Source organism: Pseudomonas sp. LB3P25 (assembly GCF_054897985.1).
The window spans coordinates 4,291,465-4,349,135 of the sequence record NZ_CM142711.1; the positions used below are offsets into that span (position 1 = coordinate 4,291,465).

Annotated in this window: 50 protein-coding genes, 1 tRNA gene and 4 pseudogenes (2 of these 55 only partly in view); 34 read left to right on the forward strand and 21 right to left on the reverse strand. The window is 57.6% G+C overall.

Features of this window, described 5'->3' with window-relative positions; genetic code table 11:
- Positions 1-173, reverse strand: partial view of a hypothetical protein gene (locus ACYZTW_RS19515; RefSeq protein WP_462005797.1) — the 5' portion only. Its footprint begins 16 nt before the window's first position; only the first 173 of its 189 coding nucleotides appear in the window; its start codon is at positions 171-173; the stop codon falls past the left edge of the window.
- Positions 174-288: 115 nt separating this feature from the next.
- On the opposite strand from ACYZTW_RS19515, the pseudogene ACYZTW_RS19520 reads away from it, so the two are divergent.
- Both ACYZTW_RS19520 and ACYZTW_RS19525 read left to right on the forward strand, forming a co-directional pair.
- Positions 289-403 (forward strand): annotated as a pseudogene (locus ACYZTW_RS19520) (ATP-binding protein); the annotation flags it as partial.
- A gap of 158 nt (positions 404-561) precedes the next feature.
- Positions 562-2,505 carry a response regulator gene (locus tag ACYZTW_RS19525; protein WP_462001385.1) on the forward strand — a complete coding sequence of 648 codons (1,944 nt, stop codon included), beginning with the start codon at positions 562-564 and terminating at the stop codon, positions 2,503-2,505.
- A 108-nt stretch (positions 2,506-2,613) separates the two neighbouring features.
- Here ACYZTW_RS19525 and uvrA read toward each other — a convergent pair whose 3' ends face one another.
- Both uvrA and ACYZTW_RS19535 read right to left on the reverse strand, forming a co-directional pair.
- On the reverse strand, positions 2,614-5,250 hold the full coding sequence (gene uvrA / locus ACYZTW_RS19530) for an excinuclease ABC subunit UvrA (RefSeq protein WP_462001386.1): 2,637 nt from the start codon (positions 5,248-5,250) through the stop codon (positions 2,614-2,616).
- Between the two features lie 141 nt (positions 5,251-5,391).
- Complete coding sequence (locus tag ACYZTW_RS19535) at positions 5,392-7,503, reverse strand: hybrid sensor histidine kinase/response regulator (protein WP_462001387.1); 2,112 nt, start codon at positions 7,501-7,503, stop codon at positions 5,392-5,394.
- A gap of 270 nt (positions 7,504-7,773) precedes the next feature.
- Here ACYZTW_RS19535 and ACYZTW_RS19540 point away from each other — a divergent pair, with 270 nt between their 5' ends.
- Positions 7,774-8,451, forward strand: a complete 678-nt coding sequence (locus ACYZTW_RS19540; protein WP_462001388.1) for a flavin reductase family protein — start codon at positions 7,774-7,776, stop codon at positions 8,449-8,451.
- Positions 8,452-8,662: 211 nt separating this feature from the next.
- On the opposite strand, the gene ACYZTW_RS19545 is transcribed toward ACYZTW_RS19540, so the two are convergent.
- The 14 genes from ACYZTW_RS19545 to ACYZTW_RS19610 form a co-directional block, all read right to left on the reverse strand.
- A complete protein-coding gene (locus tag ACYZTW_RS19545) occupies positions 8,663-11,761 on the reverse strand; it encodes an error-prone DNA polymerase (protein ID WP_462001389.1) in 3,099 nt (1,032 codons plus the stop codon).
- Positions 11,737-13,152: a Y-family DNA polymerase gene (locus ACYZTW_RS19550; RefSeq protein ID WP_462001390.1), complete on the reverse strand. Its 1,416-nt coding sequence runs from the start codon at positions 13,150-13,152 to the stop codon at positions 11,737-11,739. Before ACYZTW_RS19550 ends, ACYZTW_RS19545 begins: the two co-directional genes overlap by 25 nt.
- A gap of 7 nt (positions 13,153-13,159) precedes the next feature.
- Positions 13,160-13,777 (reverse strand): translesion DNA synthesis-associated protein ImuA, encoded by a 618-nt coding sequence (gene imuA / locus ACYZTW_RS19555; RefSeq protein ID WP_462001391.1) that lies wholly within the window; start codon positions 13,775-13,777, stop codon positions 13,160-13,162.
- Positions 13,777-14,394 (reverse strand): transcriptional repressor LexA, encoded by a 618-nt coding sequence (gene lexA, locus ACYZTW_RS19560; protein ID WP_282375996.1) that lies wholly within the window; start codon positions 14,392-14,394, stop codon positions 13,777-13,779. Before lexA ends, imuA begins: the two co-directional genes overlap by 1 nt.
- Positions 14,395-14,561: 167 nt before the next feature.
- Entirely contained in the window at positions 14,562-14,849 is a 288-nt protein-coding gene (locus ACYZTW_RS19565; RefSeq protein WP_462001392.1) for a DUF971 domain-containing protein, read from the reverse strand.
- Entirely contained in the window at positions 14,846-15,808 is a 963-nt protein-coding gene (locus tag ACYZTW_RS19570; protein ID WP_462001393.1) for a HEAT repeat domain-containing protein, read from the reverse strand. Before ACYZTW_RS19570 ends, ACYZTW_RS19565 begins: the two co-directional genes overlap by 4 nt.
- The gene (locus ACYZTW_RS19575; protein ID WP_462001394.1) at positions 15,805-16,653 is read right to left on the reverse strand and encodes an ABC transporter ATP-binding protein; all 849 of its coding nucleotides are present in this window, start codon (positions 16,651-16,653) and stop codon (positions 15,805-15,807) included. The genes ACYZTW_RS19570 and ACYZTW_RS19575 overlap by 4 nt, the downstream gene beginning before the upstream one ends.
- Positions 16,653-17,435: an ABC transporter permease gene (locus tag ACYZTW_RS19580; protein WP_462001395.1), complete on the reverse strand. Its 783-nt coding sequence runs from the start codon at positions 17,433-17,435 to the stop codon at positions 16,653-16,655. The genes ACYZTW_RS19575 and ACYZTW_RS19580 overlap by 1 nt, the downstream gene beginning before the upstream one ends.
- A 338-nt stretch (positions 17,436-17,773) precedes the next feature.
- On the reverse strand, positions 17,774-19,180 hold the full coding sequence (locus ACYZTW_RS19585) for an ABC transporter substrate-binding protein (protein WP_462001396.1): 1,407 nt from the start codon (positions 19,178-19,180) through the stop codon (positions 17,774-17,776).
- Positions 19,181-19,414: 234 nt separating this feature from the next.
- The gene (locus ACYZTW_RS19590; protein ID WP_007946457.1) at positions 19,415-19,660 is read right to left on the reverse strand and encodes a 4Fe-4S dicluster domain-containing protein; all 246 of its coding nucleotides are present in this window, start codon (positions 19,658-19,660) and stop codon (positions 19,415-19,417) included.
- A gap of 25 nt (positions 19,661-19,685) precedes the next feature.
- Positions 19,686-21,431: a fumarate reductase/succinate dehydrogenase flavoprotein subunit gene (locus tag ACYZTW_RS19595; protein ID WP_462001397.1), complete on the reverse strand. Its 1,746-nt coding sequence runs from the start codon at positions 21,429-21,431 to the stop codon at positions 19,686-19,688.
- Entirely contained in the window at positions 21,428-22,180 is a 753-nt protein-coding gene (locus ACYZTW_RS19600; protein WP_462001398.1) for a GntR family transcriptional regulator, read from the reverse strand. Before ACYZTW_RS19600 ends, ACYZTW_RS19595 begins: the two co-directional genes overlap by 4 nt.
- A 278-nt stretch (positions 22,181-22,458) precedes the next feature.
- A complete protein-coding gene (locus ACYZTW_RS19605) occupies positions 22,459-23,427 on the reverse strand; it encodes a Gfo/Idh/MocA family protein (RefSeq protein ID WP_462001399.1) in 969 nt (322 codons plus the stop codon).
- Between the two features lie 16 nt (positions 23,428-23,443).
- Positions 23,444-24,331 (reverse strand): Dyp-type peroxidase, encoded by an 888-nt coding sequence (locus tag ACYZTW_RS19610; protein ID WP_462001400.1) that lies wholly within the window; start codon positions 24,329-24,331, stop codon positions 23,444-23,446.
- Positions 24,332-24,706: 375 nt separating this feature from the next.
- Between ACYZTW_RS19610 and ACYZTW_RS19615 the strand changes: the two genes are divergently transcribed.
- Both ACYZTW_RS19615 and ACYZTW_RS19620 read left to right on the forward strand, forming a co-directional pair.
- Positions 24,707-26,332 carry an NADP-dependent glyceraldehyde-3-phosphate dehydrogenase gene (locus ACYZTW_RS19615; protein ID WP_462001401.1) on the forward strand — a complete coding sequence of 542 codons (1,626 nt, stop codon included), beginning with the start codon at positions 24,707-24,709 and terminating at the stop codon, positions 26,330-26,332.
- Positions 26,333-26,399: 67 nt separating this feature from the next.
- On the forward strand, positions 26,400-27,419 hold the full coding sequence (locus ACYZTW_RS19620; RefSeq protein ID WP_462005798.1) for an FUSC family protein: 1,020 nt from the start codon (positions 26,400-26,402) through the stop codon (positions 27,417-27,419).
- A gap of 179 nt (positions 27,420-27,598) precedes the next feature.
- On the opposite strand, the gene ACYZTW_RS19625 is transcribed toward ACYZTW_RS19620, so the two are convergent.
- Positions 27,599-28,489, reverse strand: a complete 891-nt coding sequence (locus ACYZTW_RS19625; RefSeq protein ID WP_462005799.1) for a DMT family transporter — start codon at positions 28,487-28,489, stop codon at positions 27,599-27,601.
- 135 nt (positions 28,490-28,624) lie between these two features.
- Here ACYZTW_RS19625 and ACYZTW_RS19630 point away from each other — a divergent pair, with 135 nt between their 5' ends.
- Positions 28,625-29,062, forward strand: coding sequence for an Lrp/AsnC family transcriptional regulator (locus ACYZTW_RS19630; protein ID WP_462001402.1), 438 nt, complete (start codon positions 28,625-28,627; stop codon positions 29,060-29,062).
- A 65-nt stretch (positions 29,063-29,127) separates the two neighbouring features.
- Here ACYZTW_RS19630 and ACYZTW_RS19635 read toward each other — a convergent pair whose 3' ends face one another.
- A complete protein-coding gene (locus ACYZTW_RS19635; protein WP_008155030.1) occupies positions 29,128-29,799 on the reverse strand; it encodes a Bax inhibitor-1/YccA family protein in 672 nt (223 codons plus the stop codon).
- A 123-nt stretch (positions 29,800-29,922) separates the two neighbouring features.
- Between ACYZTW_RS19635 and ACYZTW_RS19640 the strand changes: the two genes are divergently transcribed.
- The 6 genes and pseudogenes from ACYZTW_RS19640 to ACYZTW_RS19665 all read left to right on the forward strand — a co-directional run bounded on the left by ACYZTW_RS19640 (position 29,923) and on the right by ACYZTW_RS19665 (position 35,643).
- Positions 29,923-30,010, forward strand: a tRNA-Ser gene (locus ACYZTW_RS19640).
- A 624-nt stretch (positions 30,011-30,634) separates the two neighbouring features.
- Positions 30,635-31,149: pseudogene (locus ACYZTW_RS19645) on the forward strand (recombinase family protein); the annotation flags it as partial.
- Between the two features lie 258 nt (positions 31,150-31,407).
- The gene (locus ACYZTW_RS19650) at positions 31,408-32,109 is read left to right on the forward strand and encodes a glutathione S-transferase family protein (RefSeq protein WP_111448925.1); all 702 of its coding nucleotides are present in this window, start codon (positions 31,408-31,410) and stop codon (positions 32,107-32,109) included.
- A 248-nt stretch (positions 32,110-32,357) separates the two neighbouring features.
- Complete coding sequence (locus tag ACYZTW_RS19655) at positions 32,358-32,921, forward strand: TetR/AcrR family transcriptional regulator (protein WP_201181782.1); 564 nt, start codon at positions 32,358-32,360, stop codon at positions 32,919-32,921.
- 838 nt (positions 32,922-33,759) lie between these two features.
- Entirely contained in the window at positions 33,760-34,461 is a 702-nt protein-coding gene (locus tag ACYZTW_RS19660) for a glutathione S-transferase family protein (RefSeq protein WP_111448925.1), read from the forward strand.
- Positions 34,462-34,974: 513 nt separating this feature from the next.
- Entirely contained in the window at positions 34,975-35,643 is a 669-nt protein-coding gene (locus tag ACYZTW_RS19665) for a gamma-glutamylcyclotransferase (protein WP_462001403.1), read from the forward strand.
- A gap of 698 nt (positions 35,644-36,341) precedes the next feature.
- Here ACYZTW_RS19665 and ACYZTW_RS19670 read toward each other — a convergent pair.
- A complete protein-coding gene (locus ACYZTW_RS19670) occupies positions 36,342-37,373 on the reverse strand; it encodes an IS110 family RNA-guided transposase (RefSeq protein ID WP_140894597.1) in 1,032 nt (343 codons plus the stop codon).
- A gap of 300 nt (positions 37,374-37,673) precedes the next feature.
- On the opposite strand from ACYZTW_RS19670, the gene ACYZTW_RS19675 reads away from it, so the two are divergent.
- Positions 37,674-38,861, forward strand: coding sequence for a hypothetical protein (locus ACYZTW_RS19675; protein WP_462001404.1), 1,188 nt, complete (start codon positions 37,674-37,676; stop codon positions 38,859-38,861).
- A 365-nt stretch (positions 38,862-39,226) separates the two neighbouring features.
- Here the strand turns inward: ACYZTW_RS19675 and ACYZTW_RS19680 are convergent, their stop codons facing one another.
- On the reverse strand, positions 39,227-40,030 hold the full coding sequence (locus ACYZTW_RS19680; protein WP_140895075.1) for a helix-turn-helix domain-containing protein: 804 nt from the start codon (positions 40,028-40,030) through the stop codon (positions 39,227-39,229).
- 396 nt (positions 40,031-40,426) lie between these two features.
- On the opposite strand from ACYZTW_RS19680, the gene ACYZTW_RS19685 reads away from it, so the two are divergent.
- From ACYZTW_RS19685 to ACYZTW_RS19785, 21 genes and pseudogenes are all read left to right on the forward strand, one after another.
- Positions 40,427-40,690: a hypothetical protein gene (locus ACYZTW_RS19685; RefSeq protein WP_462001405.1), complete on the forward strand. Its 264-nt coding sequence runs from the start codon at positions 40,427-40,429 to the stop codon at positions 40,688-40,690.
- A 78-nt stretch (positions 40,691-40,768) separates the two neighbouring features.
- Positions 40,769-41,659 (forward strand): LysR family transcriptional regulator, encoded by an 891-nt coding sequence (locus ACYZTW_RS19690; RefSeq protein WP_462001406.1) that lies wholly within the window; start codon positions 40,769-40,771, stop codon positions 41,657-41,659.
- Positions 41,660-41,913: 254 nt separating this feature from the next.
- The gene (locus ACYZTW_RS19695; protein ID WP_462001407.1) at positions 41,914-42,618 is read left to right on the forward strand and encodes a hypothetical protein; all 705 of its coding nucleotides are present in this window, start codon (positions 41,914-41,916) and stop codon (positions 42,616-42,618) included.
- A gap of 109 nt (positions 42,619-42,727) precedes the next feature.
- Entirely contained in the window at positions 42,728-42,946 is a 219-nt protein-coding gene (locus ACYZTW_RS19700; protein ID WP_140895085.1) for an AlpA family transcriptional regulator, read from the forward strand.
- A gap of 10 nt (positions 42,947-42,956) precedes the next feature.
- The gene (locus ACYZTW_RS19705) at positions 42,957-43,823 is read left to right on the forward strand and encodes a ParA family protein (protein ID WP_462001408.1); all 867 of its coding nucleotides are present in this window, start codon (positions 42,957-42,959) and stop codon (positions 43,821-43,823) included.
- Positions 43,820-45,390 (forward strand): annotated as a pseudogene (locus ACYZTW_RS19710) (ParB family protein). Before ACYZTW_RS19705 ends, ACYZTW_RS19710 begins: the two are co-directional and overlap by 4 nt.
- Entirely contained in the window at positions 45,387-45,947 is a 561-nt protein-coding gene (locus ACYZTW_RS19715) for a DUF2857 domain-containing protein (RefSeq protein WP_462001409.1), read from the forward strand. The pseudogene ACYZTW_RS19710 and the gene ACYZTW_RS19715 overlap by 4 nt, the downstream one beginning before the upstream one ends.
- Positions 45,931-47,097 carry an STY4528 family pathogenicity island replication protein gene (locus tag ACYZTW_RS19720; RefSeq protein WP_462005800.1) on the forward strand — a complete coding sequence of 389 codons (1,167 nt, stop codon included), beginning with the start codon at positions 45,931-45,933 and terminating at the stop codon, positions 47,095-47,097. Before ACYZTW_RS19715 ends, ACYZTW_RS19720 begins: the two co-directional genes overlap by 17 nt.
- A 154-nt stretch (positions 47,098-47,251) precedes the next feature.
- A complete protein-coding gene (locus ACYZTW_RS19725) occupies positions 47,252-48,055 on the forward strand; it encodes a PFL_4669 family integrating conjugative element protein (protein ID WP_462001410.1) in 804 nt (267 codons plus the stop codon).
- Positions 48,052-48,567 carry a DUF3158 family protein gene (locus ACYZTW_RS19730; protein WP_462001411.1) on the forward strand — a complete coding sequence of 172 codons (516 nt, stop codon included), beginning with the start codon at positions 48,052-48,054 and terminating at the stop codon, positions 48,565-48,567. The genes ACYZTW_RS19725 and ACYZTW_RS19730 overlap by 4 nt, the downstream gene beginning before the upstream one ends.
- Entirely contained in the window at positions 48,564-48,959 is a 396-nt protein-coding gene (locus ACYZTW_RS19735) for a single-stranded DNA-binding protein (RefSeq protein ID WP_140895067.1), read from the forward strand. Before ACYZTW_RS19730 ends, ACYZTW_RS19735 begins: the two co-directional genes overlap by 4 nt.
- A gap of 281 nt (positions 48,960-49,240) precedes the next feature.
- The gene (locus tag ACYZTW_RS19740; RefSeq protein ID WP_462001412.1) at positions 49,241-51,256 is read left to right on the forward strand and encodes a DNA topoisomerase III; all 2,016 of its coding nucleotides are present in this window, start codon (positions 49,241-49,243) and stop codon (positions 51,254-51,256) included.
- A gap of 458 nt (positions 51,257-51,714) precedes the next feature.
- A pseudogene (locus ACYZTW_RS19745) lies at positions 51,715-52,389 on the forward strand (DNA cytosine methyltransferase); the annotation flags it as partial.
- Between the two features lie 796 nt (positions 52,390-53,185).
- Positions 53,186-53,596: a hypothetical protein gene (locus ACYZTW_RS19750; protein ID WP_462001413.1), complete on the forward strand. Its 411-nt coding sequence runs from the start codon at positions 53,186-53,188 to the stop codon at positions 53,594-53,596.
- Between the two features lie 133 nt (positions 53,597-53,729).
- Positions 53,730-54,182, forward strand: coding sequence for an STY4534 family ICE replication protein (locus ACYZTW_RS19755; protein WP_462001414.1), 453 nt, complete (start codon positions 53,730-53,732; stop codon positions 54,180-54,182).
- Positions 54,183-54,335: 153 nt separating this feature from the next.
- The gene (locus ACYZTW_RS19760) at positions 54,336-54,638 is read left to right on the forward strand and encodes a hypothetical protein (RefSeq protein WP_462001415.1); all 303 of its coding nucleotides are present in this window, start codon (positions 54,336-54,338) and stop codon (positions 54,636-54,638) included.
- Positions 54,639-54,881: 243 nt separating this feature from the next.
- Positions 54,882-55,355, forward strand: a complete 474-nt coding sequence (gene pilL2 / locus ACYZTW_RS19765; RefSeq protein WP_462005801.1) for a PFGI-1 class ICE element type IV pilus protein PilL2 — start codon at positions 54,882-54,884, stop codon at positions 55,353-55,355.
- The gene (locus ACYZTW_RS19770) at positions 55,352-55,996 is read left to right on the forward strand and encodes a hypothetical protein (RefSeq protein WP_462001416.1); all 645 of its coding nucleotides are present in this window, start codon (positions 55,352-55,354) and stop codon (positions 55,994-55,996) included. The genes pilL2 and ACYZTW_RS19770 overlap by 4 nt, the downstream gene beginning before the upstream one ends.
- 8 nt (positions 55,997-56,004) lie before the next feature.
- Positions 56,005-56,730 carry a TIGR03759 family integrating conjugative element protein gene (locus ACYZTW_RS19775; protein WP_462001417.1) on the forward strand — a complete coding sequence of 242 codons (726 nt, stop codon included), beginning with the start codon at positions 56,005-56,007 and terminating at the stop codon, positions 56,728-56,730.
- Positions 56,715-57,290 carry a lysozyme family protein gene (locus ACYZTW_RS19780; RefSeq protein ID WP_462001418.1) on the forward strand — a complete coding sequence of 192 codons (576 nt, stop codon included), beginning with the start codon at positions 56,715-56,717 and terminating at the stop codon, positions 57,288-57,290. The genes ACYZTW_RS19775 and ACYZTW_RS19780 overlap by 16 nt, the downstream gene beginning before the upstream one ends.
- 35 nt (positions 57,291-57,325) lie before the next feature.
- A protein-coding gene (locus ACYZTW_RS19785) for an integrating conjugative element protein (RefSeq protein ID WP_462005802.1) crosses the window boundary here: on the forward strand, positions 57,326-57,671 show its 5' portion. 41 nt of this gene lie beyond the right edge of the window; the window shows 346 of its 387 coding nt (coding positions 1-346); the start codon lies at positions 57,326-57,328; its stop codon lies off the right edge, out of view.

Below are 57,671 nucleotides of genomic sequence, written 5' to 3' on the forward strand. Positions count from 1 at the left end.
TCGATGTCGGCATCGGTGTCATCCCCGGGTTTGGGCCGGTCGGGATTGGGCTTGAAACCCGGGCTGAACTCGTTGTCGTTATCGGTGTGGAGATGCTTCTGGTCGACCGCTTTGTCTGCGCTTTCCGGTTCGGCGGTTGTCGCGTTTTCCTCAGGACCACTGTCATCGTTCATAAGTACCTCGTTCATCACTGCACCTGCGCGGCTGAAACAGTCAGGCCTTGAAGATTCGAAGCTTTCCAGCAAGCAACGTTCCATTGGATGGATCGCCGACCTGTCCATGTGCGCCGGTACCTGCCTGATCGCGCCCGACAAATCCCGCAGCCTGGCCTCCCACCCCCGGCATCGTCGGCGGCCAATATCGAAAAGCGCAACCCTTTGACTATGCTCAAGTGAACGGACACTGCTCCAGTCGGGCCGAGAGCTGATTTTCCTGCGGATGGTGAGCTTCCGTGAGCTGGAAAGGAGCAGCGACCACGTGAGCTTCGCCGTCAGCGAACGCCGGGCACAGGTTCGACCTTTTTCGTGATCATCCCGCTGGCCATCGCCTTGGAGCCCGTCGATGAAGCGTAACATCCGCTTGCTGATCGTCGACGACAACGTCGCCACGCGCTACGCCCTGCGCCGGCACCTGGAGTGCCACGGCTATGAAGTGCTCGAGGCCGGCACCGGCACCGAGGGCCTGGAGCTGATCGACAGCGTGGCGATCGACGCGCTGATCCTCGACGTCAATCTGCCGGACATGAGCGGCTTCGACATCGTGCGCAAACTGCGCGCCGAACCCGCCACCGCCCTGCTGCCGGTGATTCACGTATCGGCGGCCTCGATCCAGACCGGTGACATCATTACCGGCCTGGATGCAGGTGCCGATGCCTATCTGATCCACCCGGTAGACCCGGACGTGTTGCTCGCGACCTTGCGCACCTTGCTGCGGGTGCGTGATACCGAAAATGCCCTGCGTGAAAGCGAGGCGCGGTTTCGGGAAATTTTTGTCAATGTGTCGGCGCCCATCGCGGTGCTGGATGCCGAGTTGAAGGTGCACGAATGCAACCATGCCTTCGCGCAGTTGATTCAGGACAACCTCAACCCGGACACCCTGCACGAGTGCTTTGCCGAGGATCAGGATGTCGTCATCGAGGAACTGCGCCTGCGCCTGGCCTATGGCGAGCGCTGGAAAGGCACCCTGAGCATGCGAGTCCACGGCGAGACTCGCGAAACCGAGTGGCAGATTTCGCCGTACCGCACGCCGGAACTGAGCCTGGTGTTTGTCGAGGATGTCACTGAACACCGTCACCGCGAACGCTCGCACCTGGCCCGGCTTGACGACGCCACCACCCAGTTGGCCAAAGAAGTCGCCGAGCGAGCGCGAACCGAAGCTCAGCTGCTGCAAGTGCAGAAAATGGATGCACTGGGCAAGCTGACCGGGGGCATCGCCCACGACTTCAATAACTTGCTGACCGGCATCATCACCAGCCTGGAACTGATCCAGAAACGCATCGCCGCCTCACGCACCGACAAGGTTCAGTTTTACGCCGAAGCCGCGTTGAACTCCGCCATGAGTGCCGCTGCCCTGACCCATCGCCTGCTCGCCTTCGCGCGCCAACAGCCACTCGACACCCGGCCCGTGGACATCAACGAGCACGTGCGTTCCCTTGAGGAACTGCTGGTGCGCACCATCGGCGAACGCATCACGCTGAAACTCGAATTGACCTCCAAAGCCGCCATCGCCCTGGTCGACCCCATTCAGCTCGAAAGCGCGATGCTCAATCTGGTGATCAACGCTCGCGATGCCTTGCCCCAGGGCGGCAACATTTGGGTCAGCACCTATGCCGCCTATTCCCATGGCGACCCCAATCTGGCCGATGGTGCGTATGTCGCGTTGTCGGTGCGCGATGACGGTATCGGTATCGAACACAGTGTGATCAACAAGGTGTTCGACCCGTTTTTCACCACCAAGCCGCTGGGCCAGGGCACCGGGCTGGGGTTGTCGACTCTCTACGGTTTCGCCCGGCAATCGGGTGGCGATGCACACATCCGCAGCGTCGCCCGGCGCGGCACCGAAGTCACCATCATGCTGCCGGCCAGTTCCGCCCCCACCGCCGGCGAAGCCGAGTCAGCCACCGTCGATTATCAGGGTGCCGGCGAACATGTGCTAATCGTCGAGGACACGCCGTCGGTGCGCATGTTTGTGGCCGAAGTGTTGGTGGATGCCGGTTACCGTTGCACTCAGGTGGGTGACATCGAAGGAGCCCTCGAGCGCCTGCAAAACGATGAGTCCATCGACCTGCTGCTGACGGACGTCGGACTGCCGCGCATGAGCGGCCGCGAGCTGGCCGATGTGGCACGGGGCTGGCGCGAAAAGTTACCGATCCTGTTCATGACCGGTTATGCCGAAACCGCAATCAACCGTCAGGTGTTCCTCGGCGATGGCATGGAGATGCTGATCAAGCCGTTCCAGATCAATGAACTGCTGGACAAGGTGCGGCGCACGCTGGACAGCGCCTGATAGATTGCCTTCGCGAGCAGTCTCGCTCCCACACTGGATCTGTGGTGTTCACAAATCCCCTGTGGGAGCGAGCCTGCTCGCGAAGGCGCCAGAAAAAACACCACCGATTCAAGCCGTACCCAGGGTTCTGGCCAAAAACGGTGCGGTCCGGCTCTTTTTGCTGTTGGCGACTTTCTGCGGTGTACCACTGACGACAATCTTCCCGCCCTGGTCCCCCGCCCCCGGCCCGATGTCGATCACCCAGTCACTCTGCGCCACCACGCGCATTTCATGTTCGACGACGATCACCGTATGTCCCGCCGTCACCAGCGTATTCAACTGTTCGAGCAAGCGATCGACATCCCTTGGGTGCAAACCGGTGGTGGGCTCGTCGAGCACATACAGCGTGGCCCCGCGCTGGTTGCGTTGCAGCTCGGTGGCCAGTTTGATCCGCTGGGCTTCGCCGCCCGACAGCTCGGTCGCCGGCTGGCCGAGGCGCAGATAACCCAGGCCGATATCGCGCAGCACCTCCAGAGAACGACGAATACCCGGCTGCTCGGCAAACACTGTGACTGCCTCGTCCACCGTCAGCTGCAACACTTGGGCGATATTCAACCCTTGCCAAATGATCGCCAGCGTCTGCGGGTTGTAGCGCGCGCCGTGGCAGGTCGAGCACGGTGCATAGACGCTGGGCATGAACAGCAACTCGACGCTGACAAAGCCTTCACCTTCGCACGTTGAGCAACGTCCCTTGGCGACGTTGAAGGAAAACTGACCGGCGTCGTAACCCTCGGCCTGCGCCTGGGGTGTGGTGGCGTACAGTTTGCGTACGTTGTCGAACAGCCCGGTGTAAGTCGCCAGGTTCGAGCGCGGTGTGCGGCCGATGGGTTTCTGATCGACTTGCACCAGGCGCTTGATCGACTCCAGCCCCGCCATGACCTGACCGCCGCTGACTTGTGGTGCGTCATCCTCCAGGCTCAACGCTCGCGGTTCGCTGTCGCTTGCCGCGCGCCCGAGATGCGCGCCCACCAGTTCCAGTAGCGCCTGACTGACCAGGCTCGATTTACCGGAACCGGAGACGCCCGTCACCGCGGTAAAACAGCCCAGCGGAAACTCGACGCTGAGGTTGTTCAGGTTATTGCGGGTAATGCCTTCGAGCCGTAGCCAATCGTTCGCCTTTCGGCTGGCTTGGGGCTGAGTGACCTGCTCGGCGAACAGATAAGCGCGCGTCTGCGAGTTCGTCACCTGCGCCAACCCTGGCGGCGGCCCGCTGTACAGGACTTGGCCACCATGCTCGCCGGCCGCCGGGCCCACGTCGATCAACCAGTCGGCGCGACGCATGGTTTCCAGGTCATGCTCGACCACGAACAAGGTGTTGCCGGCGGCTTTCAAGCGTTGCAGGGCTTCGAACAGCGCTTCGCCATCCGCCGGGTGCAGACCGGCCGACGGCTCATCCAATACGTAAATCACCCCGAACAACTGCGAACCCAATTGCGTCGCCAGGCGCAGACGCTGCAACTCACCGGACGACAGCGTCGGCGTGCTGCGTTCCAGCGCCAGGTAACCGAGCCCCAGATCGGTCAACGTACTGACCCGCTCCAACAAGTCCTGGGCGATCCGCTGCGCGGCCAGGCGCTTCTCCACCGACAGGTTCGGTGTGTGGCGGACATCCGGCGCATTACCGTGGCCGCTGGCGCCGTGGGCCACTCGCTGCTCGCGGGCCTCGCGGGTCTGGTCGTGCGTCAATACCTCGCCCGCCGACTCGGTCTGTTCGAGGTAGCTGTGAGCGGCCACTGGTTTCAAGACTTCGGCCACTTGCAGCAACGGCATCTGCGACAACTCGCCGATGTCGTAACCGGCAAAGGTCACCGACAACGCCTCGCGCTTGAGCCGTTTGCCATCGCACAACGGGCACGGGCTGCCGAGCATGAATGACGAGACGCGCTTCTTCATCAGCGCGCGTTGGGAATGGCTGAAGGTGTGCAGGATGTAGCGGCGGGCACCGGTGAACGTGCCCTGGTAACTCGGTTCCATGTTGCGTTTGAGCGCGATTTTGGTTTCTTCGGGGGTGAGCCCGGCATACACCGGTACCGTGGGTGTTTCTTCGGTGAAGAGAATCCAGTCGCGCAGTTTTTTCGGCAGATCACGCCAGGGTTTATCGACGTCGTACCCCATCGTCACCAGGATGTCTCGCAGGTTCTGTCCCTGCCAGGCGGTGGGCCAGGAGGCGACCGCGCGCTGGCGAATGGTCAGGCTCGGGTCCGGGACCATCAACGCTTCGGTGACTTCATACACCCGCCCCAACCCATGACATTCGGGGCACGCGCCCTGGGGCGTGTTGGGCGAAAAGTCTTCGGCATACAGCATTGGCTGCCCCGGCGGATAGCTGCCGGCCCGGGAGTACAGCATGCGGATCAGGCTCGACAACGTCGTCACGCTGCCCACCGAAGAGCGCGTACTCGGCGTACCTCGTTGTTGCTGGAGCGCCACCGCCGGCGGCAAGCCTTCGATGGAGTCGACGTCCGGCACCCCGACCTGATCGATCAGGCGCCGCGCATAAGGCGCCACGGATTCGAAATAGCGGCGCTGCGCTTCGGCGTAGAGAGTCGAGAACGCCAACGACGATTTCCCCGAACCGGACACGCCAGTGAACACCACCAAGGCATCCCTGGGGATGTCGACATCGACGTTTTTCAGATTGTGTTCCCGGGCGCCGCGCACCCTGACCATGCCGGAGGGAGGGTTGGAGGTGCGTGTGGATGTCATCAGGTGGCCTTAATGAAATTGCAGGAAAAACACAAAACCAATGTGGGAGCGAGCCTGCTCGCGAATGCAATTTATCATTCAACGTTAATGTCGACTGACACGACGCTTTCGCGAGCAGGCTCGCTCCCACATTGGATCGGGTCAGCCATTGAGGACGGTGCGAACCATCTGTGCGAGCGCCTCGGGGCCATAGGGTTTGCTCAGCAAATACGTATCCGGGCTGAGTTGGTGATTGCGCGAAATAATGTCACGGGTGTGGCCCGAGGTGAACAGCACGGCCAGCGGCGGCGTCTGCATCTTGGCCCAGGCGGCCAGGTCCGAGCTTTTGATCAGGCCGGGCATGACCACGTCGGTGAAAATCAAGTCCACCGCCGCGCCCTCCAGCAACATCTGCATCGCGGCGTCACCGTTGGCCGCCGTCAGGACTTGATAACCTTCTTCGCTCAGTAACTCCACCGCTGAGCTGCGCACCGCCTCGTTGTCCTCGACCACCAGAATGGTTTCGTGTCCGCCTCGCTGTTGCGGGTCATGACGTGTGGTTTCGTTGAGCATCGGGCGCAGGCTGCGAGGGAAATACAGCTGCACCCGAGTGCCCTGCCCGACCACGCTGGAAATCTCGATATGCCCGCCACTCTGCTTGACGAAACCGAACACCATGCTCAGTCCCAGCCCCGTGCCCTGGCCATCGGCCTTGGTGGTAAAAAACGGTTCGAAAGCCTGTGCGAGTACCTGCGGCGACATGCCAACCCCTCTGTCAGTCACCGCCACGCAGACATAGTCGCCGGCGACGATGCCCTTGCCTGCACAAAACTTGCTATCAAGGGCGATGTTCTCAGCGTTCAAGTCAATGGTCCCCTCGCCGTTCATGGCGTCCCGGGCATTGATCGCCAGATTGAGAATGGCGTTTTCCAGTTGATTACAGTCCACGTAGACGTGCCAAAGGGCTTCAGCCGCGGTGACATTGATCTGAATGGTTTCCCCCAGCGCCCGCTGCAACAATTCCCCGAGTCCATCGAAGACCTGGCGCAGGTCGCAGACCGCTGGCGACAAGGGCTGACGTCGGGCGAACGCGAGCAATTGCGAAGACAGTTTGGCGCCACGTTCGACTGCGGCAATCGACGCACTGACCCGGCGCTGCACGTTGGCGTTGTCCGGTTCATGCCGCGCCAGCAAGTGCAGGTTGCCGGCTATCACCTGCAACAGGTTGTTGAAGTCATGGGCCACGCCTCCGGTGAGACCGCCGATGGCTTCGAGTTTCTGGGATTGACGCAATTGTTCTTCAGCGGCCAGCCGCGCTTCGACTTCGTCGGCAACGCGTTGCTCCAGATTGCGGGTGAACTTGAGCAAGGATTCTTCGGCGGTCTTGCGTTCGTGAATGTCGATCAACACCCCGGGGAAACGGAACGGTTCGCCCTGTTCATTGAACTCGCAGCCACCACTCGCCTGCACCCACAGATAACTGCCATCCGGGCGCAGGACCCGATACTCGGCGTTAAAGGGCTCGCCGGTTTCCACTGATTGATTGATCCGCTCCCGCACCCAGCTGCGGTCATCGGGATGGATCTGTGCTTTGACGACGGCCATTGGCAAGTCGGCCAGGTTTTGCTCGGGCGGGTAGGAAAAGGTGCGGGCGAAACGCTCGTCGCCGGAGAGCACATTGTCCTTGATGTCCCAGACGAACGAGCCGAGCAAAGCCCCGGCATTGAGCGCCAGCCGCACCCGTTCGTTGTCGGCGTGATAGGCGTCCTCGGTGGCCTGACGGCGGCGCTCGGAAATCACATGCTCGGTGGTCTCGACCACCATCGCCATGACCCCGGCCGGTTTCCCGTCATCATCCGCCACCGGGCTGTAATAGAGGTCCAGCCAGACGTCTTCGGGAATCCCGTCGCGCAGCAGCTCCAGTACTTTGTTGCGATAGGACAAGGTGCCGCCGGCCAGGCAGGTATCGACTACATGCCGATTGAATTCGGCGACTTCCGGCCAGCCAAGTTCCACCGGGGAGCCCAACAGGTAAGGATGGCGGCCACCGGCAAACGTCGAGTACGCATCGTTATAGATCATATAACCCGGTCGGCCCCACAGCATCACCATCGGCAGTGGGGACGCGAGCATTAACTGCACCGCACTGCACAGGCTTCTGGGCCAGGTGTCCATGTTCCCCAGATCGGTCAGGCTCCAGTCGAACGCGCGGATGCGCCCGGCCATTTCACCGTTCCAGCCTGCACACCCATGGCTATCGTCTAGAAACTGCATCGACTGACTCTGTATCCCTGTAGATGACTGGCTTAAGGGATCGCAACGGCATGAGGACGGTGCGTGCCCGTTTGTTTCGAGCATCGCGGTCGCCAATGGTTTCATAGAGGTTAGCTGATTCTTGACTTGCAGATTTTTGTGGCAATGGAGTGTGCCCTGGGGGCGAACCTTGTAGCAGCTGCCGAGCCTGCGAGGCTGCGTTCGGTGCGGGCCGCGTTCGGACGAAGCCGTCGTGAAATCAAACACCTCGGTGTGTCAGGACAAACTCGGATGCAGGGTTTACGACTGCTTCGCAGCCGAACGCAGCCTCGCAGGCTCAGCAGCTGCTACAAGGTTTCAGCGTGGCTAAACCTCGATCAGGTGCTTGAGCGGGTGGTAGCCGGTTTTCAGCGTGGCGGCGACGTCAAGAATGGCCTTCTCGATGCCATTCAAATGCATGCAGGTCAGTTCGATCGCAGCGCTCTGATTGCCCGCTTCGATGAACTCGATCAGCCGCAGGTGTTGCGCAATATCCAGCTCAACCAGGAATTCACCGTGAACATCGTCAGCGATGCCCTGGTGGAAGCCATGAACGTCTGCGCCGTGCCGTTCGCCCCCGGTTTCGACGAACTGACGGCCGCCGGTCTCACCGCCATTCCCGGCACCACGGTCAAATGCCCACGGATTGGCGAAGCTCCGGTCGCGTTGGAGTGCCGAAGGATGATGGCGCTGTCCATCGGGCAGTCACGGGAGATTATCTTTGGCGAAGTGTTGATGGCCCATGTGCGTGATGAATTGATCGACCCGAAAACCTTGTATATCGATCAGCTTGGGCTCGATGCGATTGGCCGGATGGGTGGGCATGGGTATGCGCGCACGCGCGATTATTTTGATCTGCCAACACGGTCGTTGCAGGCGTGGACGGAGGCGCCGGGGGGTGGGGAGCGGTTTTGGCCTTTGGGTAAATGAGGGTGTTGGGGGTGTTAGTTAGATCCACCCCTCACCCTAACCCTCTCCCAGAGGGAGAGGGGACTGACCGAGGTGCTCTTGGAGGTGCATCGACCTGAAAAATCGAGTCGAACTCAGGTTTGAAAAGCATGGAGATCGGCTCCCTTTCCCCTCTCCCCTGTGGGGCGGTCCGACGTTTCGGGAGGGCTGGGGTGAGGGGTGGTTTTGATGGTCAACGAAAATCCCGACTGCGCACACTGATACCGTCGAGCAACGAACTCAAATCGCTCAACCGTCCGGCAATCAAATGCCGCACCTCGCCTTCCCTCTCCCAGCGCCCGTCGACCTTGAGCAATTGCGAGCCAACCAACACCTGGCGCTGCCGGTCGGCCAGGTCGCGCCAGACGATGACATTGACGTTGCCGAACTCATCTTCAAGGGTGACAAAGGTCACACCACTGGCGGTGCCCGGGCGTTGTCGACCGGTCACCAGCCCGGCGACGCTGACCGGTCGCCCATGCTCGACCTCCAGCAGTTCCTTCGAACTGCGGCAGCGCCGGGCTTTCAATTCACCCCGCAACAACGCCAGAGGATGCGGGCCGAGCGTGGTGCCGACACTGTTGTAATCGGCTAGCAGGTCCTCGCCAACGGTGGGTTTGGGCAACGAGACCGCGCCCTCCTCCTGACTTGGCAGACCGGCAAACAAGCCGAGCTGTTTCTGCACACCTGCCACTTCCCAGCGAGCCCGATGACGATCCCCCGCCAGGCCGCGCAGCGCACCGGCATCGGCCAGTTGTTCCTGGGCACGGGCATCGAGTCGCGCCCGCTCGCCGAGGTCGGCAATGTCGGCAAACGCCCCCTTCGACCGCGCCGCCTCAATACGCCGGGCATCGTCCTCGCGAAAGCCCTTGATCATCCGCAATCCCATGCGAATCGCCGGCTGGGCACCGGTGATCGGTTCGAGGCTGCAATCCCAGTCACTGGCGCGCACGTCCACCGGGCGAATCTGCAAATGATGCCGGCGCGCGTCCTGCAGAATCTGATCCGGGCTGTAGAAACCCATGGGCCAGCTGTTGATCAGCGCACAGGCGAAGGCCGCCGGCTCGTGGCATTTCAACCAGCAACTGGCGTAGGTCAGCAAGGCGAAACTGGCGGCGTGGGACTCGGGAAAACCATAACTGCCGAAGCCTTTGATCTGCTCGAAGATCTGCGCGGCAAACTCGGCCGTGTAGCCGTTTTTCTTCATCCCGGCGGCCAGGCGATCCTTGTGCGGCTCCAGCCCGCCGTGGCGTTTCCAGGCAGCCATGGAACGGCGTAACTGATCGGCCTCGCCGGGACTGTAGTCGGCGGCGACGATCGCAATCTGCATCACCTGTTCCTGGAACAGCGGCACGCCCAGCGTGCGCTTAAGCACGGTTTCCAGTGCCGGGGACGGATAGATCTCCGGTTCTTCCTTGTTTCGGCGGCGCAGATACGGATGCACCATCCCGCCCTGAATCGGCCCCGGACGGACGATCGCCACTTCAATCACCAGATCGTAGAAATTCACCGGTTTGAGCCGGGGCAGCATCGACATTTGCGCCCGGGACTCGATCTGGAACACACCGATGGTGTCGGCACGACCAATCATTTCGTAGGTGGGCGCGTCTTCGGACGGGATCGTTGCCAGGCTCAGGTCCCGATGGCGATGACGGCGCAACAGATCGAAACAGCGGCGGATCGCACTGAGCATGCCCAACGCCAGAATATCCACCTTGAGCAGCCCGACGGCATCGAGGTCGTCCTTGTCCCACTGGATGATGGTGCGCTCGGCCATGGCGGCGTTTTCCACCGGGACCAGGCTGTCCAGAGGCTGCTCGGAAATCACGAAACCGCCGGGGTGCTGGGACAGGTGTCGGGGGAAACCGATCAGTTGCCCTGTCAGGCTGAGCACCCGGCGCAGCACCGGGCTCTCGGGATCGAACCCGCCTTCAAGCAGGCGTTCCACGGGCGGTGTTTCATCACTCCAGTGACCACAGCAATCGGCCAGGGCGTTGATCTGATCCGGCGGCAAACCCAAGGCCTTGGCCACATCACGCACCGCGCCGGCCGCGTGATACGTGCTGACCACCGCCGTCAGCGCCGCGCGGGTCCGGCCATAACGCTGGAACACGTACTGCAAGACTTCTTCGCGGCGTTCGTGTTCGAAATCGACGTCGATGTCCGGCGGCTCGTTGCGCTCTTTGGAGAGGAAGCGTTCGAACAATAACGTGGTGCGATCCGGATCGATTTCCGTGATGCCCAAGGCAAAGCACACCGCCGAGTTGGCCGCCGAACCACGGCCCTGACACAGGATTTTTTGCTCACGGGCGAAACGCACAATGTCGTGAACCGTCAGGAAATAGCTTTCGTAGCCCAGCTCGGCGATCAGCTCCAACTCCTTGTCGATCTGCGTCAGCACCTGGGCCTGCGGGCCTTTTGGCCAGCGCCACGCGATGCCCTCTTCGGTCAGATGCCGCAGCCAGGATGTAGCTGTCTGGCCTTCTGGTACCAACTCCCGGGGATACTGATAACGCAACTGACCGAGGTCGAAGGTGCAGCGTCGGGCGATGTTCAGCGTTTCGTCGAGCAGTGGTTGCGGATAGATCGATTGCAGAGCCTCGAGACTGCGCAGATGTCGCTCGCCATTGGGATGAAGACGCAACCCGGCCTCTGCCACCGGCACGTGATGACGGATCGCGGTCATGGTGTCCTGCAAGGCGCGTCGCCCACGAGCGTGCATGTGCACATCGCCGCTGGCCACTGCCGGGATTCGCAGCTTCCTCGCCAGGGCCAGCAGTGCGCCCAGTCGCCGGGTATCGTCCTGGCCGCGATGCAGCTGGACGGCCAGCCACAGGCGTTCGGCGAAGGTCTGTTTCAGCCAGTGGCCCTGTTCGAAGTCATCGACTGCGTCCGGCACCCACAACGCCAACAGCCCCGGCAAGGGTTCACTGAAGTCTTCCCGCAGCACTTGATACTGGCCTTTCTGCGTACGGCGCCGCGCTCGGGTAATCAGTCGGCACAGGGTCTGGTAACCCTCGAGGTTTTCCACCAGCAACACCAGTTTCGGACCGTTCTCGATCCGCACTTCGCTGCCGATAATCAGCGGCAGCTCCACGGATTTGGCCGCTTGCCAGGCGCGGACGATACCGGCCAGGGTGCATTCATCGGTGATCGCCAAGGCCTGATAGCCCTGCTTTTTCGCCCGTTGAAAGAGTTCGAGGGCACTGGAAGCACCGCGTTGAAAACTGAAGTTCGACAGGCAGTGCAGCTCGGCATAGTCGACGCTCATGCGAACCAGCCCTGCAGCCACAACGGGCCGTCCTCACCGACCGCACGATAGGCCCAACCCTGCTGACCGGAACGGGTTTCGATCAGGAAGTAATCGCGGCGCACATCGTCGCCGTCCCACCAACCGGACTCGATGCGTTCCGGCCCCATCAGGATGCGCGTCGAACCTTCGTGCACCGCCAGCGGTTCAGTCAGCAGCCAACCCGGACGCTGCACGGCAGGCAGCCCTGCACAGCGCTGACTGTCGACACTGGCCTGCCACGCGCATTCCGGCCGGTGATCGGCCTGGAACCGCAAGCCCTGCACCGCGTCATCTCCCAACCGCGCGCGTAAGCGTTCGCGCAGTTGCTCCCACGGCAAGGACTGCTGCGGGCGGTCGTCGAACAGCTCCTGATACTGGGGAACGAAGGCCGGCAAGTCTTCGGCGCGCAGACGAAAACCACGCACCGGGGCCTCGACCTGGACGTGCTCCAACCGGCCTCGGGCCAGTTCAAAGAGCATCGCCGGATCACGTTCGGCGCTGAGCAGGCCGACCTTGATGACAGTGTCCGGTAACCCGGCGTGTTCCAGGTGCAGGTCGAAACGCTGCACGCCGCTGTCCCGACCGCAAAGAAACGCGGACAGGTCACCGGTCAATCGGCGTAACGGAAACAGCAGCGCCTGATGGGACTGCACGTCGAAGTTGAGCTCGATGCGCACATCGAAGCGGTCCGGCGGCAGGTAGAACGCCAGCGCCAGTCGCCGTAACCCGAGCAAGGTGTCCAGATGCTTGAGCACCTGGGCCTCGAAACGCCGGGCCAGACTATGACGAGGCAACGCCTGAACTTGACTCAAGGTGCGCAACCCCATGCGCGACAACGCGGTGGCAACGCTGGTTTCCAGCCCGATCCGGTCGATGGGCAACAGCCCAAGATGATGTTGCAAGGCTTGATCGTCGGGCACCACCAGACCGTCATAAGCGTTGGCCAGCACCCGTGCCGCCACCGGGTTGGGCGCGGCAACAATCCGATGGCGAAACCCCAGCTCGCCGAGCTCGGCCCGCAACCGCGCCTCGAATTGCGGCCAGGCACCGAACAATCCCAGGCTGGACTCGATTTCAAACACCACCGCACGCGGGTAATGCACGCTGACTTGTGAACTGAATCGATAAGCCCAGGCGGCCAGAAACTGCTGCCAGTGCTCGATCTCGGTAGCGTCGTATTCAGCCGTGACAAACCCTTTGCTCAAGGCCTGGGCGGCGGTCATCGACTGGCCCGGACGCAAACCCAGCGCCCGAGCCGAAGCGTTGACCGCTTGCAACACCCGACGCTGGGCCGGGCCGGTCAGCAGCGCCAGCGGCTCATCGGGATCGGAGCGCTGACGCAGTACCGCGTCCAGCGCCAATTGCGGAAAGAGAATACACACCCAGCGCATGGCAACCTCAATGCCCCACAGGGAAGGCAATCGGCGCCGAACGGGCCAACCCACCCCGGCACTTGAGCACGCGCAATTGCGCAGGCCTGGCGTCGATGGCGATGCGCAGCGCCGCTGGCGAAGGGTTGATCGCTTCATGGATCGAGCGGTAGGCAAACGCCAGGGTCGAGCCGGTTTCCGCCGCCACCTGCAAGCGCCGCAACGCCCGGTCATCGGCCTTGTGCGGCCAGCACAGCACTGCGCCGCAACTGCCCGAACGCAGGCATTGTTCCGCGGCCCACAAGGCATCGCGCTCGCTGGCCTGGATGATCGACAACTGACGCAGATCGACCCCGGCGTTCTGCCAGGCCTGGGGATAGGGCACGTAAGGCGGCGCCACCAGCACGATGCGCTCGCCCGCGACGGACAACCGCGCCAGCGCTGGCCACACCAGTTGCAACTCGCCAACACCCTGCCCGGCCAAAAGGATTTCGGTCAGCGCCGCTTCCGGCCAACCGCCAGTAGGCAACGCCGCATCCAGCGCGGCATGCCCGGTGGGTTGCGGGCTGACGGCCGGTGGCGCAGGCCGGCCCTTCCAGACCTGGCCGCCATTGAACAGCGTATCCAGCGCAACGACGGCGCCCATCACCCTTGCCTCACCAGACCGCAGAACACCCCTTCGATGGCCAGGTCCTGATCGGCGTCGACGATGATCGGCTTATAGGCCGGGTTGCGCGGCAGCAGTCGGACAACGTCGCCGACCCGCTCGAAACGTTTGATGGTGACTTCCCCGTCGAGTCGCGCGACGACGATTTGGCCGTTGACCGCCTCGGGATTACGGTGCACGCCCACCAGATCGCCGTCGAGAATGCCGTCCTCGATCATCGAGTCGCCCTGGACCCGCAGCATGTAATCCGGCACCCGGGAGAAGATCGACGGGTCGAGCAGCAAGCGGCTGTGCACCTCGGCATCGGCACCGATCGGCGCACCTGCCGCCACCCGGCCGAGTACCGGAATGTCCAGCAACTCGGGCCGCGCCGGTTGCCCGAGCAAACGAATGCCCCGGGCCTGATGCGCATTGACCTCGATAAAACCGGCCTCGGTCAGCGCCAGCACATGCTTGCGCGCCACGCTGCGAGAGGCGAAACCGAACGCCTCGCTGATTTCAGCGAGGCTCGGGGACTGACCGTGCTCGGCGATTCGATCGCGGATAAAGGTCAGGATGGCGGTACGGCGGGGAGTTAAAGTCGTCATGGAGTACATTTGTACTCTTTTGGCGATTTCCTGACAAGAACCACCAGTCAGTTCACTTCCCAGACCTTGTGGTTTCCACATGTGGGAGCGAGCCTGCTCGCGAATACGGTGTGTCAGTCGACATCTGTGCTGAATGTCAGTCCGCATTCGCGAGCAGGCTCGCTCCCACAGGGGTTTCAGTCGTTTTCGGGGGCGAGTTGTGCCAGGTAGGGCCATGGGTAGATGCCGCGTTCGTGGCCGTCGCTGAAGATCAGTTGCACGCCGTAGCCCTGTTGGTTGAGTTCAATCACGCGGATGCGCTCATCGACTTTCACCCTCACCCCCTGCAACCGAAACGCCCGGCATTGCGAACACGGACACTGACGACGCAACTCAGCGTGCTCCAACAACTGCTCGCGACCATCCGGCCAGTTCAACCGCAGCTGCTGTTTGCTCTGGGAATTGCCAATCGCCACCGGGTTCATTGCAGCTGACTCAAGGCGATGCGCACGGCTTTGCGCACTTCCGGGTCGCCGTCGTCCTGCGCGGCCTGCAAGGGTGCGATGGCGCCCCGATCGTTCAACTCTCCGAGGGCCAGGGCAGCTTCCTTGCGCAGGTTGCTGATGCGGTGGCCGAGGGTTTCGATCAACGCTTCAAGGGCAGGGACGTAACGCAAACGACCGAGGCTACGGGTGGCGCGCAGGCGCACTTGCCAGTAATCGTCACTCAAGGCTTCGACCAAGGCCTGACCGGCGTCGACGTGACCGACCTTGCCCAGCGTGGTGGCGGCTTCTTCGCGGACTTGCCAGGCTGCGTCCTGCAAGGCGTGGCGTAGCGCCGGCAACACGTGGGCGTCGGAGGCCAGGCCAAGGGCTCCGGTGGCGGCGCGACGGACTTCAGTGTCAGGGTCGTCACTGGCCAATCGAGCAAGCGCCGGCAAGGCATCGAGCTGCTTGAGCCAGCCGAGTACGCCGACGGCTTCGCGGCGGACACTGGCGTCTTCATCGCTCAATGCCCCTAAAGCAGCAGCGGCGGCATCGGGAAAGCGCAACTCACGCAAGGCCCTGAAAGCGGCGATGCGCACGTTGATGTCGGCATGCCCGGTCCACGGCAGAATCACCCTGCCCGCCGCCTCGGTCTTGAGCAGGCTAAGGCTTTGCGCGGCAGCCGCTTGCACCGCTTGGGAAGGATCGGTCAGGGCCTGGCACAGCGCTTCGACCACCGGTTCGTCCTCCCAGGCTTCGAGCAATCGTGCGGCTTCGGCGCGGACTTCTTCGGTCGGGTCTTGCGCAAGGCGATTGACCAGCCAAAGCAAACCGTCCGGTTCTTCAAGGTCGGCCAGTTCGATCAGGGCAATTCTGCGCACGCCGGGATCTTCATCCGTCAGGCGCGGTTGCAGGGCGAGAATGTCGTCGTTATCGGTTACATCGAATAGAGAGGTCATAGGGCAAATCGCGGCAGTTTGTTTTCAAGGGGAAGTCCGAGAGGGTTCAGGCGCGGTAACTGCCGACCGTCTTCGTGACGCAGCAACTCGAGGCAATGACGCTTCAAGCGGGAGAACTCGTGGCTGGTGACCAGTTCGGTGGTGCGTGGCCGCGGGAAATCGAGGCGCAGGTCTTCGATGATCCGGCCCGGGCGCGAACTCATGACCAGCAGCCGATCGGCGAGGAACAGCGCTTCATCGATGTCATGGGTGACGAACACCACGGTGGTGCGAATTCGCGTCCAGATGTCCAGCAGCAGCTCCTGCATGTTCAGCCGGGTCAGCGCGTCGAGAGCGCCGAAGGGTTCGTCCATCAGCAACAGGCGCGGGCGATTGATCAACACCCGGGCGATTTCTACCCGTTGTTGCATGCCGCCGGAAAGCTGATCGGGCCAGCGTTCGGCAAACCCTTCGAGGCCCACCAGCGCAAGGATTTCGTCGGCAGCCTGGTGGCGTTCGGCTTTGCCGATGCCACGCATTTTCAAGCCGAAAGCGACGTTGTCGCGCACGGTGCGCCAAGGGAACAGCGTGTGGTGCTGGAACACCATGCCACGCTGCGGCGATGGGCCCGAGACCGGCGTACCGTCGACTGTCAAGGTGCCGGTTCGCGGTTGCAGGTGACCGGCCAGTGCACCGAGCAAGGTCGATTTTCCGCAACCGGACGGCCCGAGAATGCACACGAATTGCCCCGGTTCGATCTGGCAATCCAGACCTTGCACGGCTTCGAAGGCTTGCTTGTCTTCGCCGAGGACAATGGACAATTGTCGGATGTCGATCCGCCCTTCAGGGGTTTGCATCACGCTCATCAGGCTTTTCCTCGTGGTCGGTGCCAGGGCGTGAACAGCCCGCCCAGCCGTTTGATCAGCCAACTGCTGCCCATCCCCAGTACGCCAATCAACAACATGCCGACCACGATGTCGGCGTAGTTCTGGATGGTGTAAGACTCCCAGGTGTAATAGCCGATGCCGTACTGGCCGGAGATCATTTCGGCGGTCACCAGGCAGAACCATGAGGTGCCCATGCCGATCGCAAGGCCGGTGATGATGCTCGGCGCAGCACCCGGCAGGATCACCTCCAGCAGAATTGCCCGGCGCCCTGCCCCGAGGCTTTTCGCCGAGGCGATCAGCCGTGGGTCGACGCCTTCGACGCCATGCACGGTGTTGAGCAGAATCGGGAACAGCGCGCCGGTGAAGGTGATGAAAACCATCGACAGCTCTGACGAGGGGAACATCAGGATCGCCAGCGGAATCCAGGCCACGGCGGGGATCGGGCGCAGGACTTCCAAGGGTGGCAGCAGTAAGTCTTCGGCCCATTTCGAGCGACCGATGGCCAGGCCCAAAGCGATGCCGATGATCAGTGCGCTGAGATACCCGGCGAAGACTCGGCTGAGGCTGCTGCCGAGGTGTTGCGCGAGCTTGCCGGAGTCGCCGAGGCCGAGGGCGGCGTCGATCACCGCCAGTGGCGTCGGGACGTTGGCGAAGGTGACCAGGCCGAGGTTCCAGTGGTGACTGGCGGCGAGTTGCCAGAATAGGAGGCAGAGCAGTAAGGAGGCGGCTCGGGGGATCCAGCGGGTTAGTGATTTGGGCATATCGGGTTCCAGTTGTAGATGGTGCAGGACGGGAGAACTACCCCTCACCCTAACCCTCTCCCCAGAGGGGCGAGGGGACTGACCGAGTTGTTCTTTCGAGTTACATCGACCTGAAATATCGAGTCGAACTCAGGATTTGAAAAGCATGGAGATCGGCTCCCTTTCCCCCTCTCCCCAGAGGGGCGAGGGGACTGACCGAGGTGTTTGGGCGATGTACTGCGACCTGCGACCTCGAGTCGAACTCAGGCTTTGAAAAGCATGGAGATTGGCTCCCTTTCCCCCTCTCCCCTATGGGGAGAGGGTTGGGGTGAGGGGTGGCTTTTGACTCCCCCCCCAACTCAGCGAGTGGCGACGGCTTGAGTCGTAGCATCGGTAAAGTCAAACACCTTGCCGCCCTGAGCCGCCGCAAATTGCTGAGCCTGCCCCTTCAGCAGAAACGCACTCAGCCGCCCCTTCGCATCACTGGCAAACCACGCCTGATCCGCCAGCAACTTGATCCCGCTGTCACTCGCCTGGGCATACACCGCACGAATGTTTTTGCCTTCCTGCTTCAACCCAGCCAACGCAGTAAAAGCCGACTCCGCCGAGGCGTACTGCCGAACCTTCGGCTCACCACGCACCCAGATCTCCGCCACATGGCTGAAATCAGTGATGGCTTTACCGCTCGACGCATCCACCGCCTTGAGCGGTGTCTGCGCGTAGTTGGCCAATTGCGCGGTGTAGTCCAGATTCGAGGCCTTGAACGCAGCGCGGATGTATTGGTCGTCGATGAAGGTATTGAGGTCCAACCCGCGATCGGCTTTCTTCAACAGCTTGAGGGTGTCGATGGCGGTCCCGACGGCCTGACGGTATTCCGGCTTCCAGCTCAGGTCGCGGGTTTGCACACCCAGCGGACCGTGGAACAGGTAATTGACTTCGGCATCGACACCGGTGACCTTGGCGATCAACTCGCTGTATTTCTCCGGCTCAGCCGCGAGCAACTGGTTGGCTTCAATGCTTGCACGCAGGTAAGCCACCACAATTTCCGGGTACTTTTTCGCGTAGGCCTGATCCACTAACGCGCCGTGAAAAGTCGGCGCATTGGCCTGGGCGCCGTCATAAATCTTGCGAGCGAAACCACGGCTGGGGAACAGTTCGGCGAACGGCACAAAGTCGGCGTGGGCGTCGATCTTCCCGGCCTGCAACGCAGAGCCGGCGACTTCCGGCAGCTGCGCGATGATGTTCACGTCTTTCAGCGGATCCCAGCCTTGCGCCGCCACGGCCCGCAGCAACATGCCATGGGCCGTCGAGGCGAACGGCACGGAAATGGTCTTGCCCTTGAGTTCCGCCAGCGACTGCACGCTTGAGGCGCTCGGCACCACGATGCCGTTGCCACTGCCCTTGATGCTGCCCGACAGCACGCTGATGAACAGGCTGTGCTTGCCCGCGGTTTCAAATGCCACACCGTTGAACGAACCGGGGAAATCGGCCATGGCGCCGAAGTCGAGTTTGCCGGCAACCATCTCGTTGGTCAGGGGCGCGCCGCTGGTGAAGTTCTTCCACTCGACGTCGTACTTGGCGTCTTTGTAGGGGCCGTCGTGGGGCAGGTATTTGTCCAGCAGGCCCAGCTCGCGAATCAACAAGCCGCCGGCGGCGCAGTTGATCGTGGTGTCCTGGGTGCCGATGGCAATGCGGATGGTCTCGGCCGACGCCGACAAGGTGAATGAAGCCAGTACCAGACCGGCAAATGCTGCGCGCAATAACATGGTAAATCCCCTCGAATCATTTTTAGGATATTCGTCTCCGCCACGATCAGGGCGCGGTGGGAAACGAGGGGTGTTTTGAAGCAAGCGTCCGGGGGTTACCGGATGGCGTTAGGTTGTTTGGACTGGCCTCTTCGCGAGCAGGCTCGCTCCCACAGGTTTATCGGTGTATTCGGGACTTTCGACTGGCTTCGATCCACTGTGGGAGCGAGCCTGCTCGCGATGGCATCCTGTCAGTCAGCGCAACAAATACGGGATTTCAACTTTCACCGCCCCGGTCGGGCAGTCCTTTTCGCACGGCATGCAGTACCAGCATTCGTCGAACGCCATGTAGGCCTTTTGCGTGGCCGGGTTGATTGCCAACAGGTCCATCGGGCAGACGTCGACGCACACGGTGCAGCCTTTGTGGGCAATGCAAAGGTCCTCATCGACCGTGACGGGCGCGTTGGAACGAAAGAAGATTTCCTGGGGTTGATAGGCCATTTCGCGGTCTCTCTTTTTGTGAGGCTCAGGCAGCAAAGGCACCGACCCGCAGCCGGTCGTAGGCCTGCATTTCATCGGCGTCCAGCGGGATGATGTAAGGCTCGACGGCTTTCTTGAAACTGGTCATCTGGCCGTCGTCACCCTTTTTCAGGTGGCAATGGCAGAACCAGTCGCTGTCGTTACGTTGCGGGTGGTCGACCCGATAGTGGTAAAGCCCCCAGCGACTTTCAGCGCGGAACAACGAAGCGCGGGCGGCCATTTCGGCACAGTCGCGGATCATGCTCACTTCCATGGCGCGCATCAGTTCGTGGGCGTTGTGCGCCTTGATCTGATCGAGATCGCGCTGGATATCGCTGAAGCGTTGCAAGCCGATTTGCATCTTCTTGGTCACTTTCGGCGGTTGCAGGTAGTCGTTGACGAAGCGCCGCAGCTTGTATTCGACCTGAGCCGGCGGCAGGCCGTGTTCGCGGTCCAGCGGTGCGTAGACCCGGGCCTTTTCTGTTTCGATCTGCTTGGCATCGACCGTCGAAAACTCGCGTCCGGCGACAAAATCCGCCGCATTGGTGCCGGCAAACCAGCCATAGGTGAACGCGCCGAGCATGTAGTTGTGCGGCACTGCGGCCATGTCACCGGCCGAGTACAAGCCCTTGACCGAGGTCTCGGCCTTCTCGTTGACCCACACGCCAGACGCCGAGTGACCGCTGCAAAAACCGATTTCCGAGATGTGCATCTCGACCATTTGCGTGCGGTAGTCGGTGCCGCGATTGGCGTGAAACTGGCCGCGACTCGGGCGTTCGTTGCTGTGCAGGATCTCTTCGATGTTCTGGATGGTTTCCTCGGCCAGGTGATCGAGTTTGAGGAACACCGGGCCGTTGCCGCTTTCGAGTTCCTGGTGGAACTCCCACATCATCTGGCCGCTCCAGTAATCGCACTCGATGAAGCGTTCGCCCTTGTTGTTCGCGGTGTAGCCGCCCAAAGGACCGGTGACGTAGGCGCAGGCCGGGCCGTTGTAATCCTTGATCAGCGGGTTGATCTGGAAGCATTCGAGGTTCGCCAGTTCGGCGCCGGCGTAATAGGCCATGGCGTAACCGTCGCCGGCATTGGTCGGGTTTTCGTAGGTGCCCATCAGGTAACCCGAGGACGGCAAACCGAGACGCCCGGCGGCGCCACAGCAGAGGATCACCGCTTTGGCCTTGATCACGTGGAAGTCGGCGGTGCGGCAATCGAACCCCATCACGCCGTTGACCGCACCCTCTTCGTCCGTCAGCAATCGCGTGCAGACCAGCCGATTGGTGATGCTCACCCGCGCCCGTTTCAACTGGCGGTACAGGACTTTTTTGATGTCGTGCCCTTCCGGCATCGGCAGCACATAGGCGCCCATGTGGTGGACCTTTTTAACCGCGTAGTCGCCGGTTTCGTCCTTCTCGAACTTCACGCCCCAGCGGTCCAACTGCTCAATGGTTTCGAAGCTGTGGGTCGCGTAGGCATACACCGCTGCCTGATTGACGATGCCGTCATTGGCGATGGTGATTTCCTTGGTGTATTGCTCCGGCGTCGAGTGACCGGGAATGATCGCGTTGTTCAGGCCGTCCATGCCCATGCTGATCGCGCCGCTGCGTTTGACGTTGGCCTTGTCGATCAGCAACACGCGCAAATCGCGGTTGCGTTCCTTGGCCTTGATCGCCGCCATTGGTCCTGCGGTGCCGCCGCCGATCACGACGATGTCGTATTCCTGTTCGAGCGTGCTTCTAGTTATTGAGCTGCTAGTCATGCCTGCGCCCCTTTTTGCCGGTCGATCCGCAGGCGGTACTGGAAGGCATCGCCGCGGTAGTAAAGGTGTTCGAAGTCCACGGGTTGGCCGCTGGCGTCGTGGGTCAGGCGCTCGATGCGCATGATCGGCGAGCCGGGCTCGACATTCAGCGCCTGGGTCAGGTCGCTGTCGGCCAGCACTGCGTCGATGGCCAGGTCAGCATGACCGAGGGCCAGACCGCAGTCGTTTTCCAGGATCAGGAAAATATCGCGGGTGACCAGATCGGCCTTCTCCAGGCGCTCGCCGATGGTTTTTGGCAGGTAGGTGATTTCCAGCGAGATTGGCTCGCGATTGATCAACCGCACGCGTTTGATCTGCGCCACGGTCTCGCCTTCGGCGACTTGCAAGCGCTCGGCAACGAGTTTGTCGGCGGGAATGAATTTGAAGCTGCGCAGGCGGTTGATCACCTCGTAACCGCGCCCGGTCATGGACTCCGCCAGGCCTTGCAGGGTGCTGACGTTCTGGAAGGTTTTCGGCTTGGCGACGAAGGTGCCTTTGCCGTGGATCTTGAAGATCAGCCCTTCTTTCTGCATATCCCCCAAGGCCTGGCGCACTGTGATGCGGCTGACTTTGAACAGCGTGCCGAGTTCGCTTTCGGAAGGCATCTGGCTGTCTTGCGGGTACTCGCCGTCAAGGATGCGGGCGCGAAGCACGTCGCGCAGCTGGGTGTGCAGCGGAACACTGCTCAGGGATAGAACGTTATCGGTCATGAAGATCACTTGTTATAACGAGTTATGACGTGATCTTAAAGTTCTAATGGGAGGCTTGAGAAATACTGTTTGAGCATAAGGTTAGACTCACACAAAGACCGCAGACCTTGTAGCAGCTGCCGAGCAGCGCGAGGCTGCGTTCGGCGGCGAAGCCGTCGTGAAATCAGGTAGCGCGGTGTGTCAGGGAAATCTTGCATGCAGGGTTTACGACTGCTGCGCAGCCGAACGCAGCCTCGCGGTGCTCGGCAGCTGCTACATCGCGGGGCATTCAGTGAGCGTTAGTCGCGCTTGAGGATCTGGTCCATCACCCAATCGGTTTTCAATGCCTGTTCGGCCACGGCCGGATGCTGCGCTTCACCACGGATATGCGCGTTCATGCCCAGTACGTGATGCCACTGGATGTGCTCGTGATTGTCGATGTGCAGGCTGAGGGTTTCATCGGCTTCAAGTTGAACCGGATGCTCATCGAATACGGAAAAGCTGATCCGGCCTTTGCTGCCGATCAGCTCGACACGATCTTCGCGGCGGTCTGCAACGAAATTCCAGCAGCCCATGCCCATGGCGCCCGAAGCAAACCGCCAACAGGCGCTGACGGCGTCTTCAGCGGCATACAAACCGGCTTGCCGAGCCGTAAACCCGGCGACTTCGACGATGTCACCCAGCAGGTACTGGAACAGGTCGAAACCATGACTGGCCAGGTCAGCGAAATAACCACCGCCAGCAATTGCCGGGTCGGTGCGCCAGTTATCTGTACCGCCAAGATCGGTCGGAGATGGCGCTTTGGTCAGGGTCCAAGTCAGGTGCCGGACCTCGCCAATCCGCCCTTCCTCCAGCCATTGCCGCACCTGCTGGAAGCGTGGCAGCGAACGCCGGTAGTAGGAAACAAACAGGTGCAGCCCGGCATCGGCAAAGACCTTCTGCATCTCACGGCTTTGCCCGGCATTCAACGACATCGGTTTTTCGACGCAGCAATGTTTGCCGGCGGCGGCCACCCTCAAGGCATAAGCGTGATGACTGTCAGGCGGCGTGGCGATGTACACCGCGTCGACCTCGGGATCATTGATCAGCGCGTCGACATCGGTGTAGACCCGAGCGATGCCGTGGCGTGCGGCGTAATCCGTCACCGCTTCCAGACGCCGGCCCATCACCGCCACCAGTGCCGAACCGGGCGCCTTATAGAAGGCCGGCCCGCTCTTGCGCTCAGCGACGCTGCCACACCCAATCATGCCCCAACGCACCACGTTCATACTCACTCCCTGATGTTTAGCCGATGCGCAGCGCGCGCAGGTCCAGATGACCGTCCTTGAGCGGCGGGCACCAGTAGTAGCCGCCGGTGATCGGCCGGCTGATGCGGTACAAACCGTCGGTGATGCCGTCTTCCAGACCGCTCATGCGGCGCAATTGGGCTTCGAAGGCGTCGAGGGAGAAACCGAAGGCGAGGAACATCAGGCCGGCGCGGTCGCCTTCGATCCACGGCATGGAACGGCGCACCACGAAGGCCTCGGGGGCGAAGCTTTCCTGGGCGGTGCGTTTGACGTGAGCGGAAATCGGCGCGTCGTCGATCTCTTCGTTGTCGCTCAAACGACGGCCCATGATGTTGTCTTTCTCATGGGACGGCATCCCGTGGAAGCCCTTCAGGTCGTGCTGCCACTGCTGGATCGCGGCGAAACTGCCGCCGACCATTCCGTCAGCGCCGTCACTCACCAGCGCGGCGGCGACGGCGGCTTCGTCGTGAGGGTTTTCGGTGCCGTCTTCGTAACCGGTCAGGTCGTGGCCGGTGAGGTGGCGGAAGGTTTCGTTCATCTGCACCAGGCGCAGCGCCGGGGCCAACGCCGCTTCGATGGCGTTGCTGCGATTGAGCAGTTCGCCACGGTCGACACCGTGCAACCAGCACCAGAGCGCGTGCTGGGTCGACGGGTTGTCGACGCCGACACCGGTCAACGCTGGAAAGGTGCGCAGGCCTTCGATTTGCCCCTTGAGGGCTTTGACCAGGGATTCACCGAAACCGACCACTGCCGACTTCCCGTCCACCAGCCCATTCAGATTCTCCAGCGCGGCCGGCAAGGCAGCGGCAGATTCGAGTGCGAAGAACATATGACGGGCTTGAGGCGGAACTGGGGTGGCGAGAATGCCCGGCTGGTAGTAACTCATATGAACTCCTTTAGAAAGAGCGCGAAGTTTAACCGCAGCATTGGCCGTTGTGTGTTTTCAGGTCAAAAACCGCCCATACCGCACCGAGCCCATAAATACTGCGCCTCACCCGCTTTACCACTTTCATCCCTCTTTCAACCGATCAAGATAGCCAATGTGCTGTGGGTCATGACAATCCGTGTTGCCATCTGATAAAACGATTCAGCTATGCTGATCGAGCGCGTAGCCTGGAATAGGCTCAAACAACTGCATGATTGGTTTGTAGCCTCTCGCCGCCACATTCGACACCCGCGTTGTGATCAGGCCTTGACCTGACAGCAGTGCGTAGCGATAACAGACCTTATCCGCATCACCCAATCCACACGGGGTAGCGACATGACCACAGCACACATCCTTGGCAACCTGTTTCCCGACTCCACCGACATTCCGGAAAAATACCGTCTCGACGACCAGACCGAGCAGCGTGAGTACCTGGTCGACGGTGAGCTGAAAACCTGGTCCGGGCCCCTCGCCCAAGTCCGCAGCCCGGTGTACCTGACGGGCGAAAATGGCGATGAACAAGTGATCCTCGGCAGCACGCCACTGCTCGATGCCGACACCGCATTGACCGCCCTCGACGCCGCCGTCCGCGCCTATGACCGGGGCCAGGGCCTGTGGCCGACGATGCGGGTGGCCGAACGCATCCAGCACGTCGAAGCCTTCCTCGGACGCATGCGCGAACAGCGCGAAGCGGTGGTGAAGTTGCTGATGTGGGAAATCGGCAAGAACCTCAAGGACTCGGAAAAGGAGTTCGACCGCACCTGCGATTACATCGTCGACACCATCAATGCGCTCAAGGAACTCGACCGCCGTTCCAGCCGCTTCGAACTGGAACAGGACACCCTCGGCCAGATCCGCCGCGTACCGCTGGGCGTGGCGTTGTGCATGGGACCTTACAACTACCCGCTGAACGAAACCTTCACCACGCTGATTCCGGCGCTGATCATGGGCAACACCGTGGTGTTCAAACCGGCCAAACTCGGTGTACTGCTGATTCGTCCGTTGCTGGAAGCGTTCCGCGACAGCTTCCCGGCCGGAGTGATCAACGTGATCTACGGCAGCGGCCGCGAGACCGTCAGCGCGCTGATGGCCAGCGGCAAGATCGACATCTTCGCGTTTATCGGCACCAACAAAGCTGCCAGCGACCTGAAAAAACTGCATCCAAAACCGCACCGCTTGCGCGCGGCGTTGGGTCTGGATGCAAAGAATCCCGGCATTGTTTTGCCTGAGGTGGATCTGGACAACGCGGTCAGCGAAGCGCTCACCGGTTCCTTGTCCTTCAATGGTCAACGCTGCACCGCGTTGAAAATCCTTTTCGTCCACGAAGACGTGGTCGAGGCGTTCATCGAGAAATTCAACGCCAAACTCGCCAGCCTAAAACCCGGCATGCCGTGGGACAGCGGCGTGGCGCTGACGCCGTTGCCGGAAGCGAGCAAAGTCGATTACCTGCACTCGCTGGTGGCGGATGCCGTGAGCAAAGGCGCCACCGTGGTGAACCCCAACGGCGGTGAAGCCCGCGCTTCGTTCTTCTACCCCGCCGTGCTGTACCCGGTGACGCCACAGATGCGCGTTTATCAGGAGGAACAGTTCGGCCCGGTCGTGCCGATCGTGCCTTACCGGCATCTGGACACAGTGATTGATTACGTCCTGGAATCGGACTTCGGCCAGCAGCTGAGTATCTTCGGCACCAACCCGGTAGCCGTCGGCCGGCTGGTGGACACCTTCGCCAACCAGGTCGGCCGGATCAACCTCAACGCCCAGTGCCAGCGTGGCCCGGACACCTTCCCGTTCAACGGCCGCAAGAACTCCGCCGAAGGCACGCTGTCGGTGCATGATGCGTTGCGGGTGTTTTCGATTCGCACGCTCGTGGCGACCAAGTTCCAGGAAACCAACAAAGAACTCATCAGCGAGATCATCAGCGGACGCAGCTCGAGTTTCCTGACCACTGATTACATCTTCTAAGGAGACGAGCCTGAGTACATTCAGAGACAGCCGACTACCACTGCTTGTGCGCCGACTGCTGCGTCCGTTGCTGGACCCGTATCGGCGCTATCGCCACGCCAGGGTGATCCACGCGGTGCGTGTGTCGCTGGGGTTACTGGCAACGATCCTGCTGACCACCGGCATCCATCTGCCCCACGGTGAGTGGGCGTCGGTGACGATGCTGGTGGTGATTGGCGGTTTGCAGCACCACGGCAACATCGGCAAAAAAGCCGCCGAGCGCGCCATCGGCACCTTGATCGGTGCCGGCGTCGGCTTGCTGCTGGTGGCGCAACAGGCCTGGCTCGGGATGCCGTGGCTGACCTATTTCGCGATGGCCGTGGTTTGCGGGTTCTTCTCGTACCACGCCATCGGCAAGGGCGGTTACACCGCGTTGCTCTCGGCGATTACCGTGTTTATCGTCGCGGGGCATGGCGATAATCCGATCACCGACGGATTGTGGCGTGGGGTGGACATCCTGATCGGCATCGCCCTGGCCCTGGCGTTTTCTTTCGCCCTGCCGCTCTACGCGGTTTATTCCTGGCGCTATAACCTGGCCGATGCCTTGCGCGACTGCGCAACGATCTACGGGCGCATCATCAATGGCCAATCGGTCACCGATGACGAACACCATAAACTGGTGGGTCGCTTGAATACGGTGATGGTGCAACTGCGCTCGTTGATGCCATCGGTGTCCAAGGAAGTGCGGATCTCCATGACCGAACTCGATGCCATTCAGCGCCATCTGCGGATGTGCGTCAGCACCCTGGAAATCCTCGGCAACACCCGACCGGATGCCAGTGACCCCGATGCCATGGCCCATCTGCAATCGGCCTTGAAAGCCGAGCACCGGCTGATTCGGGTGCAACTGATCGGTATGGCCCGGGCGCTGAAATCCGGTGCGTCCCAGCGGCTCAGTCGGCCCGTCGAATTGCCGTCGGATTCAAGCCTGGCCGCACCGGTTTACAATCCGCTGGACGGCTACCGGTTATTGATCCGACAGTTAGCCGCCAACATCGGCGAGATGCGCCAGCGCTTGGCCAAGACGGCACCGCGCTGGAACATCTGACCCGCGTCTAAGCCGTACGCTGTAGCAGCTGGCGAAGCCTGCGTTCGGCTGCGCAGCAGTCGTAAATCCGACTTGTATGGTCTGCCTGATGCACCGCGCGAACTCCAATTTGACGACTGCTGCGCAGCCGAACGCAGGCTTCGCCAGCTGCTACAAGGTTTACAGTGTGGCGGCGGATATTAAACGGCCACCCGACGAAACTTAAGGCTCCAACCCTGTTGCATGCCGGCAGCGGCCAACAGAATCGCAGCAACACCGATCCATTGCAGCGGCTCCAGGCGATGGCCGAAGGCAAACCAGTCGACAAAAATCGCTGCAATCGGATAGATGAACGACAGCGCACCGGTCAGTGCCGTCGGCAGTTTTTGAATGGCGCCGTAAAGCAGCACGTACATCACGCCGGTGTGGACGATGCCCAGGGTTACCAGACTGGCCCACGCGCTCGGCGCTTGCGGCAGTGCCGAAAAATGCGCGAATGGCGCGAGTAACAGCACGCCGGTGAGGACCTGAATCAGCGCGATCAGATGCGGCGGTGTGCCGGTCAGGCGTTTGATGATCAACGCGGCAATCGCGTAAAGGAATGCCGCCCCCAGCGCCAGAGCGATGCCTATCAGGTAATCATTGCCGCTCTCGCCCTGCCCGCCATGTGCGCTGACAATCGCCAGCATCCCGAGAAACGAGAGGCCCAGCCAGAACAGTTTCTGCAGGGTGATTTTCTCGTTGAGGAACAACGCGGCCAACCCCACCAGCATGAACGGCTGAACGTTGTAAACCGCCGTGCCGATGGCTATCGAGGCGCGGGAGTAAGAAGCAAACAACAGCACCCAGTTGCCGACAATCGCCACGCCGCTGAGTACGGCCAGCAAGAACGTGGTGCGGGTCAGAATGCCGGGGCGCAGGAAGCCGAATGCCGCGCAGATCAGCAACAACGTGCCGGCGCCGAACACACAACGCCAGAACACTACATCCAGCACCGATTGCCCGGACACCAGCACGAACCAGCCGATGGTCCCGGAAATCAGCATGGCGGCGGTCATTTCGAATGACCCGTGACGTATTGTTTTGTCCATCATCAGACTCCTGTGTTTGAGCCCAAAGTATGCCAATCCGCCGAGGGGCTTCTCCAGCGCAAAAAGCAGGCTAAACTCGGTTTCTGCCTTTTTTATCAAGGCGGTTTGAATTAACTGCCTAATAGGGGTTTTGCCATGACCGACGATATCGACCAAGTGCTGATCACGGCATTGATGGAAGACTCACGCCGCTCGCTCAAGGCGCTGGCGCAAATCAGCGGCCTGTCTTCGCCCAGCGTCGCCGAGCGTTTGCGCCGCCTCGAAGAGCGTGGCGTGCTCAAAGGCTATACCGTCGAGATCGACCCCAAATGCTTCGGCTATCAATTACAAGCCATCGTCCGCATTCGCCCGCTGCCGGGCCAACTACAGGAAGTGGAGCGACAGATCCAGGCCATCGCCGAATTCACCGAGTGCGACAAGGTCACCGGCGACGACTGTTTCATTGCCCGCCTGCACGTGCGTTCGATGGAACAACTGGACACCCTGCTCGACCGCCTCAACACCCACGCCGAAACCAACACTGCGATCGTCAAGAAAACCCCGGTCAAGCGCCGGCTGCCGCCAATGGCGTGAGCCTTTAGTCAAATCGCAGGCAAGAAAAAACCCGCCGAAGCGGGTTTTTTCCTCAAGGCTGACGATTAGTCATCGCGGCTCATGATGCCGAACAGCTGCAACAAGCTGATGAACAGGTTGTAGATCGATACATACAGGCTGATGGTCGCCATGATGTAGTTGCGCTCGCCGCCGTGAATGATGGCGCTGGTCTGGAACAGAATGCAGACCGAGGAGAACAGCACGAAACCTGCGCTGATCGCCAGTTGCAGACCGCTGATCTGGAAGAACAGGCTCGCCAACGTCGCACCCAGCAGCACGAAGAAGCCTGCGGTGATGAAACCACCCAGGAAGCTCATGTCCTTGCGGGTAATCAGCACGTAAGCCGACAGACCGCCGAACACCAGTGCAGTCATCGCAAACGCGGAACTGACCACTTCAGCGCCGCCCTGCATGCCCAGGTAACGATTGAGGATCGGGCCGAGCAGGAAACCCATGAAACCGGTCAGGGCAAATGCAGACACCAGGCCCCAGGCCGAATCACGGAGTTTGTTGGTGAGGAAGAAAAGGCCGTAGAAACCGATCAGCACCACGAAAACGTTCGGGTAACCGACACGCATCTGCTGAGCGACAAACGCCATCACGCCGCTGAATGCGAGGGTGAGAGCGAGTAAGCCGTAAGTGTTGCGCAGGACGCGGCTAACCTCTAGCTGCTCAGCCTGCACGCTGTTATTAACTGCGTAATCCTGTTCGCGCATGGCGACACTCCTGTTGGTTTGAAACGTTCAGTCGCAAAGATCATAACAGACGCTCTGTAACAAGCTATGCAGAGAGTTTGACAGTGTGTTTCATTCAGGTATTATGGCGCCCGCAACGCAAACGGAGGTGTGGCCGAGTGGTTTAAGGCAACGGTCTTGAAAACCGTCGACTGTAACAGGTCCATGAGTTCGAATCCCATCGCCTCCGCCATATTTACACGCTAAAGCCCTGATTATTCAGGGCTTTTTCGTTTCTGGCTTTTGACAAAACCCTGCAGCCCATACTTCAGCCCATACCTTGGATAAATCATCGATTTTCGACGAGCGGCTAACATTTGAACTCCTCATCGCTGGCAATCAGTGCGGTAGCAAGGATCGATCAGGTATGAAACGCGAAAGCATGTGGGGCCTGGGTTAACAAATAAAACGCATTCGAAAACGCCGCTCAATGAGCGGCGTTTTCGATTTTGTGGTGGGATGGAAACGAAGGCAGCAATCGGCTGTGGATTCAACCGATCGATGCAACAGATTGGCTAAATCGTTCGCGTTCGTCCATCGCATCAGTGTTTTTGTCGCCTGATGCGTTCCACCAAGCTCCATATGAAGAGCTCTGGCCATTCCAGCTGCGTACTGTTTTTGAGCCAGAAAAGAATTGCCCGTTTTCGTGAACATTTTTCTGTCCCCCCGTCTTCTACCTTCTTTAGAGCTATTTCGAAAAACGCAGTGACTGATCACGACTTTGATTTCGCCCTACCGGCCGCTGGATCAGGTTGAGGATGTTGGCGATGCACACGCTCACTGGCGCGGGTGAGCTCACAATGAAACAAACACGACCTTGGCAGCCGCGTATGTCCGCATGTCCGCATGTCCACTGAACATCAGCAGTATTCGACTAAAAATCAGCTCGACGTTATCCGCATTTTTGCCGCCACCCACACTCTCGAGATCGTCAAGGTCTATACGGACTTGGGTAAAAGCGGTCTTCGCCTGGAGGGGCGGAATGCTCTGAAGCAACTGTTCTTCGACGTGGAGAGTGGTCGTGCCGACTACTCAACGGTTCTCGTCTATGACGCCAGTCGCTGGGGCCGCTTCCAGGATCCAGACGTCAGCGCCAGCTACGAAGTGCGCTGCCGCCAAGCAGGTGTCTCCGTTCAATACTATGCGGAGCAATTTACCAACGACGGATCACCGGTCTCCAACATCGTCAAAAGCGTGAAACGGATGATGGCCGGTGAGTACAGTCGGGAACTGTCAGTGAAAGTTTTTGCGGGGCAATCTCGACTCATTGAGCTTGGGTATCGTCAAGGTGGCCCGGCTAGTTTTGGGCTCAGACGGCAGTTAGTCGACAGCAATTGCGAAATTGCACTCCACTTGAACACCCGTTTGCATTCGACCTGACAAGTCATTTGCATTCGCTCGACCGTCCGGCGTCATTCTGCCCCCGCCTTCAGCTATGCAGACGCTGAGATATCGTATCAACCGCGACGACACACAAAAAGATTTACCTAACAAATGTTAGATAGGTGTTGACGTGCATCGAATCCCCAGCTAAGGTTTGACTACCTAACGTTAGTTAGGTTGCCCAGCCACCAACCTGTAGGATCGACAATGACTACTAAACTTCAGCTTTTCACTTCGCCTTCGGCCTTTCCGAACCCACAGCGTCTGCGTCTGTTCATGCACGAAAAGGGCATCGCTGACCAATTTGCCGAGACCATCTATGACATGTCCCCTGTAGGAGAACAGCGTGGCTGGCGTCATTTGAATATGAACCCGTGGGGCGAAACTCCCACTCTTCAACTGGCTGACGGTAGCTACATTTCCGAAACGGCTGCCATCGTTCGTTATCTTGACCAAGAGTATCCCGGTCGCAAGATCATGGGAGAGACCGCACTGGAACAGGGTCTGGATAACATGTGGGATAACCGGGTGTGGGTGCACATCCTGTACCGCATCGTTACAGCATTCCACGTGTTGCACACCGGCCTCGGCTTCAAGCTAGAACTGACCAAGAATGAGGCTTGGGGCGAACACTGCCGTAAGGAAGCGTTGGCTCACGCCGCACTGGTCAATCGTCATCTGTCAGACGGCCGCGAATGGCTGCTCGGCGGCGATGCCCCGACCTTCTCGGACATTACCCTGGCAACCGCGATCGCCTTCTCGAAATTCCCGGTCAATGCCACTCCACTGGACGAGCGTTTTGAGTTCTTAGATGCGTACTGGCAGCGTTGGACAAAACGTCCAAGCTTCCAAGCGGCCTACGCTGATCGCAACAGCGGTATTCCTGAGCTGGATTCGCCAGCCCAGTAACAGCTTCTCAATGGAAACTCCGGTACGCCGAGATCGCCATCCCCTGGCTTTCTCGGTGACCGTAGTGTTCTCGCTAGTGTCGGCTGGCGATGCCGCTTGCTGAACCATGATGGAACGGCTTCTGCCTGAGCACCCTAGTTGCATTGAACGCACTGCTCTCACTGACAATCTACCTGTCACACGGTAGGCGTTTGCTGTAAATTAGCTTTCCCTATCTAAGAGATCGTCCCAAGACGAAAGGCACCAAGATGAGCGTCAACTCCAAGGAAGCCATTTTGTTGGCGGCCAAGAAAATTGCCCAATCGCAGGGCTACAATGGTTTGAATTTCCGCGACCTTGCGCAAGATGTTGGTATCAAAGCGGCGAGTATTTACTACCATTTTCCAAGCAAAGCCGATCTGGGTATTGCCGTTGCCAAACGATATTGGGAGGACGGTGCGCTCGCACTCGAGATGATCGAATCAGAAAGCCCATCTCCGATTGACGCTCTGCGTCGCTTTCCTGAAATCTTCCGAAGATCGCTTGAGGCTGACAATCGTCTCTGCCTGGGCAGTTTCATGGGCGCTGAAACCGATACTTTACCCATTGAAATGACTAAAGAAATTCAGACCTTTGCTGATGTCAACATTGCATGGCTAAGCAAGCTTCTATTGGCTGCGAAGGTGTGCGAATCAAGTGAGAGTGAATCTAGAGCACGTGCAATTTTCGCAGCTATTGTCGGTGCCCAGCTCTTTGCTAGAAGTCGCTCGGATATCTCGCTTTTCGATGCCCTGGTCGATTCATACCGCGCGTTCGGACCTCTGCCGGCGTAGCAACTGCCAGCGACTCGGTGCAGCGAACGGGCGGCTTTGCCGCATGCGCGTCCAATGCGAAGCGGCGCTCGGTAGCGTATGTGCATTTCGCTATGCGACGGCGCAGGCGGGAATGGGTGCTGCGTAAACAGTGTGATATATGTCGACCTATCCCAAAAAAACCATCAATTGGTTTTCCACTCAAGAATGCATTTCTTTTTTCCAGATCTTGTAACGGTGAGTCCAATATCTAGGCCATCTATGCTGGGACTCAGTGTGGGCCTTAAAGGACAACGCTTGTGTATCACCTGACCTCGAGCTTATTAAGCCAAACTGGAAGACGATCCACCCGACACAGCTTTGTTCAGACATGTATGCCGTTTGAGATCACCTGGACGCCGATGCGTTGTGGATGTCCGTCGTATCCATTCCCCTTTCCTCCCATAATCACGTCTAACGCCTGTTATTAACTCTCAGACGTTGAGGACGTGCCACAGACAGTTCTGCACCTTGATCAGCCGCCGCTTTTCGAAGCTTTCGCTGCCCGTTGCTCACGGGCTTTAGCGCTCGACGCGTGCGAAGTAGTGCAGACGTAGGTGTTCCATCATTCAGGGGGAGTTTCCAGCCCGCAGTAGCTGGATAAAGCGAGTGAGCCTTGCGACTGATGTTAGGTTGCGCGCCCTTTCCCGGCTGAAGCGAGCGATTCACCTCAATCGAACCAATACAGCCAGAAAAACCCCAGCAAAAAACTTTTACCTAACAAATGTTAGATAGGTGTTGACGCGCGTCGAATCACTCGCTAAGGTTTGTCTACCTAACGTTAGTTAGGCAGCCCAACCACCAATCTGTAGGATCGACCATGACTACTAAACTTCAGCTTTTCACTTCGCCTTCGGCCTTTCCGAACCCACAGCGTCTGCGTCTGTTCATGCACGAAAAGGGCATCGCTGACCAATTTGCCGAGACCATCTATGACATGTCCCCTGTAGGCGAACAGCGTGGCTGGCGTCATTTGAATATGAACCCGTGGGGCGAAACTCCCACTCTTCAACTGGCTGACGGTAGCTACATTTCCGAAACGGCTGCCATCGTTCGTTATCTTGACCAAGAGTATCCCGGTCGCAAGATCATGGGAGAGACCGCACTGGAACAGGGTCTGGATAACATGTGGGATAACCGGGTGTGGGTGCACATCCTGTACCGCATCGTTACAGCGTTCCACGTGTTGCACACCGGCCTCGGCTTCAAGCTAGAACTGACCAAGAATGAGGCTTGGGGCGAACACTGCCGTAAGGAAGCGTTGGCTCACGCCGCACTGGTCAATCGTCATCTGTCAGACGGCCGCGAATGGCTGCTCGGCGGTGATGCCCCGACCTTCTCGGACATTACCCTGGCAACCGCGATCGCCTTCTCGAAATTCCCGGTCAATGCCACTCCACTGGACGAGCGTTTTGAGTTCTTAGATGCGTACTGGCAGCGCTGGACAAAACGTCCAAGCTTCCAAGCGGCCTACGCCGATCGCAACAGCGGCATTCCTGAGCTGGATTCGCCAGCCCAGTAACAGCTTCTCAATGGAAACTCCGGCGCACCGAGATCGCCCCCCTGGCTTTCTCGGTGACCGTAGGGAGCTTTGACATCTCTGAGCATGGGCTCCACTGCGTTGTAAATGATGCACTGCATTAACCACCGACGGATGTTTACGACGGTTTTCGCAGCCGTCACAGGTGCGCAGCTCCTTGCAAGAAGCCCGTCTGATCTTTCGCTGTTCGACTCATTAATCGAAATCTACCGCGCGCTCAAATGGCTCCCAACGTCGGCAGTTAACGATAAGTATCCGCATCGTCGCGCGACAACCATTCGCCGCACGACTGAATGGGATCGGCAACATCAGATTGAGAAGTGAGCACCTCGGCTTCTTGAGCCAAGACTAGGAAGAGTTTTCCTTCTTGCTAAGGAAAACTTAGTGCTCAGAAAGTTAATCGCACTTTAGTTATTCAGGTCGCTTAGACCGGAGGGGCTAGGAGCTTCTAGCTCTCACCATCGAGTAGCAGAACGTAAACGGAGGCTGTTAAAAATGTTAACGAAGAACCTACTCACGTCTGGGGCCTACCTGGATAACTTCAAAGAGTTGCCTGAAAACGTTCTGTGGTCGCTCGACCGCATCGAAAAATCAATGCGCGAAACAATGAAGGAGCGCCCCGACCGAGGTGACTTCTGGGTTTTTGGTTATGGATCGCTGATCTGGAATCCCTTGCTGAACTTCGCAGAACAGCAGGCTGCCAAGCTACTTGGTTGGCATCGCAGCTTTTGTTTACGATTGCTCGCGAACCGCGCAACTCTGGATAAACCTGGTCGAATGCTAGCTTTGAAATCCGGCGGCCGTACTGATGGAATCGCCTTCCGGCTGACCGAAAAGGTAGCGGAAGAGGAACTAATTCTATTGTGGGTTCGCGAGATGGCCACTGGAGTATATAGGCCGATTTGGACCACGATCTATCTAAAGGATGGTTCTGAAGCCACGGCTCTCGTCTTTATAGCGGAGCCCACCCACCCGTTTTTTGAGGCAGACGCGACAGTAGAAGCCATCGCCGGCTGCATTGCCAGTGCAGAGGGACCATTGGGAAGCAATGCCGATTATGTCCAAAAGCTCCATCACGCGCTGAGTGAGAACGGAATTGTGGATGAATATGTCGATGTATTATTTACAGAACTTGGGAGGCAATCATATGAACTGGTAATGTAAGTGACAGTGGCAGATACCTGCCAGCGAAATAATCTTACGTCACGACTAAGAGATTCTTGCTCGTTGATCCAGGCGATAGCTAGTCGCAAACTGTGATTCCTTTTCCACCCGCTGAACGATTTGCCTGCTCTTTATACCGGCGACGCACGCCGGCTTGATCGTCGCAGTTCTAGGGGCTCTATTTGTTCTCGCCACCGGCGTCACTATGGTTCAAGTGGTCGCTACCCCATTGATCTCGCTTTTGGGCGCCGCAAAAACGGCTCACAGCCGGGTAACGTTTGCTCATGCCTGCGCCCCCCTTGACTGGACTGTGGTTCCATATCTGGGGGCACTAACTATCCAGGGGGCGTTAAACGCCGTTGACGCCATCACTCTATCGCCATCAGTGCTCAAGGCATTCCTTGCCCAGGAGGCACAAGTCAGACGTCCGTATATGGACTCCCCCTCATTGCAAGCCCCGTTGCTTTGGCGCCCGTGCCGACTGCACACGTATATTCGGCCTCTAAATACGGCATCGTTTCGATGCAGGGCCATGATGGGCTATTCGCGCGCCGGCTCCCGATCGCTTTTTCGTGCTTTTCGCACTTGGACATTCGAGGGTTTTGCCGACGCCGGTTCGACCGGTTTGCCATCGTTCAGGTTGCTTCGCAATCGTGGTTAAGAGTTGTTTCTCTCGTAGAACACGTCGGGTAAATAGATCAGGCCGCTGCCTGATTCGGTTGGTAATCAGTGCCGTGACGCAGCATCGCCCAAGCCATGCGTGCAGTTTTGTTGGCCAGCGCAATAGCGGCCACATTGGGATGCGATCGCTCGGCTAAACGAACGGCCCACTGGCTGAGCCGATCCTCTTTGGATTTGGCTGTGCGTAGCGCCGAGCGTGCGCCATGCACCATCAATGTTCGCAGATACGTATCACCGCGCTTGCTGATACCGAGCAGTCGATCCTTACCACCAGAACTGTGTTGCCTCGGTGTCAGTCCCAGCGAGGCGGCAAACTGTCGGCCATTGGCAAACTGACGGGCATCACCGAGAGCGACGACGAGCGCTGTGGCGATCATTGGACCGACACCGCGCAGCTGTTGAAGGCGAACGGCGGACGGCTCGTTTGTCGCGATCGCAGTGATCTCGCCGTCGAGCTTGCATACACGCCCATCCAGCGCACGAAGGTCGTCCCACAAACCATCCAGTAGACGACGAAAGCGTGCCGTCAAACCGTTATCCGCATCCTCTAGCCAGCACGGTATTGCACGACGCAGCATCAGCAATTCCTTCGGTGCAACGAGACCGTACTCGGCGACCAGCCCACGGATCTGATTGGCTTTGGCCGTCCGCTGTTCGATTAAGCCGGCCCGGATGCGATGCGTCGCCTGGATATCCTGTTGTTCGATCGTCTTGATGGCGACGAAGCGCATGCTGGGACGGCTCATCGCTTCGCAGATCGCCTCGGCATCGTTCGCGTCGTTCTTGTTGCTTTTGACATAAGGTTTAACGAACTGGGGGGCGATCAGCTTGACTCGAAATCCTCGAGCTTCGAGTTGCCGCGCCCAATGATGGGCCCCTCCGCAACTCTCCATGCCGATCTCACAACCAGGTTCGACCTTTTCCAGCACCGTTTGAAGCCAGCGATCACGTGGTAGCCGCTGCCGCCAGACCGGCTTCTCATGACAATCCACGCCATGGATCTGAAATACGTTCTTGGCCAGGTCGACCCCAATGCGCATAAGCTTCATGTGTGGACTCCTTCTCACCGTTGACTGTGGTTCGCACTTTCAGTCTGGCACTCAAGATGCCGAAGTGAGGAGGAGTCCATCCCATTGCTTTGGGTCGTTATCGGTCTCTCGCGTCTACCAAGAATGGGCAACCATGGCTATCAGTGACATCAGTCTGGCCGCTGGCGCCGTTATCGTTGCTGATGGCTCCCGAGTGACATCTCCCTACAGAATTTCGAAAGGAGCCCCTGTAGGCTTCAACTTGAGATTGACGAAAGAAAATCTACGCTGATACCGGAACGTCAAATTCCGGATGAGTCTATGTACAAGATCGTGACTTTCACCCCCAAGGAACTGTTCGATAAAGTTTGGGAAACACCTGTACTGAAACTGGCTCAAGAAATCGGTATATCAGACGTTGCCCTTTCCAAAGCATGTCGAAAAGCCGGCCTGTCCCTGCCCTCCCGAGGACATTGGGCAAAACCAGTGCCGAAGCGTCCTGGCAAGCCAGAACCTCCCACCGACGAACACCCCATCAGCTTCACGGTATTGGATCGAAGTACGCTTTCACTCATCGCTGTGCCTGTTCAACCGAAAGCAGCCCGTGCAGCAATCGAAGTACCTCACACCCTACTAGCTACTCATCAACTGGTGAGTAGGTGGTTGAAATGCGTTAGCGCAGCCACGCTCCATGAAGGCTATCTCGCCACCACAGGCAAACATGTTCTCGATGCCAAAATCTCTGTCGGACTTATTGATCGCTGCGCACTGATCTTTGACACCCTGATAAAAGAGAGCGAAGTGCTTGGCTTCCAGTGGAAGGTCACGAACGACAAAACGTTGGTAGAGGTCGACGGCGAGCATCTTGGAATCAAACTTGTGGAGCGCTTGAATAAAAAACTCATCCCGCCACCGCCGCCCCCCTCCCCGCCAAAACGAAACGCTCGGTGGGAACCCAGTTTTTCTTTACAGCGCTCGCCCCAATTTGAATGGTCTTCTACCGGTGAATTGAGCCTACAGATTGAAGCACGTGCTGAATATGGAAAACGGAAAAACTGGACGGATTCCAAGACCAGGAAAATCGAGCAGACGCTTACGACCATCCTTAACGGCTTCAGAACGATTGCACAATCTGTAAAGGCGCTTCGTTTGAGTAATGAAGAAGCCCACCGGGAACGTGTAGCTGAAGCAGAGATACGACTTGAACGCGTCAAGCATGAAGAAACTCATAGACGCCTGCGTCACAGACTCGTGGAAAATACAAAGCGTTGGGAGCAGTCTCAGCGCTTGAGAGCATTCATCCAGGCAACCTGCGATGCCAATGTCGATACCTCAGAGCAAGCCCTACAACAAACTGCGTTGTGGGCGGCCTGGGCTACATCGCAAGCAAACCTACTCGACCCACTGCACCCCACCACTTCATCTGTCACTTCGCTCACCTTCGAACTTGAAGGCTGGTCAAACGGCTATGGATTGTCCCGCGCAGAAAAGGACTGGTGGTCAGAGTGAATGCCGAACCATGCCTACCAATAAACCGAACGAAGCTCAGGGTGCCAGTAGTGCTTGATGAATCTCTATCGTAGGAATAGCACCTCAAAACGCTGGCGATTAAGCCAAGCTCCTAGTTTCGATGAAGTCGATATCTGGCCCTGCTCCAGATAGTCAGTATGAGCTCGTCCGAAATTCAAAAATGTCTGCAGTCTGGACAACCTCTCTCTTCCTATGAGTAGTGGCACAAATGCGCTCCGCGGCACCGACACGAATTATCATAAGACGCTTGAAAGCATCTCCAGATACCTGGAAGTGGGGGCGATGATGCCCTTATGCGACTGCGGCAAATCCCTTTCTTCCCGTATCCAGCTGATGACGCGGATCTACACAAGTTGGAACAGCCCATCTACTACCCGCGCCTGCACCAACCGTCCCTTCAGGTCGCTGTCTATTTGCTCGTCATCCGCCCGGTGTAGACCAACCCTGAGAAAGGCACTCTGACGATCTATGTCTAAGCCTAAAAAATGCCACACCACCCTGGAACAAACTGGTTTGCGGTGATCACATGCCGAAACACCCATCTTCAATCCATTGAGGCGTGTAATTCGACTCTTAAAGCTTGGGATCAGAATGGTTTGACTTATTTCATTAGACGTCAGCGACTCGTAGTCGATGAAGAAAAGCCTATCCTGCAGATAGTAGGCACTACCTTTGTACCTAGAGCGCTCAGCATCGTCCACGCCGGGAATATTGCTTTGCGAACGCTCATTACGCTCATAGATGAAGCAACCATCGCTCTCCCTCACGTGTACAAGCGAGCACACGATGAATCCCCGCTCTGTCATCGCGTAGGAATACTCGTAGTAGTAGCCCAGTAATGCGCGCATCTGTGGCGACGATTGCTGTTGTAGATGATCGATCGATCGCTGTGATGGCGTCAGCTTCACAGACCGATTTGATTGGGTCCCAATTAGTTTGAGGAACTGCTCTGTCGGCAGGCCAATCTCATATTCCTCCACCCCAAAAAAATCACAGATGCGTTTGAGATTGAAGGCACAGGGCAGGCTACGCCCATTTAGATATTTGTTGAACTGACCACGACTGATGGCCAATTTCCGACAGACCTCAGCAATGGATCGATAGTGGTTGCAAAGGTGTTGCAAATTAGCAGGTAAAAACTCACGCATATCAATTAGTACTTATTGCGAAGGTGCTGGTTGGCGCAAAATTAGCAGCAACTCGCTCCAATATCGAATAACTCGCGCAATTGCACACGACCGGATAATGACTAAATATTACCGGAGGAAAAGCAACCTCTAAACTTCGCTCATTCCTGACGCCTCGAGACCACAACTGATAGTAAAAAATACTACATGCTTCAAGTCGAAATCCACGATCTGCTAGGAAGCACTATGACAAAAGTATCATCTGATTGAATTCGTTGCTGCTGACCGAACATGCGACTCTTACAGGATCAATTTCGAAATAATGCCCTATCCAATAAAACTTGTTCAATGAAACACAGGAGCCCCGCTCCGCCGCAATCAAATCGCCTACTCAGAGAGCAATCTCAGGAGCTAAACATGGACCGTTATCGCCCACTCAAAACAAACGCCACTTCCACCTCAGTTATGCTGATAGATACCGGCGTTGAAGCGTCGCAGCTTTTAGAAAATGCACTATTTAGGATTGGAACAGGTACTGGCTTATTAGAAGTTCTAACTTCCATTTCGCTGGAGAGTATAAGAGAAGCTGATTTCTATCGCCTAGCATCTTCAGCTTACATGCCATTACAAGAAGGTCTAGAGCTTCTCGAGCAGTTTCATTCCCAATACGCTCAAAAATAAGTCACGCCTTGGCAGATAACTCATAAAACACGCTATCACCCTATTTTTTTATTGGAGGGTGATAGCTAAGGAGACATTTTGGAACTTCGCCATTTGCGCGGCTTTCTCGCGGTTGCAGAAGAGCTTCACTTCGCACGCGCTGCGGAGCGATTGCACATTGAACAATCCCCGCTTTCCAGAACAATCAAAGAGCTGGAATCAGACATAGGCGCACAGCTTTTTGACCGAACCTCTCGCGGCACACGGTTGACCTGGCCAGGGCAGGTTTTCGCTGAAGCTGTCCACCGAATCTTTCAGGCAATTGAACAAGCGCGCTCCAATGTTCAGGCAGCGGCATCCGGATACCGGGGATCGATTCGGATCGCCCTGTCCGATGGTGTCCTGCCACAACGTTTGACGGCGATTTTGGCACGGTGTCGAGAGGAGGACCCGGAGGTGGAGTTACGCTTCTTCGAGGTTTCGCTGTACCAGCAATTGAAAGGGCTCCGCGAGGACCTGTTTGATGTAGGTTTCGCCCGATCTAAGGACGTGGGTGAAGGCTTAACCGCTCAACCGGTATGGCAAACACCCTTGACCATCGCCTTGCCGGCTCGCCATCCACTCCTCGCCCTCAAACATATACCGTTGGACCAGGTGGTGAACTATCCGTTGGTGCTGTTCCATCCTCAAACGCATGCCGGTCTTCATCAACAAATTGACGTCCTCCTGCGCAAGATAGCGTCACCTGTAAGAGTGGCCGAGCAGGTCTCCAGCCAGGAAGTAATGCTGAGCTTGGTCGCTGCCGGCTATGGTCTCGGGCTCACCTGTGAATCACATATGGCTCTGTGTCGAAGCACCGAAATCGTGACGCGTCCTATCGCAGGTGATCCACCCATGCTGACCAGTTACCTGCTCCGGTCGTCAAATGATCCCAGTGAGCAACTGGAACGATTTATTACCCGGGTTACCGAAATGAATTCGTTCATTTAAACCGCTGGAGACACCTCGAAAGCAGGACTGAATAGGTCCTGCATCAGACCTGCAACGCATAAGCACTCCCCCAATTTGGCTCGTTCAAAAGGAAGGATAGCCATGCCATAAGCATCGGTTCATAAAAGACCTGAAACCCACAAAGTCTGGACCGCCACAATTGATAAATGAGTATCAGCCAAGACGTATTTCGTCTTTCCTCTGGGTCACGCCGACGTTTCTATAGATGGACATCGCCATCCATGGAACGACAAATGAATCGGAAACACGAACAGTTCGGCACCAAAATTTTCTACAGCCCCATCGAAGCTGCGATCCGCTGGAGTAACCTATTTGAAGAAGAAACAAGCGTACTCACAGTGACAGCACTAACTGCTCCCACAACCGCGGAAGCTGTTCCACTCTGGCCCATTCTGGGACTGAACATCGAGCGTCTATACGACGCTATGCGTAACGGCGAACTCCCGTTCGGCAATGCGGGGGTAACCTCCAATGACCCGTCACTGCTTAATACTCCACAGCTCACTATCCGACACGTGGACCTCAAGCGCTGGATGGCGAAGACCTACCCCGATCAAAAGCCTAGTTTCTTGTTCGACGAAATGGAGCAACAGCTGCATTCATCCGTTGATCTCGGGTCCGTTCAAGCGTTGCTATTACAGATCAAAACTCTCAAATCTCAATTGAGCGCACGGACACAGACGCCGCAACCCAAACCTATTGAAAGTGGAACTCAACTTCCCGCCAGAGCCGAGACCACCTACCTAAATATCATCGGCGGCCTGCTGACGCTGCTATTGGGCCAATCTCCAGGTGGTGTGCGCTACTCAACCTTCAAGACTCTTGAGTCAGTCATCAGCACGCTGATTGCTCACCACAGCGGCCGCCCCGGAATCACCGAGCGCACGTTGTGGGCGAAGTTCGCTGAAGCCAAACGCCAACTCTCCGACCACTCATAGCGCCTGCAATTGCAGTCGCTATATCTGCAACTGCAGTGCTTTCGATCATTCCTCCGCATTCAATAGCCAGCACTTCCCACCAGACGCTACAGGGCGTCAAGGAGTGTCCATCGTGCCTCAGCAGAATGAAACCACTGCTCCTAGGGAGCTTCGTATCTTGAGGCTTTCTGAGGTCGAGCAGAAAAGCGGCTTCAAACGCGCTCACATTTACAACCTGATGAGCCAAGGAAGGTTCCCGAGGTCTGTGCGACTGGGAGTCCGAGCCGTGGGCTGGAACGCCGCCGAAATTGATCAGTGGATCGCAGAACGTTTACAGGACCGCACCTAAGGAGCTAACCATGCAGGTTGTATCGATTGTTTCTACTAAAGGCGGCGTCGGAAAAACCACAACAGCCGCCAATATTGGGGGGTTGGTCGCTGACGCAGGTTTAAGAGTCTTGCTCATTGACCTCGATGTACAACCCACTTTGTCGAGCTATTTTGAACTGGCAAAACGGGCTCCCGCAGGCGTTTATGAGTTGCTTGCATTCAACGAGCAGCGATTGGACCAACTGATCTGTAGAACGGCCATTCACAACCTCGACATAGTGCTATCGAACGACGAACAAGGTCAGTTGAATACACTACTGCTGCATGCTCCCGATGGCAGATTACGCTTGCGTAATCTGCTACCTATCTTTCGACCGCACTACGATCTCCTGTTGATCGATACACAGGGAGCGCGAAGCGTGCTCCTGGAAATGGCGATGCTGGCCTCTGATTTTGCGTTGTCTCCAGTTACGCCTGAAATCCTCGCTGCACGCGAACTACACCGGGGCACACTGAAGTTGCTACGAGATCTCACGCCCTATCGTCATCTAGGCATTGAGCCCCCTCGCCTACACCTTCTAATAAACCGCGTGCCACCCGTTTCAAACAATGCATTTTTAATCAAAAAAACACTTCGCTTGGTTTTCAAAGCAGAGGTCGGTGTACAGGTCCTCGACACAGATATTCCAGCGATCGAAGCCTACCCTCGGGCAGCAACAAAGCTGCTTCCTGTTCATCGTGTTGAATACAGGCGGCCTACCGGACGTCAGGCGCCTGCAGCACTAGAAAGCATGCGTGCGTTGGCGTGCGAACTCTTTCCTCAATGGCGAGTGCAGTTGGATCTATTTTCAGCAATGCAATCCAGCACCCGTATTCGTCAGAGGTCGCCACAATGACTGACGGACGATTGGAAACAATGGCCAATCATTTGCTGGCCGAGAGCTTTGAACGAACGGGGCCAGCCGCAGAGACGCTGAGCGATCCAATCGTCGATACACCGATGATCATGACGTTGGACCGTTTGAAGCCTTACGACCTCGACCCGAGGGTGACACGCAATCCTCGGTACGATGAGATCAAGGAGTCCATACGCCAACGAGGACTCGATGCCCCTCCATCCATCACCAGGCGTCCCGGAGAACCTCACTTCCGAATTCGTAACGGTGGCAACACACGGTTATCGATTCTTCACGAGCTTTGGTCAGAGACAAGGAGGACAAGTTCTATCGCTTTGGTTGCCTCTTTCGTCCCTGGCCCAAGCGTGGCGAAATTGTTGCGTTGACCGGCCACCTGGCAGAGAACGAATTGCGGGGGGCACTCTCGTTTATTGAGCGGGCATTAGGTGTCGAGAAAGCGCGAGAGCTCTACGAACAGGAATGCGGATCCTCACTCTCCCAGTCAGAACTGTCCCGGCGTCTAACCGCAGATGGGTACCCCGTCCAGCAGTCCCATATCAGCCGCATGAGAGATGCCGTGCTGTACCTGCTGCCTGCGATTCCTAATGTTTTGTATGGCGGCTTGGGCCGACACCAGGTTGAACGCCTAGCGGTGATGCGTCGAGCCGGTGAACGGATATGGGAAGAACACTCCAAAGGTAAAACTTTGGGCATTGATTTCTCAGTGCTGTTCCATGAAGCGCTCGTGATGTTTGATGGGGAAACTGCTGCCTTCTCTCTACCTCATGTGCAAGACGAACTGATCGGGCAGATGGCGCAATGGCTTGGTGTGGACTACGACACGCTGGTTCTTGAGTCAGAGGTTGGGGAGCGGCGTCAAAGAGCGTTAGGAGATGAGCCTAAACCCCCCCCAAAATTGGACAGATCAATCGCCCAACCCGCCTCTCTCAAACAAGTGTCAGACCTGCAAAACACTGCCGCCGACACAGCGGCAAAAAAAGCTGAGCAAGTCTCCACGGGAGTCGAGAACGACGAAGAAATTTCGTCATCTATCACCAACCGCTTACAGTCAATCCAACAGATGGTAGCGGAGCACACTGGGGACATGCCTGACATACCGTCGGACGTTCTTCCTTCAGAACAAGGCAGCCTCTTCCCCATCTCGGACATATGGAAGATCGAACCAGGGTTAGATGCGCCAGAACGCTTGCGTGTTCACATCAGCCAGTTTGCTCGAGAAATCGCTCAGGATGCAGAACAGGCTGATTGCATCACTGTTGTCGATGAAGGCATTGGGTTCCGCTGTGCTACCTCTGCACCCAATTCGTCGCAAAGCCCTGCTCCATTAATTGCCTTGTTAAATACCCTGACCGCATCGGGTGCATCCACGACCTTAACATCTGTGGCGATTGGCACTTTACTGCTGGGCGCCACAGAGGGTCAGGGCTCCTGTGCAAGGATGAGCGATGCCAATCTCATCAAGTTGTTTCGATTGATTCGTTTGGCTCGCCGCTTGATCGATCTCAAATCAGATATCCAGCCCGTGACCATAGGAGGGGCCACATGATTGCTCCACACCCGCTGAACCAAGCCGTCATTGCACAAGCCCTCCACGACTTGCGAAACGGCCAATTGCGTCGATGCAAGACCATGGGTTTCGCTGATGAAGATCTTGCAGCCCTCAAAGAGCCTGCACTGATTAGTGTGCTGCTCAATGCTCGTGTGCCTTGGTGTACGGTCAACATCAATCGCGAGGTTCTACAGCGTCTTCTGCACCAGATCGACGATGTTGAAAAGGAGATCGCCACGATAGACCGAATGCTGCGCCTAGGTGCAAGCACCGAGATGGTGAGCAAGTTCTATGGCCTCACCCATCAAGAAGTCGCATTGCGCAGGGACATCCTTGGATTGCCCAAGCGCAAAGGTCGCCATCCGGTGTTGAGCGAAGAGCAAGACACGTTGTTATGGCAACGCTGGCACCCAGAATTCAAAGCACGTGGTATTGCGGTAGATGACGATATGGCCATGTTGTCGCTCACACTCGACCTGGCGCAAGAGCTTACCTTTCCGGTTTCGGTAATCTGGGCTGCGTTGCACAACTGGATTGATCAGGGGTTGGTCTAGGGCCGTGAAGCGCACAGGCCCTGCCTCCCTGTCCTCTCTGCTGAATAATGCGCTAGAGCAACTGCAACCTAAGAGCAATCCACCCTGTGGAGATGGTTTTCTCTTCAGCGGCAATCGCCACGAAACCGTGCCCAGAGCGCTCTTGTTGGACACCCGACTGACCCCTTTAGAGCGCAATGCCTGGCAGGTTTTCCGCCTGTTACTGAATGATGATGGCATCACCGCCTTCCCCACCTACGACCAACTGCGCCGCTATCTTTCTTCAGTTCCATGCGGCGCGCTGGCCTCCCACGAAACGGTGGCCAAGACCCTGACGATGCTTCGCTTGACCCGCTGGCTCAGTCTGGTGCGCCGCCGACGCGACACCAGAACCGGACGCGTGCTGGGCAACCTTTACGTTCTGCACGACAATCCATTAAGCCCCTTCGAAGCCATGCAATTGGACCCTGAGTATTTGGGGCTGGTTAGTGAGGGGCTAGATCATGCAAACAAAGGTATTCAGCGAGTCGGTATAGCGGTCATCGAGGAGATCCGTCTGGACTCTCACCTCAGGCACCAGATACCGCCCAGCCACCTCGATATCTTGATCCACCGCCTGTACGGTCATCAATCTTCCGGTGCTGAAGCGATCCGCAAATCCGAACTACCGCCGTACGCCACTCTTCGGAATGAAGAGACCCCATCTTCGGATTCCGAAGCGAGCCCCAAAGCCACACACTGCGGCGGTCTTCGGAAACCGAAGGCTGCGAGTACTTTAAGTACAAAAGCATTAAAAGAAATACGTACTGAACCGCGCGTGCCCGAGGCGTCCGACCTGACATTTCCTTCTCGCTTCGCCACGCTCAAAGCGACTCAGCAAACAGCAGCCAAAGTAGCCTTGCTGCAGTTGAACACCGAGTTACGCCAAGCCGTACTCGATGAGTGGGCTACACGGTGTCGTGATACCCCAGTTCGCAATCCCGCCGGTTACCTGTTTGGAATCATCCAGAAAGCCCTGCACGGGCAATTTACCGCATGGGCTTCAAAGCCCAAGACATCCGACGCGGCCTCAGTCCACCAAGAGGTAAAACGTGAAGAAAAGACAGAACGTGATCCCGCAATCGCCCAGGCCAGCATCGCGGCATTGAAAGGTCTTTTGAACCTACGCTGAGCCCTCAAACGTCATCGCCTATCCCCTGGGGATAGCGCCACCGATCGAGCATCGCGATGAAATCAGGCACACGCTCCCTGCGCTTTGTTCGCTGACAGCCTTCCTCACTGCCTCAAAGCTGGCCACTCATTCCACTGCCTATGAGTGCAACCCTATGGCAAATGAACTACAGCTCAACCTAGGCGCATTGCGCAGCTCAATGCAATTGACTCTGCACACGCACCATGCCTCGCGCATCTGGCATGGCCGAGCGCCCTCTGAGGGAAGAGCGACCATCATAGGTCTAAACGGCTTCGTTTCGATCATGAACAAAATGAAACGTGGTGCTGAGCAAGATGATCCCTACTCCGATGCTTGGATGCTGCGCATCGAAGACAAATTGGAAGAAACAAGGGAGAGCCTCAAAGTATTGCGTGAACAGGTCGACCAGGTGCTATCTGAGGTTCCGGCTGCGTTGAGCCTCGGTGAAAACCTGAATGTCCAGCCGGTCAATCTGCCGCTATTCGTTAATGCCCAACTCGGCTTCATGGCGGTGTACCTCTTGGCCGACTACGACGACCTTGCACGTCGACTCATCTTGGCTCATCACACCGCACTGATCGACCGAAGCACGCTTGAGCGTTGGCTCAACGAAGGAGCGCACGCTCTGCGCAGCCTTTTCAGCCTGGCCCAGCAATACAAGTTCACAGGCGTTCAGCGAGAGGATTTTGCGGCGAACAACGCGGCCGCAAGGATGGCCAGGGAAAAGTTCGGCGAATTGCCCCAAGACGTACTTGAGGGGACACGCCGCTCGCGCTTCGCGCCCCCTATGGTGCGCCATAGGCACCTCACCGAACGGCATGATCATGAGGAGACCACAGCTGATGAGCCAGATGGCGAACGCTCTGACAAGGCTGACGAAAATGCTGACGACTCCGCCGCTGGGTACTCCCCTTCTGAAGAGGAGGAGCGTCGATGACGCAGCGCTACTTCACACCATTGGATGAGGCCGATCTTCAGCAACTGGCACATGCCGCCTACCTAAAAGGCCTTTTTAATCCTTTTAAAGGTAAGGGGAGTTTGGAAGTCTGGGCCAACCAATGCTCTGCGCTTCGTGATGGTTTGATCGCCTTGGCCGAGGAGCGAGTTCTCACCCAAGCCCGGGGTTACCCATTCAACTTACTCCCCGTCCAACTGGCCCAGCAGGTCACTGGCGCAGGAACAACCTTTCTGCGCTGGCGCAACCTCGACCGGACTTCAATGGGTGTGTCGTTATGGGAGCAATGCATGGACAACGACTCAACGCCTGATGTGCTGATCAACGACCTACTCGCGCTGGAGCAGCAGCGAATCGTACTCAACATGCAAATCAGCTTGAGCCATACCCTTTCCCGTCAGGCTATCGACTGCGCCAGCAAGATGGTCCGGGCGGTAGCGATCCATCAACGTAGCGCCGATCGGCGCGTCAATAACCAAGAGAGCACATTATGAGCACCCACTTTGTTGGTGAAGGCAACATCGGGTCTGCGCCCGATTATCGTGAATTCCCCAATGGCAACGATGAGCCTCGTCGTCTGCTGAGGCTAAACATCTACTTCGACAATCCAGTCCCAGTGAAAGATGGATATGAGGACCGCGGAGGCTATTGGGCACCGGTCGAGCTCTGGCACCGCGATGCCGAACGCTGGAAGACCCTGTACCAAAAAGGCATGCGTGTATTGGTAGAGGGTCGAACCGTAAAGGATGAATGGGAAGATGCTGATGAGAACGCCCGGGTGACATTCAAGATCGAAGCGCGCCGCGTTGGAATACTGCCGTACCGAATTGATTCCGTGCTGCTGGGTGGAAAACACTCTGCTCCGGATAATGATGGGGAACAGTAGGAATGACGGTAACGAGCGGCTGCCGCAACGGTCCGCCGCTCGCATTGCGCCAATGCAGAGGAGTCATCCCCAGGGGATAGTGCCACTGACGTCCACCGAGCTCTAAGCCAGCATCAAAAACGAATCTTCTGAAGTGTATTCCTCTGACCGTGCGTCAAACGTATCCCTGCATCGTCAACGACTGGTCAATAAGCTAAAGACGGTATCGCTTTGACGCTCGTCGTTGCGGCAACATTTAGCTCATCTTCAGACGCATCTCAGATCCAGCCAAAGGTCATGAAATGCGACTCTTTCTGTGTGAAAAACCCTCTCAGGGAAAAGACATTGCCCGAGTTCTGGGCGCCAACCAACGTGGTGCCGGTTGTTTCAACGGGGTTGGCGTTACCGTCACCTGGTGCATCGGCCACCTGGTTGAAGCGGCTCCGCCTGAGGCCTATGGCGAGCATCTGAAACGCTGGTCTCTGGATCAGTTACCCATCATCCCGGACACCTGGCGCATAGAGGTTAAGGCAAACACTGCATCACAATTCAAAGTCGTCAAACAGCTATTGGCACGGGCAACAGAATTGGTGATCGCCACCGATGCTGATCGCGAAGGAGAAATGATTGCTCGCGAGCTCCTCGAACTTTGCCGTTATAAGGGAGCCGTTCAACGACTCTGGCTGTCGGCGCTCAACGACGCCTCAATTCGCAAAGCGTTAGTCTCTTTAAGATCTGGCAACGAAACCATTCTCCTCTATCACTCAGCGCTCGCTCGTTCGCGAGCAGATTGGTTGATCGGAATGAACCTGAGCCGCTTGTTCACGTTACTCGGCCGTCAGGCGGGCCATGATGGTGTCCTGTCTGTGGGACGGGTCCAAACACCAACATTACGTCTAGTGGTGGATCGTGATCGCGATATTGGGCAGTTCGTTTCAGCGCCTTACTGGGTCGTCGATGTTGAGTTGTCGTTGAAAGGCCAGACGTTCTACGCGCAGTGGGTTCCCCCGAGTAACGCGACGGATGAAGCAGGACACTGCACACAGCACACGGTCGCGCATTTAGCGTTACAACGAATCCAGGCAACTCAAGACGCTCAGGTTATTTCCGTCGATACAGAACGAGTTCGGGAGGCACCGCCCCTACCCTTCGACCTGAGTACTCTTCAAGAAGTCTGCTCACGCCGTTTCGGTCTTGACGTTCAAGACACCCTGGACATCGCGCAGGCGCTTTACGAAACCCATAAGGCTACGACCTACCCTCGTTCTGACTCCGGGTATCTACCAGAGAGCATGCACGCTGAGGTAACGATGGTCCTTAATTCGCTATTGGCCAGCGATCCAAGCCTACAACCGTTGCTCAATGCCGCAGATTGGAACCAGCGATCGCGCGCCTGGAATGACAGCAAGGTCAGTGCCCACCACGGCATCATCCCGACACTGGAGCCGTTTCGGTTAGACGCCCTCAATGAAAATGAACGGGCAGTTTACGGACTGATTCGAGCTCACTATTTGGCACAGTTTCTCCCACATCATGAGTTCGATCGGACCAGCGCGTTACTCACCTGTGGGCGCGAACAGCTTCAAGCGACAGGTAAACAGATTGTCGTTCACGGCTGGCGCCGCATGATGGGCAATACCGCTGACGTGAACGATGAGGAATCTGGGCCGCGATGCCAAGTCTTGCCAGCCCTCGCACAGGACACCTGTTGCAGTGTTCAGCAAGTTGAACTGAGAGCACTGAAAACGCTGCCACCTAAAGCGTTCACCCAAGGCGAACTGATCAAAGCCATGAAGGGTGTGGCCAAACTCATCAACGATCCGCGGCTGAAGCAGAAGCTCAAAGAAACTACGGGTATTGGCACAGAAGCTACACGGGCCAACATCATCAATGGTCTGTTGAAAAGAGGTTATTTGTTCAAGAAGGGTCGATCTGTCCGGGCTTCTGAAGCAGCCTTTACGTTGATCGATACAGTCCCCGCCGCTATTGCCGATCCTGGAACCACTGCCATCTGGGAACAGGCACTGGACATGATCGAGACGGGGCAAATGACATTGGACGACTTCATCAACAAGCAGGCGACTTGGATCACCCAGCTTGTTGAGCATTACCGTACAACCACTCTATCCATGCGCATCCCAGACGGCCCCTCCTGCCCGTTATGTGGCGCAACAATGCGTCAACGACAAGGTAAAAATGGCCCCTTCTGGTCATGCACCCGATACCCCGAGTGCAAAGGCACTTTGCCGGTCGTAGCCAAGGCAGGCATCGTCACGGGCTCCCGAAAGCCACGCCGCTCCCCTTCCAAGAGGGATTGAGCGGTATTGCCCAAGCACGCCTTACCTTCTGAAACAGCGTGCGTGTCCAACCTGATCGACTGATCGGAGACGAGAAGGCGCTCCTCTCACCACTGCCTTTGCAGCGGTACCAAATCCCCACAGGTTCGTTCTGAAGGGTCTCCTGAGCGCTTTGAACGAAGCGCTCAGGAGACCCTTTGGGGTGAACCGTAATCAGTGCCGGCGCCCGCCGGTGTAACAACGGGTTCCTTTTGTACGCGGATGTGTGCCTTACGATTCCGGCCCTCGCCACGACACGGGTCGGGTGTAAACGCTGTCACGGCGACTGGCAATGACGACGATCCGACGCAGCCCACTGGTGGCTTCTCTGTTTTAGCCGAAGGCCATGCCTTCGGCACCTCGATCTCTTCCCCTTAACGCGCCTCTCCAGGCACTGCTCTGTCGTGGAGGTTGAGGCGCAACAGCGAAGGACTTACCCGATGAATCAACCTATAACCCACCTACAGTACGCCAGTGTCTGCAGTGGCATTGAGGCCGTCAGTGTTGCTTGGCAACCGCTTGGATTAACCCCTGCATGGTTTTCCGAGATCGAGCCCTTTCCTTGTGCCGTTCTGGCACATCATTGCCCCGACATTCCCAACTACGGCGACATGACTCAATTGGCTGATCAAGTAAGTACCGAGGTCATAGCCGCGCCACCGATCCTTGTAGGTGGCACACCTTGCCAAGCCTTTAGCATTGCTGGATTCCGTGCAGGTCTTGAGGATCCGCGCGGCGTCCTGTGCCTCAGATACGTGGAGTTAGCCAATGCCATCGACCAAGTCAGAACTTGTCGAAATGAAGCAGAATCCATCATCGTCTGGGAAAACGTCCCAGGTGTGCTCAGTGACAAACGCAATGCCTTTGGTTGCTTTCTGGCAGCGCTTGCGGGGGAGGAAGACGAACTTCAGCCGCCAAGGAAGACGTGGTCGGACGCAGGTATTGTGTTTGGCCCCCAAAGAACAATCGCTTGGAGGGTCCTGGATGCCCAATATTTCGGCGTGGCCCAACGACGCCGTCGTGTGTTCCTTGTCGCAAGTGCTCGAACAGGATTCGATCCCGCCGCGGTACTTTTTGAGTCAGAAGGCTTGCGCCGGGATACTGCGCCGGACCGAACGCCGACGCCGATCGCTTCCGCAGGCGTTGGAGCAAGCGTTGAGGGCTGTCGCTGCGTAGACCGGTTACGAGTCTTTGCAAACTCGTACGGTATGGCGCACGGCCAAGCTGGCGCGGAAACCTCGCTGGAGTGCTGCCCCACACTGACCTGCAATCATGAAGCCGCCATCGTTGTGTGTGCCACGGGGGACATAACGCATTGTTTGAGAGCAGAGGGTTTCGACGCCAGCGAAGATGGTACGGGACGAGGCCATCCCATCGTTCCTTGGCTTTCTCATCAGGTCAGGCGCCTGCTTCCGAAAGAATACGAACGCCTACAGGGCTTACCCCATGACTACACCCGAATTCCACGACGTTTTTACACCGTAAGACGCATCAGCCGCTGTCGTCCGGTCGATGCGTGGGAGGCCGCCGAAAATGGCTGGATGCTGATGGCCGCCGATGGTCCGCGTTACAAAGCCATTGGTAACAGCATCGCCGTTCCTTGCCTAACGTGGATCGGTAAACGGCTCCTTTTCGCGCTGTCGCAATCCGGTAGCGAACTCAACGGTATTCATCGCTGACAGCCTTGGGCACGAGGAACAATCTTTGGACACGCATCACTGATCCCAATCAGTGCCTGCCCAGGCAGCCGAGGTCTTCAGGGCTGCGACGTGGAGGATCACGTCGACCACGCCAGTCCGCTACGCATCGCTCCTGCGGACGTACGCCCTAAAGGCGTCGATGCCTGACATTCAACGCGCTTACCTCATTTGGACTCAAGCGCATATTCCAGATACTCAGGGACACATCCTAATGACTACCTGCACCATTTCTCAGCTTCCTCCTCTTTCACCGTCGCGTAAGCATCACGAAGAAGTACCGGCCAGTTTCGAAGGCACTGCCGCTGCTTTTTTGTATGCATGGAAGCAAGGAGTCGCAATAGCGGGGCCCACTTTCTTTGGCGACGGGACTCAAACAGGCTTGAACAGAGCCACCTGCAGATGGGACCTGCGTCCTAATCTGCGCACAATCAACAGCGCCATCAGTATTCTGAGCGATAACGAACGGGTATTCCTGGCTGCGCTGGTCAGTTTCTATGACGCCGATGAAGGTAGCGCTCTACTTAAACAAGTCGGCATTAGGGGCTTCGCTGATTTGGTCGTTCTCGACCCAGAACGACGTGATGTCATTGCATCGTTGGTTATGCACCATCACGGCTGGTAACGGCTCAAACTCAGGTCTCTGAATCAGCACCAACATTGCCTATCGGATCTTGCGATCCACTCACCCATAGGGGGCAAATCTGCCCTATGGGCGACGTGCCCTCACCTTGCTTTCTCTAGCCTGGAGGCACGTCATGAGCACCACGCACTCTGATAGTTCTTACTTCGATCTTCATATCACCGGACTCGGCTACCTCAATCGCATTCGCGAGGTGAAGCCCAAGAAAGGTGAAACGTTCTTGGCCTGCGATATTGCGGCGCTCAATGGTCCTACCAACTCACCGGAATATCGCCGTTTCGATGTCCGTGTATCGGGCACTGAAGCTCAGCAACTGGTTCGTCGATGCGTTCAGGCAGTAGAAGCTCAACGCAAGGTTCTAATCGGATTTCGCCTCGGTGACCTCTGGTCAGACACCTTCACATACTCCAAAGGTGCACGTGTTGGTCAACAAGGGGTCAGCCTCAAGGCCCGATTGCTTGTAGTGAGCTGGATCAAGATCGATGGTGATCTCGTACACAACGGCAAGCCGTCAGGCCAAGAAAACGGCGGCACTGACAGGCCACCTGAGCCATCTCCAGTGGGCTGAGATCGATCAAGACACGCTGATATGACGTCCTGTTAAGGCACCTATTTCTCGTTTTTGCTGCACCCATCAGAAGGTTTTAAACCTTCGAACACACCCTCGGGAGTCATGACTCCCGAGAGGGCGTCATGGCCCATTTTGAATAGGAAACCGACCATGATAATCCTCAAAGCCGGCTCTTCATTTAAGCCACTGTTCACCTGCGGGGCCTTAGTGTTTACCCCCGGAGTTGATGCTCTAGTTCGATCCCAGAAAATAAACCCGTTTCATTACTTCGGTCGCCATCTCAGTGGCGACTGGGGAGATCTCTGTGAGGATGATCTCAAGGCCAACGCAGATGCTTTGATCTCTGGCGCCCGACTGTTGTCTTCCTATCTGATTGAGCCAGAATTCAAACTCTGGATCATCACTGAAGCAGACCGAAGCGCTACCACACTGCTATTGCCTGAAGAGTACTGATCCACTCGAGTAATGGAAGGAAACACTGTTACCTCGACCACGTCATCACCCTAATAACTTCTTTTAAACGGCCTCTTCTGAGGCCGTTTTCTTTTACCCAATTGAATGTGAGCACTGAGCGTTCCTGATTGGTAACTGCCAGCAGCCCTGCAGCCTGCGATGTTTCCAGTCCCTCTTCCTGGAACTCCATGCATGCCTTCTCTCAACACTCACCTCATACCCACAGTTTTGTTGAGCAGCTTGATGCTCTCAGCGTGCAACAACTCATCAGTCCAGCCGACCCAGCCTCTAGCCCCAACTACCTCTCAGCCGGTAGAGAAGCACATTCCTGTCCAACGCTATGGTCGTTACACCCTCGTCGAGCTGGCTCCGGATAGCGCACAGCGAAACCTGCTGCTCCAGGTTGTCGATATAGACCTTCCCTCGGCCTGGTCCGTCAGCGTAGGTGATGCGCTGCGCTACGTCTTACTGCGGTCAGGATATCGGCTCTGCGCCAGCACTCCCCAAATCGAGGTGCTGTTCAAACTCCCCCTACCGGCAGCGCATATGAGTCTGGGTCCGATAGTACTGCGCGATGCTCTGCAAACTCTTGCGGGACCGGCATGGGCACTAGAGACGAATGAGCGGCTTCGCCAAATCTGTTTCGTCCCGGCAGACAAACATTCGCCCACGAAGACTTCAGCATCCACCGATGCGACTACGGAGGCGCACCCATGATTTATGCCACCACTTCGGCCTCAAAAATTCGCGCATTCCTTGCTCGCTGGGCAATACCTGCATGGTTGTCACTGACCTGTCATGGATTAGTTTTCCATCAACTGTGGTTATCGGATCAGGAGAACAAAACCAAAGCACGTGAGCAATCAACAACATTTCAGCTTCTGGAGGATCGAATGGTTGTTCTGGAGCAACCCGATCTCAGTATTGAGCAAACCCCAAAAATGGTCACACAGACGGAGTTCAACGAGTTAGATGATGCCTTCTACCTGAGCGTGAACGACATACGCAAAACCCTTGGTGCAACCGCGACCAGTGCGGATCTACGGGCACTCCAGCAACAGGTCCAGGCGATTGAAACCAAGCTTCAGCAACCCGTCGCCACACCGATTCCCAGTAAACCCAGGCAAAAAGCCCGCAAAGTTGAGCAACCTACCCCGCCCACCTTTCAGATCATCGGCCGCGAACTGCGTGGCGGGGAACGTTTTCTGTCCATTGCCCCGCTCGGTGCCCTGTCACTGGAGCAAAGCCGCGTCATGCGTATCGGCGAAACACACGACGGCTGGAAGCTTGATGGGTTTGACGACCAAAGCGCGGTCTTCATCGTCAACGGCGAGACACGTCGTTTGAGCATTCGTTAGGAGGCAGCATGTCCCGACTCGTACTCATGCCCACGATGGTCTTGGCGCTGATGACTGATGCACAAGCGCTGGTTGATGGACCAAGTTCAAGCATTTCGATCGAAACAATCAGCCAAAGTAGACCTGCTGCAGATCTGCCCAACGATGAAGCACGATTGGCTCGTGAATGGGGTCTGCAAGAGAATGAACTCAAGCGTTACAGAGCGCTGATGCAAGGACCGCTCGGTACCTACTCCCCCAACCTTGACCCTTTGAGCGCGTTGGGCATTGAAGCCCAGTCTGAAGCTGAACGTCAGCGCTTTGCAGGACTGCAAGTGGAAGCGGAAGCGGCCCGGGTAGAAAAACTATTGGCCTATCAGCGCGCTTACGACCAGGCCTGGAAAATGCGTTACCCAGGAATGGCACTCATCAACCTGCCCCCGATGAGTAGTCCACTCGTGATCAAAGCCGCGGAGAGAGCTGCGGTCTTCGTCCAATACGATTGCCCCAGCTGCGAGCAAAAAGTCAAACAGTTGAGCACCGCTGGCACATCGTTCGACCTCTACGTCATAGGAAGCCGGCAGGACGACAAGCGTCTCCGCGACTGGGCACAAAAAAACGGAATCACCCCCACCAAGATTCGCGACGGAACCATCACCCTAAATCACGACAACGGGCGCTGGATGTCTATCGGCGCTCAGGGAGTACTACCGGCTGTAATGCGTGAGGTAAACGGAAAATGGTTACGACAGTAGAATCAAGGAGAGTGCTATTTCGCCTCGTCAGCTGCGGCGCCCTTCTAGATCCGATTCCCTGTGCCATTGCTCAAGCAGCGCAGGTACCGCCACCGGCCTATAGCATTGCTGCGCTTCAGGCGGGGATCCCGTCGAACGTTCTGTTTGCCGTGGCGTTGCAAGAAAGCGGGCTTACGTTGCGCAGACAGCGACGGCCTTGGCCATGGACACTGAACGTTGCCGGCGCAGCGCATTACTACTCCACCCATCGTGAAGCCTGTCTTGGCCTTCTCCAAGCCATGAAACGTCATCCGGCAACGCGGATCGATGCAGGCCTGACGCAAATCAATCTGGGTTACCAGAAGCGCTTCTACCGATTCCCGTGTGAAGTCCTGAGCCCACATAAAAATCTGGCTATCGCAGCGACTCTGTTGCGCGAACACTACCGCACTGATGGGAGCTGGTTAGACGCGGTGGGACGCTTCCACCGGCCTGCGGGTGGTCCTTTGGCGGCTCGTTACCGAATGAGCGTCAGCCACCACATGAAACGGATTGTAACTACAGGGAGTAATCGACCTTGAAAATCTGGCCTACATGTTTGCTGGTTGTCTGTGCATTGAGCACACCGTCCTTTGCGCAAAGCAGAACACCAATGGTTGCGGATTTGCGCTACAGCGAAGAGGACATGCTACCCGTACGTTCAACATTGTTGACCCCAGGTGCTGTCGAACGTCGCATCCTGAGTGCCACGGGACTACCCGCGTTTTTTTTAATCGGGGATGACGCTCGCTCACGGACTTGGCTCAAGCAGCGTTTAGCCGCGCTGATTAAGCTCAATGCTGTCGGTCTGGTCGTCAATGTCGAATCCAAAGTTGCGCTTGATAACCTCCGACAGGTTGCGACAGGACTGACGCTCACGCCGGTCTCCGCTGATGATCTGGCGCAGCGGCTCAACCTGAAGC

Bases quoted from the DNA above. Each gene is read 5' to 3' on its own strand.
- ACYZTW_RS19665 (WP_462001403.1), top strand. From the start codon at position 34,975: ATGTTAACGAAGAACCTACTCACGTCTGGGGCCTACCTGGATAACTTC.
- ACYZTW_RS19770 (WP_462001416.1), top strand. From the start codon at position 55,352: ATGATTTATGCCACCACTTCGGCCTCAAAAATTCGCGCATTCCTTGCT.
- ACYZTW_RS19635 (WP_008155030.1), bottom strand. From the start codon at position 29,799: ATGCGCGAACAGGATTACGCAGTTAATAACAGCGTGCAGGCTGAGCAG.
- ACYZTW_RS19760 (WP_462001415.1), top strand. From the start codon at position 54,336: ATGATAATCCTCAAAGCCGGCTCTTCATTTAAGCCACTGTTCACCTGC.
- ACYZTW_RS19695 (WP_462001407.1), top strand. From the start codon at position 41,914: ATGAATCGGAAACACGAACAGTTCGGCACCAAAATTTTCTACAGCCCC.
- ACYZTW_RS19585 (WP_462001396.1), bottom strand. From the start codon at position 19,180: ATGTTATTGCGCGCAGCATTTGCCGGTCTGGTACTGGCTTCATTCACC.
- ACYZTW_RS19685 (WP_462001405.1), top strand. From the start codon at position 40,427: ATGGACCGTTATCGCCCACTCAAAACAAACGCCACTTCCACCTCAGTT.
- ACYZTW_RS19625 (WP_462005799.1), bottom strand. From the start codon at position 28,489: ATGGACAAAACAATACGTCACGGGTCATTCGAAATGACCGCCGCCATG.
- ACYZTW_RS19755 (WP_462001414.1), top strand. From the start codon at position 53,730: ATGAGCACCACGCACTCTGATAGTTCTTACTTCGATCTTCATATCACC.
- ACYZTW_RS19615 (WP_462001401.1), top strand. From the start codon at position 24,707: ATGACCACAGCACACATCCTTGGCAACCTGTTTCCCGACTCCACCGAC.
- ACYZTW_RS19600 (WP_462001398.1), bottom strand. From the start codon at position 22,180: ATGACCGATAACGTTCTATCCCTGAGCAGTGTTCCGCTGCACACCCAG.
- ACYZTW_RS19715 (WP_462001409.1), top strand. From the start codon at position 45,387: ATGATTGCTCCACACCCGCTGAACCAAGCCGTCATTGCACAAGCCCTC.
- ACYZTW_RS19740 (WP_462001412.1), top strand. From the start codon at position 49,241: ATGCGACTCTTTCTGTGTGAAAAACCCTCTCAGGGAAAAGACATTGCC.
- ACYZTW_RS19565 (WP_462001392.1), bottom strand. From the start codon at position 14,849: ATGAACCCGGTGGCGATTGGCAATTCCCAGAGCAAACAGCAGCTGCGG.
- ACYZTW_RS19705 (WP_462001408.1), top strand. From the start codon at position 42,957: ATGCAGGTTGTATCGATTGTTTCTACTAAAGGCGGCGTCGGAAAAACC.
- ACYZTW_RS19575 (WP_462001394.1), bottom strand. From the start codon at position 16,653: ATGAGCGTGATGCAAACCCCTGAAGGGCGGATCGACATCCGACAATTG.
- ACYZTW_RS19780 (WP_462001418.1), top strand. From the start codon at position 56,715: ATGGTTACGACAGTAGAATCAAGGAGAGTGCTATTTCGCCTCGTCAGC.
- ACYZTW_RS19675 (WP_462001404.1), top strand. From the start codon at position 37,674: ATGTACAAGATCGTGACTTTCACCCCCAAGGAACTGTTCGATAAAGTT.
- ACYZTW_RS19605 (WP_462001399.1), bottom strand. From the start codon at position 23,427: ATGAACGTGGTGCGTTGGGGCATGATTGGGTGTGGCAGCGTCGCTGAG.
- pilL2 (WP_462005801.1), top strand. From the start codon at position 54,882: ATGCTCTCAGCGTGCAACAACTCATCAGTCCAGCCGACCCAGCCTCTA.
- ACYZTW_RS19630 (WP_462001402.1), top strand. From the start codon at position 28,625: ATGACCGACGATATCGACCAAGTGCTGATCACGGCATTGATGGAAGAC.
- ACYZTW_RS19610 (WP_462001400.1), bottom strand. From the start codon at position 24,331: ATGAGTTACTACCAGCCGGGCATTCTCGCCACCCCAGTTCCGCCTCAA.
- ACYZTW_RS19730 (WP_462001411.1), top strand. From the start codon at position 48,052: ATGACGCAGCGCTACTTCACACCATTGGATGAGGCCGATCTTCAGCAA.
- ACYZTW_RS19735 (WP_140895067.1), top strand. From the start codon at position 48,564: ATGAGCACCCACTTTGTTGGTGAAGGCAACATCGGGTCTGCGCCCGAT.
- lexA (WP_282375996.1), bottom strand. From the start codon at position 14,394: ATGTACTCCATGACGACTTTAACTCCCCGCCGTACCGCCATCCTGACC.
- ACYZTW_RS19660 (WP_111448925.1), top strand. From the start codon at position 33,760: ATGACTACTAAACTTCAGCTTTTCACTTCGCCTTCGGCCTTTCCGAAC.
- ACYZTW_RS19670 (WP_140894597.1), bottom strand. From the start codon at position 37,373: ATGAAGCTTATGCGCATTGGGGTCGACCTGGCCAAGAACGTATTTCAG.
- ACYZTW_RS19590 (WP_007946457.1), bottom strand. From the start codon at position 19,660: ATGGCCTATCAACCCCAGGAAATCTTCTTTCGTTCCAACGCGCCCGTC.
- uvrA (WP_462001386.1), bottom strand. From the start codon at position 5,250: ATGACATCCACACGCACCTCCAACCCTCCCTCCGGCATGGTCAGGGTG.
- ACYZTW_RS19750 (WP_462001413.1), top strand. From the start codon at position 53,186: ATGACTACCTGCACCATTTCTCAGCTTCCTCCTCTTTCACCGTCGCGT.
- ACYZTW_RS19570 (WP_462001393.1), bottom strand. From the start codon at position 15,808: ATGACCTCTCTATTCGATGTAACCGATAACGACGACATTCTCGCCCTG.
- ACYZTW_RS19725 (WP_462001410.1), top strand. From the start codon at position 47,252: ATGGCAAATGAACTACAGCTCAACCTAGGCGCATTGCGCAGCTCAATG.
- ACYZTW_RS19535 (WP_462001387.1), bottom strand. From the start codon at position 7,503: ATGCAGTTTCTAGACGATAGCCATGGGTGTGCAGGCTGGAACGGTGAA.
- ACYZTW_RS19525 (WP_462001385.1), top strand. From the start codon at position 562: ATGAAGCGTAACATCCGCTTGCTGATCGTCGACGACAACGTCGCCACG.
- ACYZTW_RS19540 (WP_462001388.1), top strand. From the start codon at position 7,774: ATGCAGGGTTTACGACTGCTTCGCAGCCGAACGCAGCCTCGCAGGCTC.
- ACYZTW_RS19680 (WP_140895075.1), bottom strand. From the start codon at position 40,030: ATGCGTGAGTTTTTACCTGCTAATTTGCAACACCTTTGCAACCACTAT.
- ACYZTW_RS19650 (WP_111448925.1), top strand. From the start codon at position 31,408: ATGACTACTAAACTTCAGCTTTTCACTTCGCCTTCGGCCTTTCCGAAC.
- ACYZTW_RS19580 (WP_462001395.1), bottom strand. From the start codon at position 17,435: ATGCCCAAATCACTAACCCGCTGGATCCCCCGAGCCGCCTCCTTACTG.
- ACYZTW_RS19775 (WP_462001417.1), top strand. From the start codon at position 56,005: ATGTCCCGACTCGTACTCATGCCCACGATGGTCTTGGCGCTGATGACT.
- imuA (WP_462001391.1), bottom strand. From the start codon at position 13,777: ATGGGCGCCGTCGTTGCGCTGGATACGCTGTTCAATGGCGGCCAGGTC.
- ACYZTW_RS19655 (WP_201181782.1), top strand. From the start codon at position 32,358: ATGAGCGTCAACTCCAAGGAAGCCATTTTGTTGGCGGCCAAGAAAATT.
- ACYZTW_RS19595 (WP_462001397.1), bottom strand. From the start codon at position 21,431: ATGACTAGCAGCTCAATAACTAGAAGCACGCTCGAACAGGAATACGAC.
- ACYZTW_RS19550 (WP_462001390.1), bottom strand. From the start codon at position 13,152: ATGCGCTGGGTGTGTATTCTCTTTCCGCAATTGGCGCTGGACGCGGTA.